55 protein-coding genes and 1 pseudogene are annotated in these 54,855 nt (G+C 58.1%); 11 read left to right on the top strand and 45 right to left on the bottom strand.

The window, feature by feature from the left end; all coding sequences use genetic code 11:
• From ACIOU6_RS19455 to ACIOU6_RS19445, 3 genes are all read left to right on the top strand, one after another.
• A partial coding sequence (locus tag ACIOU6_RS19455) for an ACT domain-containing protein (protein WP_401138655.1) occupies positions 1-142 on the top strand: 142 nt, incomplete at its 5' end.
• A 24-nt stretch (positions 143-166) separates the two neighbouring features.
• On the top strand, positions 167-547 hold the full coding sequence (locus tag ACIOU6_RS19450; RefSeq protein WP_003229509.1) for a RidA family protein: 381 nt from the start codon (positions 167-169) through the stop codon (positions 545-547).
• A 69-nt stretch (positions 548-616) separates the two neighbouring features.
• Positions 617-1,357, top strand: a complete 741-nt coding sequence (locus ACIOU6_RS19445) for a hypothetical protein (RefSeq protein ID WP_401138652.1) — start codon at positions 617-619, stop codon at positions 1,355-1,357.
• 141 nt (positions 1,358-1,498) lie between these two features.
• On the opposite strand, the gene ACIOU6_RS19440 is transcribed toward ACIOU6_RS19445, so the two are convergent.
• Positions 1,499-2,356 (bottom strand): SDR family oxidoreductase, encoded by an 858-nt coding sequence (locus ACIOU6_RS19440; RefSeq protein ID WP_401138651.1) that lies wholly within the window; start codon positions 2,354-2,356, stop codon positions 1,499-1,501.
• Positions 2,357-2,544: 188 nt separating this feature from the next.
• On the opposite strand from ACIOU6_RS19440, the gene exbB reads away from it, so the two are divergent.
• From exbB to ACIOU6_RS19410, 6 genes are all read left to right on the top strand, one after another.
• Entirely contained in the window at positions 2,545-3,537 is a 993-nt protein-coding gene (gene exbB, locus ACIOU6_RS19435) for a tonB-system energizer ExbB (protein ID WP_221730903.1), read from the top strand.
• A 6-nt stretch (positions 3,538-3,543) separates the two neighbouring features.
• Positions 3,544-3,972, top strand: coding sequence for a TonB system transport protein ExbD (gene exbD / locus ACIOU6_RS19430; protein WP_221730904.1), 429 nt, complete (start codon positions 3,544-3,546; stop codon positions 3,970-3,972).
• Positions 3,969-4,715, top strand: coding sequence for an energy transducer TonB (locus tag ACIOU6_RS19425; RefSeq protein ID WP_221730905.1), 747 nt, complete (start codon positions 3,969-3,971; stop codon positions 4,713-4,715). Before exbD ends, ACIOU6_RS19425 begins: the two co-directional genes overlap by 4 nt.
• 267 nt (positions 4,716-4,982) lie before the next feature.
• The gene (locus tag ACIOU6_RS19420) at positions 4,983-5,912 is read left to right on the top strand and encodes a hydrogen peroxide-inducible genes activator (RefSeq protein WP_201229284.1); all 930 of its coding nucleotides are present in this window, start codon (positions 4,983-4,985) and stop codon (positions 5,910-5,912) included.
• 9 nt (positions 5,913-5,921) lie between these two features.
• The gene (gene recG / locus ACIOU6_RS19415) at positions 5,922-7,997 is read left to right on the top strand and encodes an ATP-dependent DNA helicase RecG (protein ID WP_221730906.1); all 2,076 of its coding nucleotides are present in this window, start codon (positions 5,922-5,924) and stop codon (positions 7,995-7,997) included.
• A 79-nt stretch (positions 7,998-8,076) separates the two neighbouring features.
• On the top strand, positions 8,077-9,477 hold the full coding sequence (locus ACIOU6_RS19410) for an aminoacyl-tRNA deacylase and HDOD domain-containing protein (RefSeq protein ID WP_221730907.1): 1,401 nt from the start codon (positions 8,077-8,079) through the stop codon (positions 9,475-9,477).
• Positions 9,478-9,575: 98 nt separating this feature from the next.
• Here ACIOU6_RS19410 and ACIOU6_RS19405 read toward each other — a convergent pair whose 3' ends face one another.
• On the bottom strand, positions 9,576-10,931 hold the full coding sequence (locus tag ACIOU6_RS19405; RefSeq protein ID WP_401138650.1) for a hypothetical protein: 1,356 nt from the start codon (positions 10,929-10,931) through the stop codon (positions 9,576-9,578).
• A 176-nt stretch (positions 10,932-11,107) separates the two neighbouring features.
• The gene (locus ACIOU6_RS19400; RefSeq protein WP_401138649.1) at positions 11,108-11,491 is read right to left on the bottom strand and encodes an SCP2 sterol-binding domain-containing protein; all 384 of its coding nucleotides are present in this window, start codon (positions 11,489-11,491) and stop codon (positions 11,108-11,110) included.
• Positions 11,492-11,722: 231 nt separating this feature from the next.
• Here ACIOU6_RS19400 and ACIOU6_RS19395 point away from each other — a divergent pair, with 231 nt between their 5' ends.
• Together ACIOU6_RS19395 and ACIOU6_RS19390 are read left to right on the top strand one after the other, a co-directional pair.
• Entirely contained in the window at positions 11,723-12,340 is a 618-nt protein-coding gene (locus ACIOU6_RS19395; RefSeq protein ID WP_401138648.1) for a hypothetical protein, read from the top strand.
• 390 nt (positions 12,341-12,730) lie between these two features.
• Positions 12,731-13,102 carry a DUF6124 family protein gene (locus tag ACIOU6_RS19390; RefSeq protein WP_401138647.1) on the top strand — a complete coding sequence of 124 codons (372 nt, stop codon included), beginning with the start codon at positions 12,731-12,733 and terminating at the stop codon, positions 13,100-13,102.
• A 114-nt stretch (positions 13,103-13,216) separates the two neighbouring features.
• Here ACIOU6_RS19390 and ACIOU6_RS19385 read toward each other — a convergent pair whose 3' ends face one another.
• The 42 genes and pseudogenes from ACIOU6_RS19385 to ACIOU6_RS19180 form a co-directional block, all read right to left on the bottom strand.
• A complete protein-coding gene (locus tag ACIOU6_RS19385) occupies positions 13,217-13,378 on the bottom strand; it encodes a hypothetical protein (protein WP_221730912.1) in 162 nt (53 codons plus the stop codon).
• A gap of 37 nt (positions 13,379-13,415) precedes the next feature.
• Positions 13,416-13,949, bottom strand: a complete 534-nt coding sequence (locus ACIOU6_RS19380) for an N-acetyltransferase (RefSeq protein ID WP_339466455.1) — start codon at positions 13,947-13,949, stop codon at positions 13,416-13,418.
• Positions 13,950-14,228: 279 nt separating this feature from the next.
• Entirely contained in the window at positions 14,229-15,248 is a 1,020-nt protein-coding gene (locus ACIOU6_RS19375) for a hypothetical protein (protein ID WP_339466454.1), read from the bottom strand.
• A gap of 154 nt (positions 15,249-15,402) precedes the next feature.
• The gene (locus tag ACIOU6_RS19370) at positions 15,403-16,425 is read right to left on the bottom strand and encodes a hypothetical protein (protein ID WP_401138646.1); all 1,023 of its coding nucleotides are present in this window, start codon (positions 16,423-16,425) and stop codon (positions 15,403-15,405) included.
• Positions 16,422-17,183 (bottom strand): lysozyme inhibitor LprI family protein, encoded by a 762-nt coding sequence (locus tag ACIOU6_RS19365; RefSeq protein ID WP_401138645.1) that lies wholly within the window; start codon positions 17,181-17,183, stop codon positions 16,422-16,424. Before ACIOU6_RS19365 ends, ACIOU6_RS19370 begins: the two co-directional genes overlap by 4 nt.
• The gene (locus ACIOU6_RS19360; RefSeq protein WP_401138644.1) at positions 17,180-18,046 is read right to left on the bottom strand and encodes a type IV pilus biogenesis/stability protein PilW; all 867 of its coding nucleotides are present in this window, start codon (positions 18,044-18,046) and stop codon (positions 17,180-17,182) included. Before ACIOU6_RS19360 ends, ACIOU6_RS19365 begins: the two co-directional genes overlap by 4 nt.
• A gap of 4 nt (positions 18,047-18,050) precedes the next feature.
• On the bottom strand, positions 18,051-18,506 hold the full coding sequence (locus ACIOU6_RS19355) for a hypothetical protein (protein ID WP_401138654.1): 456 nt from the start codon (positions 18,504-18,506) through the stop codon (positions 18,051-18,053).
• Between the two features lie 86 nt (positions 18,507-18,592).
• The gene (locus ACIOU6_RS19350; protein ID WP_401138643.1) at positions 18,593-19,102 is read right to left on the bottom strand and encodes a hypothetical protein; all 510 of its coding nucleotides are present in this window, start codon (positions 19,100-19,102) and stop codon (positions 18,593-18,595) included.
• The gene (locus ACIOU6_RS19345; RefSeq protein WP_401138642.1) at positions 19,099-21,549 is read right to left on the bottom strand and encodes an alpha/beta hydrolase; all 2,451 of its coding nucleotides are present in this window, start codon (positions 21,547-21,549) and stop codon (positions 19,099-19,101) included. Before ACIOU6_RS19345 ends, ACIOU6_RS19350 begins: the two co-directional genes overlap by 4 nt.
• Before the next feature lie 9 nt (positions 21,550-21,558).
• Positions 21,559-23,001 carry a TIGR01777 family oxidoreductase gene (locus ACIOU6_RS19340; RefSeq protein ID WP_401138641.1) on the bottom strand — a complete coding sequence of 481 codons (1,443 nt, stop codon included), beginning with the start codon at positions 22,999-23,001 and terminating at the stop codon, positions 21,559-21,561.
• Positions 22,994-23,482 carry a cell division protein gene (locus tag ACIOU6_RS19335; protein ID WP_339496167.1) on the bottom strand — a complete coding sequence of 163 codons (489 nt, stop codon included), beginning with the start codon at positions 23,480-23,482 and terminating at the stop codon, positions 22,994-22,996. Before ACIOU6_RS19335 ends, ACIOU6_RS19340 begins: the two co-directional genes overlap by 8 nt.
• 100 nt (positions 23,483-23,582) lie before the next feature.
• Entirely contained in the window at positions 23,583-24,158 is a 576-nt protein-coding gene (locus tag ACIOU6_RS19330) for a hypothetical protein (RefSeq protein ID WP_401138640.1), read from the bottom strand.
• Positions 24,159-24,225: 67 nt separating this feature from the next.
• Positions 24,226-24,639 (bottom strand): lysozyme inhibitor LprI family protein, encoded by a 414-nt coding sequence (locus ACIOU6_RS19325; protein ID WP_401138639.1) that lies wholly within the window; start codon positions 24,637-24,639, stop codon positions 24,226-24,228.
• Positions 24,636-25,265 (bottom strand): hypothetical protein, encoded by a 630-nt coding sequence (locus ACIOU6_RS19320; RefSeq protein WP_401138638.1) that lies wholly within the window; start codon positions 25,263-25,265, stop codon positions 24,636-24,638. Before ACIOU6_RS19320 ends, ACIOU6_RS19325 begins: the two co-directional genes overlap by 4 nt.
• Positions 25,249-25,704, bottom strand: a complete 456-nt coding sequence (locus tag ACIOU6_RS19315; RefSeq protein ID WP_401138637.1) for a hypothetical protein — start codon at positions 25,702-25,704, stop codon at positions 25,249-25,251. Before ACIOU6_RS19315 ends, ACIOU6_RS19320 begins: the two co-directional genes overlap by 17 nt.
• 11 nt (positions 25,705-25,715) lie before the next feature.
• A complete protein-coding gene (locus tag ACIOU6_RS19310; RefSeq protein WP_401138636.1) occupies positions 25,716-26,177 on the bottom strand; it encodes an XAC2610-related protein in 462 nt (153 codons plus the stop codon).
• Between the two features lie 126 nt (positions 26,178-26,303).
• On the bottom strand, positions 26,304-26,795 hold the full coding sequence (locus ACIOU6_RS19305; protein ID WP_401138635.1) for a hypothetical protein: 492 nt from the start codon (positions 26,793-26,795) through the stop codon (positions 26,304-26,306).
• A gap of 201 nt (positions 26,796-26,996) precedes the next feature.
• Positions 26,997-27,905 (bottom strand): tetratricopeptide repeat protein, encoded by a 909-nt coding sequence (locus ACIOU6_RS19300; RefSeq protein WP_401138634.1) that lies wholly within the window; start codon positions 27,903-27,905, stop codon positions 26,997-26,999.
• Positions 27,895-31,011: a hypothetical protein gene (locus tag ACIOU6_RS19295; RefSeq protein ID WP_401138633.1), complete on the bottom strand. Its 3,117-nt coding sequence runs from the start codon at positions 31,009-31,011 to the stop codon at positions 27,895-27,897. The genes ACIOU6_RS19300 and ACIOU6_RS19295 overlap by 11 nt, the downstream gene beginning before the upstream one ends.
• A gap of 15 nt (positions 31,012-31,026) precedes the next feature.
• Positions 31,027-32,022, bottom strand: a complete 996-nt coding sequence (locus ACIOU6_RS19290) for a sel1 repeat family protein (protein ID WP_401138632.1) — start codon at positions 32,020-32,022, stop codon at positions 31,027-31,029.
• Between the two features lie 28 nt (positions 32,023-32,050).
• Positions 32,051-34,099 (bottom strand): type VI secretion system tip protein VgrG, encoded by a 2,049-nt coding sequence (locus ACIOU6_RS19285; protein WP_401138631.1) that lies wholly within the window; start codon positions 34,097-34,099, stop codon positions 32,051-32,053.
• 28 nt (positions 34,100-34,127) lie between these two features.
• Positions 34,128-35,129, bottom strand: coding sequence for a serine/threonine-protein kinase (locus tag ACIOU6_RS19280; RefSeq protein WP_339431530.1), 1,002 nt, complete (start codon positions 35,127-35,129; stop codon positions 34,128-34,130).
• Positions 35,126-35,854, bottom strand: a complete 729-nt coding sequence (locus ACIOU6_RS19275) for a PP2C family serine/threonine-protein phosphatase (RefSeq protein ID WP_221734218.1) — start codon at positions 35,852-35,854, stop codon at positions 35,126-35,128. The genes ACIOU6_RS19280 and ACIOU6_RS19275 overlap by 4 nt, the downstream gene beginning before the upstream one ends.
• Positions 35,854-39,393: a type VI secretion system membrane subunit TssM gene (gene tssM, locus ACIOU6_RS19270; protein ID WP_401138630.1), complete on the bottom strand. Its 3,540-nt coding sequence runs from the start codon at positions 39,391-39,393 to the stop codon at positions 35,854-35,856. Before tssM ends, ACIOU6_RS19275 begins: the two co-directional genes overlap by 1 nt.
• Positions 39,394-39,406: 13 nt before the next feature.
• Positions 39,407-40,282, bottom strand: a complete 876-nt coding sequence (gene icmH / locus ACIOU6_RS19265) for a type IVB secretion system protein IcmH/DotU (RefSeq protein ID WP_221734220.1) — start codon at positions 40,280-40,282, stop codon at positions 39,407-39,409.
• Between the two features lie 5 nt (positions 40,283-40,287).
• Positions 40,288-41,619, bottom strand: coding sequence for a type VI secretion system baseplate subunit TssK (tssK, locus tag ACIOU6_RS19260; protein ID WP_221734221.1), 1,332 nt, complete (start codon positions 41,617-41,619; stop codon positions 40,288-40,290).
• Positions 41,620-41,621: 2 nt separating this feature from the next.
• Positions 41,622-42,122 carry a type VI secretion system lipoprotein TssJ gene (gene tssJ / locus ACIOU6_RS19255; protein WP_221734222.1) on the bottom strand — a complete coding sequence of 167 codons (501 nt, stop codon included), beginning with the start codon at positions 42,120-42,122 and terminating at the stop codon, positions 41,622-41,624.
• A gap of 5 nt (positions 42,123-42,127) precedes the next feature.
• Positions 42,128-43,324, bottom strand: coding sequence for a type VI secretion system-associated FHA domain protein TagH (gene tagH / locus ACIOU6_RS19250; protein WP_221734223.1), 1,197 nt, complete (start codon positions 43,322-43,324; stop codon positions 42,128-42,130).
• A gap of 18 nt (positions 43,325-43,342) precedes the next feature.
• Positions 43,343-43,483: a hypothetical protein gene (locus ACIOU6_RS19245; RefSeq protein WP_003229566.1), complete on the bottom strand. Its 141-nt coding sequence runs from the start codon at positions 43,481-43,483 to the stop codon at positions 43,343-43,345.
• A 93-nt stretch (positions 43,484-43,576) separates the two neighbouring features.
• Positions 43,577-45,097, bottom strand: a complete 1,521-nt coding sequence (locus ACIOU6_RS19240) for a sigma-54-dependent Fis family transcriptional regulator (RefSeq protein WP_221734224.1) — start codon at positions 45,095-45,097, stop codon at positions 43,577-43,579.
• Between the two features lie 10 nt (positions 45,098-45,107).
• Positions 45,108-47,765: a type VI secretion system ATPase TssH gene (gene tssH / locus ACIOU6_RS19235; RefSeq protein ID WP_339431526.1), complete on the bottom strand. Its 2,658-nt coding sequence runs from the start codon at positions 47,763-47,765 to the stop codon at positions 45,108-45,110.
• An 11-nt stretch (positions 47,766-47,776) separates the two neighbouring features.
• Complete coding sequence (gene tssG, locus ACIOU6_RS19230; RefSeq protein WP_221734226.1) at positions 47,777-48,784, bottom strand: type VI secretion system baseplate subunit TssG; 1,008 nt, start codon at positions 48,782-48,784, stop codon at positions 47,777-47,779.
• The gene (gene tssF, locus ACIOU6_RS19225; protein WP_401138629.1) at positions 48,748-50,535 is read right to left on the bottom strand and encodes a type VI secretion system baseplate subunit TssF; all 1,788 of its coding nucleotides are present in this window, start codon (positions 50,533-50,535) and stop codon (positions 48,748-48,750) included. The genes tssG and tssF overlap by 37 nt, the downstream gene beginning before the upstream one ends.
• 27 nt (positions 50,536-50,562) lie before the next feature.
• Positions 50,563-51,015 carry a hypothetical protein gene (locus tag ACIOU6_RS19220; RefSeq protein WP_128615657.1) on the bottom strand — a complete coding sequence of 151 codons (453 nt, stop codon included), beginning with the start codon at positions 51,013-51,015 and terminating at the stop codon, positions 50,563-50,565.
• A 62-nt stretch (positions 51,016-51,077) separates the two neighbouring features.
• On the bottom strand, positions 51,078-51,461 hold the full coding sequence (locus ACIOU6_RS19215) for a hypothetical protein (protein ID WP_221734228.1): 384 nt from the start codon (positions 51,459-51,461) through the stop codon (positions 51,078-51,080).
• Positions 51,458-51,811, bottom strand: coding sequence for a hypothetical protein (locus ACIOU6_RS19210; RefSeq protein WP_159814439.1), 354 nt, complete (start codon positions 51,809-51,811; stop codon positions 51,458-51,460). Before ACIOU6_RS19210 ends, ACIOU6_RS19215 begins: the two co-directional genes overlap by 4 nt.
• The gene (locus ACIOU6_RS19205) at positions 51,808-52,233 is read right to left on the bottom strand and encodes a hypothetical protein (protein ID WP_221734229.1); all 426 of its coding nucleotides are present in this window, start codon (positions 52,231-52,233) and stop codon (positions 51,808-51,810) included. The genes ACIOU6_RS19210 and ACIOU6_RS19205 overlap by 4 nt, the downstream gene beginning before the upstream one ends.
• Positions 52,234-52,279: 46 nt before the next feature.
• Entirely contained in the window at positions 52,280-52,660 is a 381-nt protein-coding gene (locus ACIOU6_RS19200) for a hypothetical protein (RefSeq protein ID WP_401138628.1), read from the bottom strand.
• 2 nt (positions 52,661-52,662) lie between these two features.
• Entirely contained in the window at positions 52,663-53,637 is a 975-nt protein-coding gene (locus ACIOU6_RS19195; RefSeq protein WP_221734230.1) for a DUF6402 family protein, read from the bottom strand.
• A 7-nt stretch (positions 53,638-53,644) separates the two neighbouring features.
• Entirely contained in the window at positions 53,645-54,169 is a 525-nt protein-coding gene (locus ACIOU6_RS19190; protein ID WP_401138627.1) for a PAAR domain-containing protein, read from the bottom strand.
• An 11-nt stretch (positions 54,170-54,180) separates the two neighbouring features.
• Positions 54,181-54,588, bottom strand: coding sequence for a type VI secretion system baseplate subunit TssE (tssE, locus tag ACIOU6_RS19185; protein ID WP_339431523.1), 408 nt, complete (start codon positions 54,586-54,588; stop codon positions 54,181-54,183).
• Between the two features lie 9 nt (positions 54,589-54,597).
• Positions 54,598-54,855, bottom strand: a pseudogene (locus ACIOU6_RS19180) (type VI secretion system contractile sheath large subunit); the annotation flags it as partial.

The raw sequence follows: 54,855 nt of genomic DNA, 5'->3' as shown, positions 1-54,855 counted from the left end.
AATCAGCATGGACGAACGCGATGGTCGCATCAGCGTCGTCCAGTTGGTGGTCAGCGTCCACGACCGTGTGCACCTGGCCCGCGTGATCAAGAAACTGCGCGCCTTGACCGGGGTGATCCGCATCACCCGCATGCGTGCATAACTCAACCATTACAAGGAGTCATACATGACCAAGACTGTTATCACCAGCGACAAGGCCCCGGCCGCCATCGGCACTTACTCCCAGGCGATCAAGGCTGGCAACACGGTCTACATGTCGGGCCAGATTCCTCTGGACCCAAAAACCATGGAACTGGTTGAAGGCTTCGAAGCCCAGACCGTTCAGGTGTTCGAGAACCTCAAAGCCGTTGCCGAAGCCGCCGGCGGTTCGTTCAAGGACATCGTCAAACTGAACATCTTCCTCACCGACCTGAGCCACTTCGCCAAGGTCAACGAGATCATGGGCAAGTACTTCGACCAGCCATACCCGGCCCGCGCCGCCATCGGCGTTGCTGCCCTGCCGAAAGGCTCGCAGGTTGAAATGGATGCCATTCTGGTCATCGAGTGATGCGCACGGCGCGGCCTTCAAACGCCGCGCCGACTGCCCAGCAAGAAAAGGTTTTGAAAGGATTCCACCATGCGCAAAGCGCTAGCTTTCCCGCTGCTCGCCATTTTCCTCGGCGGCTGCGCCAGCAACCCTGCCGACCGTGACATCAGCGGCACCTGGATCAACCAGGTGGCGATCGATGCCGCAGCCAAGGGCGCCCCCCTGCGCGAGGCGCTTCAGGCTTACGGCCCGAACCTGGAGTGGGACGTCAACACCAAGGCCGGTCAGGCCCGCTACACCAACGGTTTTGAGAATGTCGAAGGACGGCTGCTGGGCGAACAGTCCGGCGCCTGGAAAGTCGACTTCTATGGCAGCTCCGCCAGCGAGCTGAAGCGCGACGGCAGCCAACTGGAACAGGCCGCGAGCGAAAACGAACCGGAACAGGTTTTCGACCGTGCGCAGATTCCCGTGCCGGAAGGCGCGCCGATCGGTGCCAGCTTCGAACGCGCGCTGTATTCCGCCTACATGGGCGGCAACTGGACAATCGTCAGTGGCCAGGGCGAAGGCAGCACAGTGCAATTCCAGGCTGACGGTCAGGTCTCGGGCCTGCCTGGCGCCGACCGCTACGCCTTGTGCCTGGCAGGTGACTGCGCGTCGATGAGCAGCACCAATGACAACATGTGGCTGCAGCTCAACGGTCAGGGCAATGCCTATATCTTTGCGCGCAAGGGCAAGGAACTGGAGATCTTCCAGGCGGTGAACACGGCACTGGCGGATGAAATGCCGCAGTACACGCCGGGCGAGCGCAAGTGGTTGCTCGAGAAGCAGTAAGCACGCGCTGAGAACAGCACATAAACCTGCGGGAGCGGGCTTGCTCGCGAAAGCGGCGGATCAGTCGACATTAAAGTTGCCTGACACTCCCTCTTCGCGAGCAAGCCCGCTCCCACAGTTGTTTTCAGGGGTGCCTGAGAGTCAGCATTTTCCCTCGAGGATCGCTGCGTAGCCTTCGCGATAAGTTGAATACTTTGGCGTCCAACCCAACGCTTTCGCCCGGGCATTGCTGCAACGCTTGCTGCCGGTACGCCGCACGCTGGCGTCCTCCGCCCACTCGGTCACACCGAGATACTCGCGCAACCAACCTACCACTTCGGCCAGCGGCGCCGGCGCATCATCGACACCGATGTAAAACGGATCCAGCGCCACACCGCGGCGATCCGCCTCCAGCAAAAACGCCAACAATCCCGCCGCATCATCGGCATGAATGCGATTGCCGTACAGCGGCGGCTCGACGGCCACACGATAACCGCGCCGCACTTGGGTCAGCAGCCATTCACGGCCCGGACCATAGATGCCGGTCAGCCGCAAGACGCTCGCCGGGATGCCACTGTTGAGCGCTACCTGCTCCGCCTCCAGCATCAATCGACCTGAATAACCAGTGGCGACGGTCTCGGAAGTCTCATCCACCCACTCTCCGTCCAGCTGCCCATAAACGCTGCTGCTGGACACAAAGATCAGTCGATCAGGCACCTGCCCATAGTCGTCCAGCCAGCTCAGCACGTTCTGCAAACCCTGCACATAAGCCGCGCGATAGCCGGCCTCGTCGTGATCGGTCGCCGCTGCGCAATACACCAGGTAATCCACAGCGCCCACTGGCCAGGTCGCCGGGCAGTCTTCATTGAACAAGTCGCCGGCAACACCGATGACACCGTCCGGCAAACGCGAGACATCACGGCGCAGGCCATGAACCTCCCACCCAGCGGTCAACAGTTGCGTGGCAAGACGACTGCCGACATCACCACAACCGGCAATCAAAACAGAAGGCGCGGACATCAAAAAACTCCCATCGGAAAGGGACAGACTAGCCTTGGCACGAGACAAGCGGCTAGCAATCAAGGAAAAAAAGATACTCTATTACTTTTGTTAACAAGAATTAATTGCAATAATGCACGCCACTTTTGTTCTCGGCCTCACGAGGCCTGAAAGAGCAACAACGTTTTTCTATCTCAGGTCCGGCCAGCATGACACGTAATCAAATCCCCGCTTCGCCAACCACACGACCTCGCGCCTGGAGTGCGGTTGCAGCTCTGCTGCTCAGTCTGATGCTGGCGCCAGTTGCAGCCTTTGCTGACGCCACTGCCCCCGCTGCCAACCAATCGGCCGCCACCACTCCACAGGACGTGCCGAGAAATCCAGACGGCAGCGTCGACACCTCTTCACTGCCGCCAGAAGTACAAGCGTCCCTGGCCAAGTTCGGTGAACTGGCAAAGCAGGTCGACCCGCAACAACTGGAAGCCGACAACTCCCTGGGCATGGCCCACGACCTGTCGCCATGGGGCATGTACCAGAACGCCGACATTATCGTGAAAATCGTGATGATCGGTCTGGCCATTGCTTCGATCATTACCTGGACCATCTGGATCGCCAAAGGCTTTGAGCTGATGGGTGCCAAGCGTCGTCTGCGTGGTGAAATCGCTCAACTGAAAAAATCCGCCACCCTTAAAGAAGCCAGCACCACTGCGGCGAAGGAAGGCACCCTCGCCAATCTGCTGGTTCACGACGCCCTTGAAGAGATGCGCCTGTCGACCAACAGCCGCGAGAAAGAAGGCATCAAGGAACGCGTCAGCTTCCGTCTCGAGCGCCTGGTAGCTGCCTGCGGTCGCAACATGAGCAGCGGCACCGGCGTGCTGGCCACCATCGGTTCCACCGCGCCGTTTGTCGGCCTGTTCGGCACCGTGTGGGGCATCATGAACAGCTTCATCGGCATCGCCAAAACCCAAACCACCAACCTCGCCGTCGTGGCACCCGGTATCGCTGAAGCACTGCTGGCTACCGCGCTCGGTCTGGTTGCCGCGATTCCAGCGGTCGTCATCTATAACGTGTTCGCCCGATCCATCGCCGGTTACAAGGCGCAGGTGTCCGATGCGTCGGCACAGGTGCTGCTGCTGGTCAGCCGTGACCTCGATCACCAGCCTGAGCGCAGCTCGCAACCGCACATGGTGAAAGTGGGGTAATCGGCCATGGGCCTGCATTTGAAAGAAGGCGCAGACGACGATCTGGCCGAGAACCACGAAATCAACGTCACGCCGTTCATCGACGTGATGCTGGTGCTGTTGATCATCTTCATGGTGGCCGCGCCGTTAGCCACCGTGGACATCAAAGTCGACCTGCCTGCCTCGACCGCCAAACCGGCGCCGCGGCCAGAGAAACCGGTGTTCCTCAGTGTAAAAGCTGACCAGCGCCTGTTCCTCGGCGAGGACGAAGTGACGCCCGAAGCCCTCGGCGCCACCCTCGACGCCCGGACCAAAGGCAAAAAAGACACCACCATTTTCTTCCAGGCTGACAAAGGCGTGGATTACGGCGACCTGATGAGCGTGATGGACAACCTGCGCGCCGCCGGTTACCTGAAAGTGGGTCTGGTCGGCCTCGAGAGCGCAGTCAAGAAATGATCACGACGCGCCATAAACTGACGCGTTACGGCGCCAGCCTCGCCGTGGTGCTGGGCGTTCATGCGCTGGCCATCGCGCTGGCACTGAACTGGACTGCCCGCCCGCCCATCGAATTGCCACCGCAGGCAATGATGGTCGAGCTGGCACCGGTCCCAGCCCCGCCACCGCCGGCTCCGCCGAAAGTCGTCACACCGCCGCAGCCACCGGCTCCGGTTGAAGAGTTGCCGATTCCGAAACTGGCTGAAGCGCCAAAAGCCGAAATTGCGGTGCAAAAGCCCAAACCGAAACCAAAGCCGAAACCGCCGAAACCGGTCGAGAAGAAGCTGCCCGATCCACCCAAGGAAAAGCCTTCCGAGGAAAAACCGGCCGACACGCCACCGCCCCCCGCACCGACGGAGAAAACCGCCCAACCTGCACCGGGCCCGTCGCCCGCCCAAATGGCCGCCAAGGCCAGTTGGCAAAGCTCTCTGCTCGCGCATTTGTCCAAGTACAAGAAGTACCCGGACAGCGCCCGGGCACGCAACAAGACCGGGACTAACCGTCTGCGTTTTGTGGTCGATGGCGAAGGCAACGTGCTGTCGTTCGAACTGGTGGGCCGTTCCGGCAACGCCGATCTGGACCGGGCCACCCTGGAAATGATCCGCCGCGCCCAACCGCTGCCCAAGCCACCGGCCGACATGTTGAACAATGGCTCGATCGAAATTGTTGCGCCGTTTGTTTACTCACTTGAGAAACGCCGCTGATCCAGTGTGGGAGCGGGCTTGCTCGCGAAGGCGTCGTGTCAGTCGATATAAATCTATCTGACACACCGTATTCGCGAGCAAGCCCGCTCCCACAAGGGTTATGCGTCGCCCCCTGGATCCGAAATAAAGGCACCGAAAGGTGCCTTTTGCCTATCTGCCAGCGGCAAACCCCACATTGCCTGGTGTCGCACGCCGCCCTCAGTCTGATAACGTGCGTCTATCGATCGCAGCCGGTATGCTTGGCCCGCATCTTCATGGACGCTTGCTATGACCCTCACAGAATTACGCTACATCGTTACCCTCGCCCAAGAGCAGCACTTCGGCCACGCGGCCGAGCGTTGCCACGTCAGCCAGCCGACCCTTTCGGTGGGCGTGAAAAAGCTTGAAGACGAACTCGGTGTGCTGATTTTCGAGCGCAGCAAAAGCGCCGTGCGCCTGACCCCGGTCGGCGAAGGCATCGTCGCCCAGGCGCAGAAAGTGCTTGAGCAGGCCCAAGGCATTCGCGAACTGGCCCAGGCCGGCAAAAACCAGCTGACCGCCCCACTCAAAGTCGGCGCGATCTACACCGTCGGCCCGTACCTGTTCCCACACCTGATTCCACAACTGCACCGGGTCGCCCCGCAGATGCCGTTGTACATCGAAGAAAACTTCACCCACGTGCTGCGCGACAAACTGCGCAACGGCGAGCTCGACGCGATCATCATCGCCCTGCCGTTCAACGAAGCCGACGTGCTGACCCTGCAACTCTACGACGAGCCGTTCTACGTCCTGATGCCGGCACAGCACCCGTGGACGCAAAAAGAAACCATCGACGCCGGCCTGCTCAACGACAAGAGCCTGCTGCTGCTCGGCGAAGGCCACTGCTTCCGTGATCAAGTCCTCGAAGCCTGCCCGACCCTGACCAAGGGCAACGATGGCGCCAAGCACACCACGGTCGAATCCAGCTCGCTGGAAACCATTCGCCACATGGTCGCGTCGGGGCTGGGCATCTCGATCCTGCCGCTGTCGGCAGTCGACAGCCACCACTACGCCCCGGGCGTGATCGAAGTGCGACCGCTGTCGCCGCCGGTGCCCTTCCGCACCGTAGCGATTGCCTGGCGCGCGAGCTTCCCGCGCCCGAAAGCCATCGAGATCCTCGCCGACTCCATTCGCCTGTGCTCGGTGGCCAAGCCAGCGGCACCGGTTACAGCCGGTTAAGCGAGCGTCATGACGGAGCTGTCGCAAGTGTCGGTGACGGCACTCAAGGGTGTCGGCGAAGCCATGGCCGAGAAACTGGCCAAGGTCGGTCTGGAGAACCTCCAGGACGTGCTGTTCCACCTGCCGTTGCGCTATCAGGATCGCACCCGCGTGGTGCCGATCGGCCACTTGCGGCCGGGACAGGACGCCGTGGTCGAAGGCACCGTCAGCGGCGCCGATGTGGTCATGGGCCGGCGCCGCAGCCTCGTCGTGCGCTTGCAGGACGGCACCGGCGGCCTCAGCCTGCGCTTCTACCATTTCAGCAACGCGCAAAAAGAAGGCCTCAAGCGCGGCACGCGGATTCGCTGCTACGGCGAAGCCCGGCCCGGCGCCTCGGGGCTGGAAATCTACCACCCCGAATACCGCGCCATCACTGGCGACGAGCCGCCGCCGGTGGATGAAACCCTGACCCCGGTGTATCCGCTCACCGAAGGCCTGACCCAAGCGCGCCTGCGCCAGTTGTGCATGCAGACCCTGACCCTGCTCAAGCCCAGCACCCTGCCCGACTGGCTGCCGACCGAACTCGCTCGCGACTATCAACTGGCACCGTTGGCCGATGCGATCCGCTACCTGCACAACCCACCGGCTGATGCCGACGTCGATGAACTCGCCCTCGGTCATCACTGGGCCCAGCATCGTCTGGCCTTCGAAGAACTGCTGACCCATCAACTGTCTCAGCAGCGTCTGCGCGAGAGCATGCGCTCCCTGCGTGCGCCGGCGATGCCCAAAGCCACAAAACTGCCGCCCAAATACCTGGCCAACCTCGGTTTCAGCCCGACCGGCGCCCAGCAACGGGTGGGCAACGAAATCGCCTACGACCTCAGTCAGCACGAACCGATGCTGCGGCTGATTCAGGGCGACGTTGGCGCGGGTAAAACCGTGGTCGCTGCCCTCGCCGCGCTGCAAGCGCTGGAGGCCGGTTTTCAAGTCGCCCTGATGGCGCCCACCGAAATCCTCGCCGAACAACACTTCATCACCTTCAAGCGCTGGCTCGAACCGCTGGGCATTGAAGTCGCTTGGCTGGCCGGCAAGCTCAAGGGCAAGAACCGCGTCGCCGCGCTGGAGCAGATCGCCAGCGGCACGCCGATGGTGGTCGGCACTCACGCGCTGTTCCAGGACGAAGTGCAGTTCAAGAACCTCGCGCTGGTGATCATCGACGAACAACACCGTTTCGGCGTGCAGCAACGGCTGGCACTGCGGCAAAAAGGCGTCGGCGGGCGCATGTGCCCGCATCAACTGATCATGACCGCCACACCGATTCCACGCACGCTGGCGATGAGCGCTTACGCCGACCTCGACACCTCGATCCTCGACGAACTGCCGCCCGGCCGCACCCCGGTCAACACCGTGCTGGTGACTGATACGCGCCGCGTCGAAGTCATCGAACGGGTGCGCGGTGCTTGCGCCGAAGGACGTCAGGCCTATTGGGTGTGTACGCTGATCGAAGAGTCCGAAGAGCTGACCTGTCAGGCTGCCGAAACCACGTTTGAAGACCTCACCCTCGCCCTCGGCGAGTTGAAAGTCGGGCTGATTCACGGGCGTATGAAACCCGCCGAGAAAGCCGCCGTCATGGCTGAATTCAAGGCCGGCAACCTGCAACTGCTGGTCGCCACCACGGTGATCGAAGTCGGCGTCGACGTGCCCAACGCCAGCCTGATGATCATCGAAAACCCCGAACGCCTCGGCCTCGCGCAGTTGCACCAACTGCGCGGCCGCGTCGGTCGTGGCAGCGCGGCCAGCCATTGCGTGCTGCTCTACCATCCGCCGCTGTCACAGATCGGTCGCCAGCGACTGGGCATCATGCGCGAGACCAACGACGGTTTCGTCATCGCCGAAAAAGACCTCGAACTGCGCGGCCCCGGCGAAATGCTCGGCACCCGCCAAACCGGCCTGCTGCAATTCAAGGTCGCCGACCTGATGCGCGACGCCGACCTGCTGCCCGCCGTGCGCGACGCCGCACAAGCCTTGCTGGAACGCTGGCCGACCCACGTCAGCCCCTTGCTCGACCGTTGGCTGCGTCATGGGCAGCAATACGGCCAAGTGTGAGCACCGTCGCAGTTTCTGACAGATCGTTCTGACCAAGCTGGTTATACTCCTGCCATTGTTTCAAAAACGGATACAGATCATGACCGAAGCCGCTCTCGCCCCCGAATCCCCGCACGCGCCGTCTGTCATTCGGCTGCTGCTAGGCAAGCTGGGCATCGCCTACGAAGAAGTGCTCGACCACCACGGCCTCAATGCATCGCGCAAGGTACAAGCCGTGTTGCTGGACGACGCCGTCGGCGCGCTGATGGTGCTGTTTCCGCAGAGCCAATTGCTGGACCTCAATCGCCTCGCCGAACTGACGGGCCGGCGCCTGACCGCCGTGTCCACCGAGCGCCTGGAAAAGATGCTCGGCAAGCACAGCCTAAGCCTGCTGCCGGGCCTGCCGGCGCTGACCAGTTCACCGTGCCTCTACGAAGAAAGCCTGCTGCGTGAGCCAAAGCTGCTGATCAACTCCGGCGAGCCGGGCCTGCTGCTGGAAATCACCAGCGAAGCCTTCAAGACCATGCTGACCAAGGCCAGCGCCGCCAACTTCGGCGAAGCCCTGAGCAGCATCCGCCCGAACCTCGACCGCCCGGACGATGACCGCGAGGAAATTACCCAGGCCGTGCAGGCGTTCACCGCGCGGCGCATCCAGCAACGTCTGGAAGCGACCATCGAGATTCCGCCGCTGGCCGAAACAGCACAGAAAATAATCAAACTGCGCGTCGACCCCAACGCCACCATCGACGACATCACCGGCGTGGTCGAAACCGACCCGGCGCTGGCCGCGCAAGTGGTGAGCTGGGCAGCGTCACCGTACTACGCTTCGCCGGGCAAGATTCGTTCGGTGGAAGACGCGATCGTCCGTGTGCTCGGCTTCGACCTGGTGATCAACCTCGCGCTGGGCCTGGCCCTCGGCAAGACCCTGAGCCTGCCCAAAGACCACCCGCAGCACACCACGCCGTACTGGCAGCAGTCGATCTACACCGCCGCCGTCATCGAAGGCCTGACCCGCGCCATGCCGCGCGCCCAGCGCCCGGAAGCCGGTCTGACGTATCTGGCCGGTCTGCTGCACAACTTCGGTTACCTGCTGCTGGCCCACGTATTCCCGCCGCACTTCTCGCTGATCTGCCGCCACCTGGAGGTCAACCCGCACCTGTGCCACAGCTATGTCGAGCAACACCTGCTGGGCATCAGCCGCGAACAGATCGGCTCGTGGCTGATGCGCTACTGGGACATGCCAGACGAACTGGCCACCGCCCTGCGCTTCCAGCACGACCCAAGCTACGACGGCGCCTACGCTGAATATCCGAACCTCGTGTGCCTGGCCGTGCGCCTGCTCCGCAGCCGTGGCATCGGTTCCGGCCCGGATGAAGACATCCCCGACGCCCTGCTCGAACGCGTCGGCCTGACCCGCGACAAAGCCAACGACGTCGTCAGCAAAGTGCTTGAGGCCGAAGTCCTGCTGCGCGAACTGGCCTCGCAGTTCAGCCAGGCCTGAAACGCATCGCGGGCAAGCCCACTCCCACAAGATCTACGCGATCCCTGTGGGAGCGGGCTTGCCCGCGATGAATGCAACTTGACCTGACTGCCGACCCTTCACCCCAGATATCGAGTTATCCAACCACCTTGGGTTGAACCCTGTCTGGATACCACTTCACCGCATACAACAATCCGACCGTCTGCGGTGATTGCCATATCTCTGGCCACTTCCAATCCGTCCCGATCATCGAACACCACCCAACCTTGTTTGTTGAATGTCAGATCCAGTTCCCCAGTCAGTAAGTAACGCGCACAGATCGAAAATGTGTGATCGGTCACAAATTCGCTACCCCCGGTTCCCGACAGAATCAAACGACCGCCCCCCTCTGAGCCAAACGCACAACGGCTCCACTGCTGGCCCATGTCCATCAATTTGGAATACAAGGGCTTCCCTTGGTTAAACACCAAGTTGTATGCACCGTCACGGTTCAATACCAAAATTGCTCCCACGCCTGTATGAACAGTTTCAAATAGCCCGCCGACGAGGGCGATCAAGCCATCTTTCTCCCTTACCGCAATGCTGTAAATCGACAAGAGATATCCCGGATTTGGCAACATCAAGGTCGAAAACTGCACGTCTTGTTTTCCATCAGCGTTAAAGCGTGTGACGTACCAGCCGGGATCGCCATAAGTACGATATTCACCAAATACGACTAGTTGGCCATCTAGCTGGGCGGCCAAGCCTCTACCGTAATTTTCGATGACCCCTTCTAGTTGGACGAAAGCACTACCGGTTCCGTTAAACGACTTATCGAACGTGCCATCCGGATTTAACCGAACGACCAAGCCCTTGAGTTCACCGACAGAATAATCAGCCGCCGAGGTCATCAAGACGATCTTGCCATCCGTTTGCTCAACTGCCGTAGTTGGAGATGGACTACTGAATCTGAGCTCTTTGAGGCCATCGCCTGCGGCTCTTCGTTCGGCGATTCTCGCTTGGATTCCAAGCACTTGCTCAGGAGTTCCGCCACTCAGAGGATCGAAAAAAACAACTCCGCCCTCACCAAAGCGTTCGTCAAGACGACCATCCTTTAGCAGGCGAACGACTGCATCTGCGAGACTCTCTTCGCTCTGGTACTGACAAGTAATCAGCACCCCGTAATCCGCTAACAGACTAATGCCGTAAATGAAGTTAACGTGCGTACCGGGAAGAGATATCTCGGTAAAACCTTGCTGGTTTTGACCAAACCCCGTCCCTGAATCAAGCTCCCCGGTGGCGGTCAACCGAACTACCACAAAACTGGCAGGCCTCCCGGACGAGCGACTCACTGCAAACAACTTGCCGTCAGGCAACGAAATGACCGCTTGCGGGGCCTTAGCAGAAAATTCGGGGAAGCCCCAATTGAGCACGCCGTCATTGGCAAAGGAGGGATCGAGCGTGCCTGCCTGGGTGGTACATGTGGATTGAGCCATGTGGGTGCTCCAGCAAGTTTCGGGAAGTCCCGCGCTACGAGACTCTAACTTGAGTAGAACACTGCCAATGGCGCGTCCACACCTGATAGAAATGACAGTTCGACTGTCTTTGAAAGCCAAAACACCCACGCCAGAGGCCAAGGCTGAGAACCGCAAAGCTCCCCTCGCGCCAACAATCAAGCCTTCGGCTTGGCCTTTCTCGGCTTCAAATACTTGGTCAACCCCTGGAACCACATCACCAGCGCCGGGTTGCCTTTGATCTGGATCGACTTGTCCTGAATCCCCTGCATGAACGCAAATTGCTTGTTCTTCGCCTGCATCGTGGCAAAGCCATACGCCGCATCTTTGAAGGCAATCGCAAACGCAGGCTCGGCATACGTGCCGGACTTGCTGGTGATCCGCTGATCCTTCACCACGAAATGCCGCGCCACTTTCCCGTCCAGGGTCTGTAGCTGAAACACCAATGCCTTGTCACCCAACTGCTGCTGGAACGCAGGATTTGTCCGACTGGCCTTACCCATCAACAGACCCAGCATCCACAGAAGAAAACGAAATTTCATGCGCACAGCCTCAAAAGGAAAATGAACGGCCGGCGCAGTTTAAGGGATTCGGAAAGATTCGCCACTATCGCCCATGGTTAGAAGACGATGCCGCGCTTTTCTCGCATGATGACTGCCAAGTCACGCCATCTCGCCAGGCAACTACCTGCGCTGGTTTTGTGTGCTATACCCACAATCGTGCCGTTTGGGTCATCCCCCCAGTTTTCCAACCAATCGAAAAAGGAAGATTCGATGAATTTGGACATTCCGCTTGATCAAGGAACGTGGCTCAACACCAATGTCATAGATCTTCAAAGTCTGGGTGGCGTCTGTCATGCCATGTCGACTGAGTGGGTTCTTACCACATTGCAAAATCAACCTTGGGATATCGAGACTGCGTATTTGCGTGGGGTGTCTCACCAAAGGGCCTATGCCCTCAGATGGGAATATGCACTCAGAGGCAATTGGGGTGGTGCCCAATATGCCCAGTATCTGCAGATTGCCGCATCCCCCACCCAAAGATTTATCGAAGACCCGGCGCGACGCCAAGGACGGCCGTTTCATGCCCATCACGTTCATAGCCTCATTCAAATGGCCCCTCACCTTGCATTAGCTGCGGGCAGCGGCGCGGTCATCGTTATGTTTGGCTCCGATGCCAACCAACCCGCCACCGCACAGAACTGGGGGCACACTGTCGCCATGGTGCGTACTGGAGCTGGGATCTATCAATTTCTTGATGTTAACGAGGGTCGGTATAGCTGGCAGGCTGGTGCCACCAACGCCGTGGTCGCACAAGAAGTAAGGCAGAAGCTACGCGATTGCTACTGGGGTTGGGGCATCCGGGATATCTATATATTTAAGGTCGGCTAATAACCTCGGTCCTACACCTGCCGACACACATTTCTGTAGGAGCCGCCGAAGGCTGCGATCTTTTGATCTTCCACCCCGCAAACCTATGGGAAATTTCCTGCAAAGCGCCGGGGTGTTCATGAACTAGGCGAGTTGACTGGCTATCGATAGGCTCTGTGTGTCGCCGCAAAATCGGTGACTCGGACGTGCAAGTCCGGTTCAGGTGCACAATCGCTGGTGGCATTTCGCCGAGTGTTTTCCTATGCTCGCGAGTCGTTATGGCGGCTGTGCGTCGGAGACCTTCGGGTCTGCCGGGTTCCTGGACCGGTCTTGCACACCAACGCACAGCTGCCACCTATTCGAAGTGCAAAGCGAATTGGTGTCGGCCTCACAACTCCAGGAAGCTGCACCATGATCAAACCAACACCCAACCCCCCAGAAAACCCAGAAACCTCTCCCTACGAATCCCCCAGCTCAAAGAAATTCCACGAAGCCGCCGAGCGCGCCCTCGATCACCATTTCAAACCCGCCGTCGAACCACGACCAAAACGCCAGGGCGGCCTCTTCAGCCTCTCCCCCGGAACCGACGCCGAAGCCCTCATGGCCAACGCCTCCGAAGACCTTCTGTCCATCAGCGTCATTTCCGCCGACCTGGCCGACGACCTCGAAGGCTCACGCCGCTCAGTCGCGCTGGCACTGAGCAGAATGTCGGACGGCGTGAGATTGATGGTCGAAGGCATGCTCGACCACATTGAAGTGCGCAGTACGCCGACCAAGCCGTGAAGCGATTTGCGGATGCAGAAAGGGGACGTTAAGTCCCCTTTCTGCAATTGCCTGCAAAAATCCAGACACAAAAAAGCTGCCAATCAGGGCAGCTTTTTTGAGAATCCAAAACCTTCAACCGGCCAGTCGACCGACAGGCTCGAAATCACAGCCGTTGGACAGAGCAACATCCAGAAAGCGGCTGCGCTTACCGGAACGCTTGGCCAAAGCTTCACGAGCTTCAGCCTGGAACCGGGCAGCCATCATAGGCTTGGGTTCATGTTTGGACTTTTTCATGGAAACCTCTCGGGTCTCTAAATTTGACTGGATGGTATTACTGCTCAACCCCAATAACAAGCCGGCCCGTCGGATCAAAGGCAAACCCTAGACTCTCATACATCGGTATAGCACCGGCTGCTGGTTCTTGAACTTCAATTTCCGTACAGCCTATTAAGATCGCGTAGTTTTCAATCGCGGTTAATGCCAAAGCGGCCACTGCGCCCCGCAACGGATGAGATCTATCCGGCTTACCCTCCAGAATCACAATCTTGATGCACAGCTTGCTCTTGCGAGGCGACGCATAACACAGCCCACACAATTCTTGGTCGAACCAAATCGAGACGTCAAAACCACGGGTGTCTGTTTGCTTCCATTGATGCACATCGTGCCACGGGTACAAGGTAACCTCATCTCCCCAAAGATCGGCGGCTTCGATGGCAACGGGAGTAATGGGCTCATATCGAATTTGCGTTGTATCAATACCTCTGATTATTAGGTTCTGGTTCCCGCGCGCCAGATCTTCCGCTGCCTTACGCGCTTCAGATCGCCAGATCTGGTAGCGATACCCGTTCCCTCGATTTCTGGACATGGACAATCACTGGCAACTTTAAAGGTCATGAGAATATCGGCATTTGAAAGCTTGTGAATATCAACAGAAATACCCTGACATTGATTATCTGGCCCGAGCAATTCGCGGCCCTCTAACCTCAGCCACTTACGCAATCGCTCATCGGCAGGACGGGATGAGACTGACTTCGGAAGGGACGCTCGACCACGTCGGAGTGCGGAGCGGCGCAGCCAAGTCGTAGCGAAATTTGCGGATGAAAAAAGGGGACGTTAAGTCCCCTTTCCTGATCCTCAACAACGGTTAGCGAAAGTCCTCTGCACTTTTTGGACGTGCCTCCAATCCGAAAATCGCTGCGCGGTGGATGTATGCATCACCACCAGCATTACAAGACTGTCGGAACACAACCTTGTCGTCCTTGAGTACTGAGAGATAACTCACAAACGCCTGATTAACGAGGTAGGTATAAGCACCGCTTTTGAACTTGATGATGTTCAGGTTCACGCTGCCTTCCGACGCATCCACGACGAAGAATTTGCCCTTGGGCGGCGAGGCAGTCTTCGGATAGACCATTTCTATTTTTCCCGGTACGCCATAACGGTACTGAACAGAACCGGCCGTGGGCTTGTTGTTTCCTTGCGCACAAATGGAAACCGTCTTGCCGCCCTGCAACGGGCAACTGAAGTAAATGGATTCGTCATCCGAACACAACGTCTCGTCCTGCCCGCCCTTCAATGGCGCTGTTTCTCGCGAGACACGCTCCGGTGTTTGAGTGACATCGGCGCAATTGGACAAACACACCAGTTTCGAAAGGTCCGGAACATCGCTTTCAGTAAACAGGTACGTCGCTGAACCATCCCGGTTGCGGGCGTGGTAAACGGGAACACTGACGGCCAGCCCCTTGGCAGATACCGGCACTTCGGTGTCCCGACCCGAGACAACCCAGCCTTCGGCCTCCCCGCACAGCGCCTCCAAAGCCACATCACTGAATGGCTCTTTCGTTGGCACTGCGAACGTCTTGGCATCACCTCGACAGTCGTAGCCATGCCAGTAGGGACCGGTCTCCGGATTAATGTCTATCGAGAAGATATAGGCGCCGTCGAGTACGACCTTGCCGCTGTGATAGGTAAACACCAGCCAACGACGCGACTTCGCCCGGGAGTAATTTTCGTTCTCCAGGATGTAGCGGTCACCATCTCGATACAACCAGAAACTACTCATCGCTCCGGCCGACTCTCCCTCCTCGGAGAGACGTTGCCCGGATTGTGCGTCCACCAGAAAATTGTCTTTCAACGCGAACGCGCAGTCGCTGCCGGCGTCCATGCACGACTTGAGGGACGGAAACATCGGCCCCGCTGCCACAGAGAAAGAACACAGCAATAACGCGACCAAGCCTAATCTTTTCAACTTACTTCCCTGCTCATGATTTACGGGTCTGATTGAACAGACTTCTTTCTTGTGCCCAGTTCTCTGCGTTTTAAAGCGAGTAGTCCATCACTTCTTCCAACCGCCAGCATTGCCCACGTACAAACCGATACTCGAAGACATAGTCGGTATCCGGCTTTTGCAAGATGGCGACGGCGTGATCTCCCCGCTCTTCCTTGACGGTCAATGTCAGGCCTTGGACTTCTCGTTTGGCCTGATCCAAGATGATTGGAAACTTGAGTTCATCACCACTAAGGCTGCGCTTTTCCATCTCAGGCTCAGGATCGCCGGCCACAGTCGTGACCATTTTCAGTGGCTGTTGGACGAAGGATTTCTGCACATCGGCGCGCTCGGAGAAGGCTGCGAGGAACGCTGAAAAGTCGGTCGAAGGGCAAGCGACATTGGCCGTATCACCCTCGATTTTGAGTGGCTCCTGACGGCTGCCCTGATCCAGTTTTAAACCCGCAATCATCTTTGCATCCAAGTCTGCCAGACGCTGCTTAATGCTCGCCGCATCCTTGTAAGCACATTCGACTTCTATGTCGTCCTCCAGATCCAGACCGTCTCGGCAGTTCTGGAATTCGGGTTCTGGCGGGTCACCTCGAAAGAACTGCATAGACAATTGATCACCATCCTTGAAGAGCGGCAATTCCAGCACCGAGTAGGAATCACCTTCGAAATGGCTGTGCGAGATTTTGTTCTTTGTCAGAACAAACATCGACTTTCCGGCGCGCGCGGGGGATTTGTGCTCGAAGAAGAACACCGAGGCTATCTGCTCGCCTTCCACCTTCCACACATAGTTCAGCGTGGGTTTGGTTGCGTTCAAGGCTGAATAGAAAATCTCGGCGGTGGGAACGTGAACTCCGGTCGCTTGTTCTTTCAGGTTGTTCTTCAGAAAGAACACCGCGATCTGTTGACCGCCCAAAGACGCCACCACCGGCGGATGCAACTCACCGATGGTTTGTGGATCGCCCGCCAATGCCAATTGAGCCGACAAACCGGCCATGAGTCCAATGGCACAGAGAAAACCTGAAAACCTGCCCAATTCCATTTTCCTTCCATAGTTCATTGTCATGTCGACTCAGGTGCGCCGCATTTCAGCTCTTGGATTTGCGCGTTCTGAATCGGAATTACACAGTCGAGGCGCTTCTCTCCGGGTGCACGAAGCTCCGTCAGGCTGAGCGTTACGTGTAACCCATCCTCGGCAAACGCATGATCCTCAAAACCTGCGTCGGCATAGTCGCTCCAGAATCTCTTGCCATCGAAAGTGCAAAACTGCCTGGACGACAGCACTCTCCAGTTACCGTCAGGCGCGAGAATCTGAACAGTCAGGCAAGGATTGCCGAAGGTACTGACGTAGCGAGCCACAACATCGCCGAAGCGTCGAGAGGCGGATTCAGACACTTGACTGATATTGATCACATCACTCGGTCGATCGGATGCGATCGCGTCCAGATAACCGGCACGCTCCAGACTTATCCGTGCCACACACAGACTGATCATCAAGGACTGCGCCTGTGAGCCCGGTTGTACTTCTGTGGCCTCCAGCAAGCATGTGGTGTCGCGCAACTTGAGCCAGGCACGTTGTGAATCTTTGGCGATTGCCATAAACGCCTCAGCTTGTGCAGGGTCAGCCTCTCGCTGAGAAGCGAAGCGCGCCATGAGTTTTTTGTAGCTGGCATTCAGTTTTGCGTCGGCCGCTTTACGGTCGGCTTCAACACATTCAAGGTATTGCCAACTCACGGTAATGACCTTGCAAGTATCCTCAGCGAACGCAATTGAAGCGGACATCAGCCCAAGGGCCAACACGATAAAACGGGCAAACCTGTTCAATTTTTCATTCCCTGAAGCTTTGATCGCTCAACGACTCGTTGCGGAATTTTCTGTGCCTTGCCAGCGGCAGTCATCGCTTCGCCGTAGTCGCGGTAATAGCGCTGTGCTTCGTCTTTCTTGTTCAATCGCCACAGTGAATCCGCCATGTTCAGCATCAGCACTGTGCGTTCACCGACCGCCTCAACGCCTCGATAAAACTTCAGCGCCAGCTCATCTCTACCGCCCTCGGCCAGATAAAAGCCGAGGTCGTTGTAGGCTTGAACATTTTGCGCCGGGGGATGACACGCCATGTAGGACTCTGGACTTAGAAAGTTCAGGCTCGACTCGATGGACTCTGCGCGAGACTGCACCGGCTCGATACTTGAGACATATTTCAGCAAGTTCTTTGGGGACTTCGTCTCCAGAGTAGGAGTAAGCACATCGCCGTCTGCGGAAACCCACTGATTGCCCTCCCACTGGCCGACACAATAAGTGGCCCAACGATCAGCCAGCACGCAACCGGTCTCCATGGAGATCACAACGCAATGCTGTTGCGACTCCAGTTTTTCCTCACCGTTTTCGAGCGACAACATGCCGAAGATCACTGGATCGAGCAGCAGAGTTTTCTTGTCAGGACTGAGCATATTGGAGTGCCCATCGGCGCCAATGTCGGCGCCGAAGAGCGGGAAGGTTTTACCGTTTGCGGTGAACCATGCGGTCGCCGACTCAACGCCGGGCATCGTCCATTTTGTCGCTCGAAACGTAACCGTGTGCCAGTCGATACCGACAATTGGCGGATCCTCTGCAAAGTTACTGTTGGTGGCAGCGGCAAATGCTGGAAGCAAGAGCAGCAGCGAAAGGCTGCTCGCGAGAAGACAGTTCATCCACTCACTCCTCATCCATCGGCGACGATTCCACGTCGGTCATGCTCAGCAGCCGAAACTCATTGTTAACAAACTCGTAGTAACGATCCCGGTTGCCGCTTTCCAACGTGTTCCCTAGGGCGTCTTCTTCGCCGTCGAGCGTGATGCCCGACACGATGATCAAGCGGCTCTCGGGGTGGTAAACCATGCCGAACGTGCTGCCGTCGTAAGCATTCGGCAGACCGCCAACCACTTCACCGGTCTGGGCGTCCAGCACTTCGCCGCAAATGGCGCTGCCGCCACAGCCGAGCCTGTGCAGGATGTAATGGCCGGCGAAGTTGACCTTGCCTTTCAGGGCTTGCACCCGTGCCTGATCCATCACCGGGTTACTGTTTTCTTGCGGCACCAGCTCATGATGGGGGCCGGTGAATACCGGGGTGACGGTGTAATCCTTGAAGTCGGGGTCGGCGGCGAATGCCATGGATGTGACAGCCAATATCAAGCTGCCGAGAAAAGCCGAAAATCCTTTCACGTAGTAACTCCGTAAATGCAGTAGGAACCAAGGGTTTACTCAGACTGCCCTTCATAAAGCTGTGTCTGCGGGTTGAATTGCCACAGGTGTGGCCGGGTCATCGCTACCTTGCCCTTGTAGCGAATCTGGTCACGCTTATCCCGGATGTAGGAGTAGATCTCGATGTCTTTGACATCGCCGCCGTTCTTGGGCGGGCCGTCCAGAACCTTGACCCCGGCGAAGTAATCGCCGCCCGTGTGTTTCAAATAACCACGGCACTGGATCAGGAAGGCATACGTCATGTCGCCTGCCGAGCCGTGGCTTGAATACGAGAGAAAAATGAAGTCGTCCTGGCCGTCACCATTAAGGTCGCCTTGGTAAACGACCTTGCCCTCTTCCAAGGAAAACCGGTTGTCGTAGAACGACGAATGCACGTCAATTTTTCGATCTGCGCTTTCCACCCATTGCGAGAGATAGTTCTTGGTATCGCTACTCTCGTTGCACAGTTCCGTCGCCATGCCCGCCATTGGCAGCCAGCTCATCATTAACAAAAGCAGTCGCTTCACTTCGCATCCTTCGAACTGATCAATTCCAATTCCCCATCCCGATACACCACCTCACACCCCACCCACGCCGGATCAACCTGCGGTATCACTGCCGACGGCTTGCGCAACTCCCGCAGCAACGTCGAGCCATGGGACAACCGCCCACCCATTCGCGCAATCACCGCCCGCGCGGCTTGGTAATGCGCGTGACGCCCCGGATCGAGGGTGTCTTCAAGCAAAATGTCCTCCCCGAGAACACCCCGCACCTGCCCCGGATAAATCATGAACCCGGTGGCCTGCTCCGCACCTTCGCGACCGTCCTGCCAGAAGCTGCCGTCGCGGCTTCGAACGTCGGGATGTGGCGCGAACCAGTGCTCGCGATCCGCCAACGGCATAGCGTGATGCAGGCGGAAGAAAATGCGCATCAGGTTGTCGCGATACCACTCGCGCACTTGCAGGTAGTAACCGCGCAAGCCCGGCAGACCGGTGGAATGAGCGAGGCGGATCAGCCCTGACCATTGCGGAAATGGCTGGAGCGGCAACTCGCTCGCCGTCGGCCGAGGGGTGGCCGGATCGGTCTCCCACGGCAATCGATGCGGGCTGTTCTCAAGGTTGTCGTAAGCGGTCGGCGGGCGGCCCAGCCAGTCGCCGCCACTGCTGGCCAGCGCCGTGGCGATGCACAGATTGCCTTGCACCACGAACACGTAAAACCGGGTGAACCAATCCGCCAGTTGCTGGCCGTCGGCACCCTGGGCGACGAGGTCGGTCAACTCCTGATCGAAACGCTGCAAGCCACGTTCAAGCGTCAGCAGATGACCACGGGCAATGCGTTGCATACGCAAAAACAGCGGCAACGAACGCAGCATTTTCAGTGGTTGCCACGGCAGATGTGGAGTCGCGCCGCCGACTTCACCGGCGTAGTTGCTGGCGCTGATGCCCCAGTCGGCGAGTCGGGCGAGGAACAGGTCGTTGTTGATGTAGGACGCGCCACCGAACACAGCGGTGAACGGCTCGTTGTCCTGCAACACCCGCGCATCCCAGCGCGCCATGATCGCCGGAATACTTGCCGCTGCCCGGCGCTGGGCGTACTCCACAAAGACGCTCGGTTGCGGCGGCAGGATCTCGGCGATGTTGGCGGCGGTGAGGTGGCGGCGCCAGCCGTAGTCGCTGATCGGTCGGTATTGCAGCAGCCACAGTTGCCCGCCGTCCCAGGCCCATTCGACGTCGCCTGGTACGTAGTGAAATACCCGCAGCACGTCTTGCAGAAATTGCCATAGCCGCTCTTCGGTCAAGCCGTGGGATGGCGTGAACGCGCCGCTTCGCCAGGCATCGCCAACCCGCGAAAGCGTTGCCCGCGAAGGGCTGACATGACCGTCGGCCAGCGATTCGAGATGGCCTTCAACCCACTCCAGCTCTACCGAGAGATGTCGCACGAAGGCGATCCCGGACACTACCGGGGTGACGAAGCGCTGCACCACCACTTCCTCGACGCCTTCGGCCGTCAGTTCGGCGATGCGTTTAGGCACGTTGGCGGTCGGCTCGCGCAGATAGGTGGTGCTCAACCCGGCATTCGCCGAATCGGCCTGATCCTCGCCATAACTGGAGGAGCGCACCGCCCAGGTCACATCAGGTTGAGCAGCGAGAAATGCCGGCAGACGCGGATCGGTGCAGTCGCTGAGCGTCAGCGCCGCCGGCACCGGTTGCCGGGCCAGTTCAGCCAAGCGCAAACGCCCGCCCTTGGTGTGCGCAACAAACCCGCGCTCGCCCGACTCCAGCCACTGCGCAAACTGCGCGGGTGCGTCGATCCACGGGTAATGGCCCCAACCGGGTTTCAGGCTGATGGTCAGATCTGCGCGCGCAAGAATCGCCGACCATGCCGCCGCTTGTTCGATGCCCAGTACCTTGTCCTGATCGCCCCAGACCAGTTCGACCGGGTCGGTGATCCACTCCAGCAAGGGCAGCGCGGTGTCGGCACGGATCAGATCCCAGTGCGGCACAAACGCACGGCAGCGCGCATAACCGGCGCCCATGCGCTGATACTGCGCGGGCGTCCAGGTCTGGTTGGAGAACTTGCGCGCGAACAGCGTGGGTTTGTTCGACAGCAGCCAGTGAATGGACTTGCGGATCGGCAGCGGTGACATCAGTGCCGGCAATCGGCGCTGCCACAAAAAGGCGCCCACCGGCGCCAGCAACACACTGCGAGAAAAGTGCCCGGGCCGACGTTGCAGCGCATGCAGCACCAGCAACGCGTTGACCCCGACGGCCATGATCGCACTGCCCTGCTGCGTCATCGCCAGCAAGGTCTGCGCGTAGTCGGCAAGATCCTCACAGGGTGGCTGCGGATTGGCGCCGAAGCCCGGCAATTCCAGCGGCACCACGTCGTAGCGCTGAAAGTGCGGCAACGCGTCATCCCACCAATCGGCGGCGCTGCCATTGCCGGCCAGCAGGTACATCAACGGCTTGCTCATGGGCGATCCTCAGGTCAGATCGCGCAGAGCGGCGTCGAGGGTTGGATAACGGAATGTGTAGCCGGCCTCGGTCAAACGCTGCGGCACCACGCGCTGACCGTCGAAGAACAACTGCGCCATCTCCCCTGCCAGCGCGCGCACGGGCGCGGCGGGAATGTGGAACCACACCGGACGCTTGAGGACTTTACCGGCATGGGCGGCGAACGCGGCCTGACTGACCGTATCGGGCGCGACCATGTTGTAAGTGCCGACCAGACTTTCATCGTCGAAGGCCCGGGCGATTACCTGAAGCACATCGTCGCGATGCACCCAGCTCATGATCTGCTGACCGTCACCCATGCGCCCGCCGAAACCCAAGCGGAACGGCATCAGCAACGGCGTCAACGCACCGCCGGGACCGAACACCACACCGAGACGCAGCACCACCTGACGCACGCCAAACTCAGTGGCCGGTTGCGCGGCGGCTTCCCAACGCGCGCAGAGTTCGGCCATGAAACCGGCGCCCTTGCTGGCGTGTTCATCGAGACTTTCGCTGGCATCGCGCACGCCGTAGAAACCGATGGCCGAGGCTTGCACCCACAACGCCGGTTTGTGCCGCGCATTCTTCAGCCAGGTCATCAGCGCTTCGGTGGTGTTGACCCGACTGGCGATCAGTTGCGCTTGGCGCTTGGGGCTCCAGCGCGGCCCGGCGACTGGTGCGCCCGCGAGATTGATCACCACGTCGAAGGTTTCCTCGTAGCCGAGTTTGCTCAGCGAACGCACGCAGCGCGCACGACCGTCGAACAGGTATGCGGCTTTCAACGGATCCCGCGCCAGCACGCTGACGGTGTGGCCGGCGTCGAGCAATTGATTGACCAGCGTCTCACCGATAAACCCGGTGCCGCCAGTCACCAGCACACGCTTGAAAGCGCCGCCGGCAAACGGGTTGGACGGCTTGCCCTCGCGCTGCATGCGCAACGCCGCCAGACCATCGCGAATCCCCGACGCCGTCACGCCCACGGCAAACAGCGTCAGCACCCAGCCCTTCCAGCCGAAATCCACAGCGCTCAGGCCGGTCGGCAAACTCGCCCACTGCGCCAATTGCACACCGTACAACGCAAAAAACGCCCCGCCGTTCACCGCCAGCACGGTGTGCATGATGCGCTCGATGGCCGGCAATTTGCGGCTGCGATCCTCGACCACGAAATTCCACAACGTCAGGCCGATCTCCAGGGCGAACAACAACGCAATCACCAGCGCCCACGCGCCGCCGAACTGCAAGTGCGCGATGCCGAGAAACAGAACGCCGTAGAAACACGAACGCAGCGCGTGAATCGACAACTCCAGCCGCGCACTGTGGCGATACGGCAGCGCCACGGTCAGTTCGTGGTGATACAGGGTGTCGAGCGCACCGAGGCAAGCCTGCGCGATCAACAACGTGAACGCCCAATCCAGCAGCGAAAAATCAGGCATGGGCCGACTCACTCATTGCGGTATCGGAAAGGGAATTTCGGCGGTCATGGCGATACAGCCAGATCAGCGGTGGCAACAGGACGAGCAGCGCAAAAGCGTCGAGCCACAGATGCGACCAGACCTGTTTTTGCGCCGAGAGCAGCATGTCCTGCGGCGCCCACAGCAGGATGCCGGCCAACAACCAGACCCAGGCCATCGGCGCTTTCAGACGATTGCCGATGTGCACCAGCGCGAGCATGTACAGCGAATAACTTTGCAGCGTCGCGCCAAACAGCGCGAGCCACCAGACCTGCTGTTCGCGGGCGGCGGCAGGCACCGCGTCGACGCCCCAGAAAATCTGTTCGAGGGTGTGCAAATAACCGTCAAGCAAACCGGAATGACCGGCCCAACTCAGGGTCAGACCGGCGAGCAGATGCACCAGCGCGGCGGCGTACAGCCACAGCACCAACGCACGGCGAAGGGAGAAAGAGGGGGCTGGCATTCCGTGTCCTGAGCGCATTCCTTTGGGGGTGGGGAGTTTAAAGGAAAATGAGTGTTGTCAGTCGCTCGAAGACAAAACGTTTGGTCGCGTTCAGTGACCGCTATCGCACGGTGTGAGCTTCGATCACGCCGAGTAAATTCTTCAACCTGGCAATATCTTCTTCGTAAAAGCCATTACATTGCGTGACGACTACATATTCAGAGCCGTTTGCTTTTTCGTGGGTACTGCATACAAGTCCAAAACCTTCCCCGCCACCCTGTCGTCCATACACGACATCTCGGGCATCAATCAGTATCCAGCCTGGCATTGCCAGTTTTTTAGTGGCTGATTCGGGCAACTGATCGAAATACATGATTCCCTCAGCATCCGGCAACTTGACGAGCAAGTTGTAGGGCGACGACAAAGCACTCATCCCCACCGTTTTCTTGACCTCGTCAAGGTCATTACCCCGCACGATAAATGTAGGGAGGCGGTCGATATCACTTTCATAAGTTGGATGATTGCGTGGCGCCAGCTTCAGGACTTCCACGGCGCCCTCGTTGAGACAACTGACCACTTCGAGCGTTGACTGGATGTCGTGAAACTCGCAGGTGGATTCTTGAGCAAACACTGTCGGTGATAGAAGTCCCGCGCAAAACGAGAACACCCAGGTGAAACAAGGTTGACGCACGCTCAATCGAATGGCCCTTTTATGCATTTCCGTATCACCACCCAACCAAGTAAAAACATTAATCAGCGCAACATCAATGTGCCGGAAGGATGCCGTCCAAATATAAAGCTCTCTCCAGACTCATCTTCGCGGTGCACCTATTCAGATCTGCAGAATAGGATGGCTTGTCCCATTCATTCTCAAACCCCTCAAGCCTGCAGTTCGAATCCCTCAGCTTTATCCACGCCCGCTGGGATTTTTTCAGTCGATCCAGAAACGCCTTATGCTCTTCATGCCGAGACTGGTATTGAAAAATATACCGAGACCCGGCTCTTTCAATCAGCGCTTCGTAACGGTCATTAAGCACGCGATCCGCAGCCTTCATCGCTTCTTCTGCGCACTCGGCACGTTGCCCGGCCACGGCCTCGCAATCCGCATCTTGGGCAAAGCTGACTGACGAGACTGACATCGCCATAAATGCAAAGAACATCAAACGGGCGACATTCACTGAGTGCCACCTGCGCCAATACATTCAATTGAGCTGTCCATGACGACGCCTCGGGCCAACAAGCGCTCGACCGCAGCAGGACCCGACTTAAGCTCGGTCTTGCTGGCCTCGCGATAACAGGCCATTGCGCGGGGTAGATCAGCAGCGACGACAGTGCCGGTTTCATAGACTTCACCCAATCGCAGGAGTGCGTGGGTAGAGCCTCGTAACGCGGCGCTTTCCAATGTCGCCATCGACTTTTGCGGATCAATGCAGGCCTTGTCATCGCCGTACTCACCCTCATCGCAGTAAAACAAGGAGAGGGCCACGCCATCGTCGGGATTGCTCTGAAATGCCTGATTCATAAGCTCCAGAATCTGCTCATTCGGCAATCGTGGTGCTTGCCCGGAAAGACTAATTCCCGCAGCCGCTATCGCCGCTTGGGCCGAACCTTTGCGGGCACCGTCCACATAGCTATCCAGCGCTGCCGCGTACAAAGAGACTCCGGATTCGCCAGACGCCTTGTTGACCAGCCGATCGAACATCACGCCTTTTTTCAGTTCGCGTTCACCGGGTGTGGGTTGGTCAGTCCGAGCCACATCATCCATCACCGCTTCGAGCGTCCAGTCTTCAACACTGTTCAACACTGTTCAGCACCCAGCAGTCGCTGTGCTTGAAGACGAAAATCTTCAAGAAGGCCCCTTGCTGATCACGCACCACCACCCTGTTCAGAAACGGAATCTCGATAGCCAGATTAGACGCTGCAGCATTCTCCGCACTCAGCATGCTGAATTCATTGGCGGGCAAATGCTTGACGCTGCGCATGACAACCTTGGGTATGTTGTTCTCAGCCACGACGCGAGTTGTCTTCACCGACGATGCGGTAAATGCTTTCTGTACCGTCGAGTCCGATGAAAAGACTTTGACGAAGTCAGCGAAGTTTTTGGCCGGGCATTGTTGTTCATTAGAGGCGAAGGCGCTTGTGCACAGGCCGCTGCTCAACAATGCAATGGATAGCCACTGGGTTAGCCTGCGTGTTGTCATACCGCAACTCGGTACCGCAAAAAAACGGTTCACTTTATTCATCCTTGAGTCATTCAGGTTTTGCGTTGGGTGAATCGGGTGACGCACTGCTTCGGCCTGTTCATTTCCCAGTAAGTGCTGAGCAACACCTTGCGTTTTTTGTCGACGCGCAGATTGACGAAACCGTCGCCGCAATCCGGCTGCAACTCTTTGAAGGTGCCGGTTTTGGGTTGGTAAACGAAAACTCTGAAGTAGTCGTAAGTGCCCATGCCGTCATCCAGCTGCCAGATCGCGAAATCTTTGGCACCGTCGAAATTGAAGTCCTCGATCTGTACTTTGAGTTCGTTTATGGCTTCAAAATCTATGGTCTGGGGCTCGCTACGCGTTTCGTCTTTAACCGAGACATTCAGTGTGGCGCCCTCAATAACCAGCGTCGCCTCGACGCCTATGACCGGGCGGAACGTAGTGGTTTCGGCCAGTGCCGGGATCGCCCACAGCAGGCCGAGCAGTGATACCGCTAGAGTTTTGAATTGCATGTGCTCGCCCCTACTCCCACTTGCATCCGGACTCCTGGGAGGGAAAAAAAGGGGGCAGACCACGCTTTTCGGGTATCTACTAAAACCGTGGCCTGTCCCAATTTCACCCCCGCTTGTCGACTCCAACTACTCTGACTCCCCTTCATACTTCTGAGACTCAGAGTTAAATCGCCAAACATGCGGAGTAGTCAACGGCTCTCCGCCTTTGTATTTGATTCTGCCGTTTGATTCCCGCTTATACGAATAAATTTTAATATCTTTAAAAACGTCTCCCTGCCCACCTCCTGGCTCCAGCACTTCCACCTTTGCAAAATAGTTAGCGCCAATCAACTTCAAATACCCGTGACATTGAAGTAAAAAACTAAAAACTCGATCGCCGCTAGATCCGACACCCGTTGATGCCTCAAATATAAAATCATCGATATTATCGTTATTCAAATCACCTACAAAAACGATCCTTCCATGATCAACTAAAAGCTCTTTGCCATCTTGTGTCGACAAAACCTCAACCTTACTTTCGCCAACCTTCCAATCGGAAATAAAACTTATTGAATCCTTCTGAACATCGCATATCTCACGAGCAGAAGCCCATGTTAAACTTGGAAGAATACCAATCAAAAAAAACCTAGGTATTTCATATCAAACATCCATAATGAAGGAGTTTCTGCCAGACCTTACGGCACCTTGAGGAAGATTAGTTCCGTACAGAATCGCATTTGTAATCGGATTAGTTACAACAGTAGAAAAATGGGGACAGACCAAGGCCTGGTCATAACCCGTGAGCCTTAACAGAAAGAGAGTACTCTGCAACTTCTTCTATTACTGCGTTGTAGCACGCTGCCTAACCCGATCAGGAACCTTGGCTTGCTTGCCATTCTCGCTCATGAGATCGGTGTATACCTTATAGCTCTTTCCCGCGGATGCTTTATCACCCGCCTCCCAATAAGCATCTGCGAGATTAAGATAGGCAACTGTCCGCTTCGGACTTTCTGAAATAACTTTCTTCAAGAGCCAAATTGCTTCGGTGTTGAAGCCTGCTTGCTGCCAAAAAAATGCTACGTCATTGAACACTTGTTGGCTGGCAGAAGAGTAACCATACTTACCAATGTAGCGTTCAATAAACTCACGCTTCGGAAAGCCAGAAAATCTTGCTTTATCCTTATAAACGCGCGACGTGGCGTTTTTAAACTCGACTAAAAGCTCTTCTTTTATATTTTTCTCAACACCAGAAACCATTTCTATCTTACTCAGACATTCAGCGCTTTCACATTTCTGCGCTTCATCATGTTCAAGTACTGAATAGCAATATGGTTGTGATTGCCCCGCGGAGCCAGGACCTTTCTGTAGATACACCAGACTTTCACCATTTGCATTAATTGGTTGACAATAAGGAACCACACCGAAAGCGTCAGGCACTCCGGATTTATTCTTGATAATATCCACGCCACTTACGATCTTGCTCGCATCAAGTGTTTGCACCTTCCCGTCAGCACTCAAAATCCAGAAGGCGTTTTCCTGAGAGCTACAGTCACATTCACAGCTCAATATATAACTCTGGCTCCTGATATCAAACTTCGCCTTTGGAACGCCATCAGAACCACAGAAGTGATCCGAAATAGCCACTGAGCAAATATTGGTATCAGGATCGCATGCCAGCTTTTTCCCTTCGCTCCACGCTGGAGACGAAAACAAAATCAAAATAATAAACCAGCGGAATTTAAAGCTCACAGATGTCACCCTCTACGATTATTTCGTAATTGCCGTTTTCTCGCGTGGCAGTATTGCCACTCATTGTAGCGGTATACTTTTGTCCCTGAATGATTCCCATCCGGCGACTGAAGGCATCGGCCCTATACGCCTCTGAGGCTTTTTCCGCTCGTTTTTTACAGACAAAAATCAGTAGCTCTTTTTGGGTAGTAATATTAGCACTAGGGAACTCGGTTCTAATAAGCTGCTCCGCCTTCGCGAGATGATTTTGCTGAACACACAAGTCGTATAGCGCACAGTAAGTACGCAGTTGAATCTTCACCATCAGATTCGGTGCCAATTCGCGCATCAACTTGATACAAGACGTCACATTCTCATTATATTTAGCCGCATGATTTAGCTGAATCTTTTGAAACGCTTCGACCTCACCAAGCTTCTTGAAAGCCGATTTCCATCCTGCATTGTTGCTGGCGATTACTCCCGTCGCCCAACTCATTTGGGCGGCGGTATTCGCAGAGTTCAACGAATTTATCAGTGTCTGGAAATTCATGTTGGCACCAAAACATCCGTCAAACGTGGCTTGATCTGCTCCACGCATCTCCAGCAGAACTGGCCCTAACGTGCCCTGCCCGAAGTTCCACTGAATAACACCAAAAGACATACCTTGACCATCGAAGTTACCGGCCAGTGCCTCATAATCCAACTTGCTCTTTCCTTCGTATCCGGAGGAAACCAATAGTGCGATTTCTTTGGCCTTGTTGAGTGGAATGCAAACGGCCGACAGCGCATTCGCTACAAAGGCAATCGAATGGAAATGCCATATCAAGTCGGTACTGATAGCAGCCTTTTCTTTCAGTTCATCCCAAAACACATAGCTGCTGATCCTTTCTTTCTCATGCTTCAGTGTCTTCGGGGCGTGCTCAAGCTCAGTGTCAAGCCGGCTCCATTTTGGAGCATCTGCTTTCGCTTTCCACTCCGTCGGATGATGTGCAACCAGCTTGGACCATTGCGACCGCGTATCAGGGTTTTTCAACGCCTCGGCCAACTCGGTCGGATCGACGTCCCCGCTCTGGTCTTTATCAATCTTCGCAAACAGATCCTGAAAGAACGCAGGCATGTCTTTCGGATCGAGAAACCCGTCCGCTGTCGCATTGGTTTCTTCGACGATCTGAAACCCCAGCTTTTCCCAATCATGCTGAGTGATGATCTGTGCACCGGCTTTCTTGACCAGACCATTGACGGCCTGAGCATTGTCAGTAACGGTCACATCGTAGTAATCGTCGGTACCCACTTTAATGACCGGGGTCTTGTTCAAATCAACCGCATGTTCCGTCTTCAACACCGTACTATCCGTCGCAGGTGCTTTTTTCTTCAGCTCACCTCCGGCCGGCAAATACAGGTATTGCTTGCCGATCTTCAGCCCAGCCGTATTCTTGAGGAAGTCTTTTACATCAGCTTCGGCAGTAAATATCTCGACGTGTACTTGATACTTACTCGCTACACCGCCATCTTCGCCAGTCAGATTCTCAGTCAATCCCAGATAGCCAATCGGATCTCCCGCCTTGATACCGGTACTTGCAGGTTCTACAGAATTGAAGCTACTCGGGATTACATCCCAGGCAACGTGGTGGTTTTCCACAATCGCCCAGAAGCTGGGAGGAAGGCTTCCCGTCCCGGCCAAGCTACCGCTGCTGGTACATTTCGCCATTCGACGAATTGTCCCTGAAACATTGAGGTTCAGTACCTCTTTGCTTTCAAACTCTACCGCACTTTGAGGGGTAAGTTGCAGCGACCCCATCTTAGCACCGGCAGTCTGCCCATTTTGCGCAGAGACAGGATCCTGATAAAGATCCAATCTCTTCAACGCGGTTCCCTTAACCTTACCTTGCCAATATTTGGGCTTTAAACGCTCCGGGATCGGGTCTGCCAGCCATATACGTGCGGGTTTGGAGTTTTTGTAGGGTTCTCCATCTTTCAAGTATGCGAACCAGACCTCTTTGCCAGCCTCGCGAACTTTGTGGCCACTCTTTTTAACGCTACCTGACAGGATTTTCCCTTTCGCATAGGTAACGTTGCCTAAGTCCTTTTGATCCAATATCTCAAGTTTGGTCCCCGCAACGAGCTTGCCAACGTTCTGAACGCTACTGGATTCAGGAAAATCGTCGTAAGCGTTGAAGTCACTTACTTTCATGGTCACTTGAGGCTTCGGAGTTTCTTCCTCAGTCAGCGGATAACGCTTGAAGGGCAGAAGGTGCATGTACAAGCTGTAGAAATTCAGCTTGTTTTGCTTGCCTTTATTCGGTCCGTCTTCTGGGTTTGGCGCAGATTTGTACTCATGTCGCACCAAACAAAACGAGTTGGAATACTTCAGTTTTTTCTCATTTTCACCGAATGTAGACTCCAAATAATCTTCGTTAAGTCGGTAGGCCACGACTTCACCGTCGGCCATACACCGAATTGGTTCGTTCAAGATGCACTGAGGAGCGCTAGCATTGCTGATGTGAATACCACCATGCCAGAACTTATTACTACCCAGAAGATAGTGGCCCGACGTTTCTTTTTCTAACGCTTTATATATTTCGTCGGCACTCTCAAACTGCTTCCCGTCCGCCTTTCTGAATGGATATTGAAAGCTCATCAGCGGTGACCCTGTTGGAGCAGGGGTTGCTGCTGGCGCGGGAGCGGGCGTCGGTTGCGCACCGCTCTTGTACTCCGCCTTTGGCCGGAGATACTTGTTCGGCATCGGCCAGTAGCCGCTGCCCTCACCGTACTTTGCGGACTTTGGCCCGGTCGAACTCTGTGAGCCGAAAAAATTCCCCTTGACCCGGTTAACGTCCATGTCCTCGATCACGCCGGTATGGTGCATACCTGTCCATAGCGCGATATCACCCGGCTGAACGCTGTTGAGGGCAATGAACTCGAAATGCGTGGTGTCTGTCGCAAGTTGACTTGTAGTGCGGTAAGGGATGTTATACCCCGCATCACGGAGCATTAGGTTTAGTAAGTGAGAACAATCAATTTCCTTCCGACCGTTACCGTCTTCGTCCGCAGATCCGCCCTTACCATAACCGTATTCGTATCCGCTGTAAGGGTATTTGGCGCGCTGTTCAAGTAGACCCGTGCTCATCGATAGCATCCTGCTTTAAAGGCAATGAATTGAATTATTTGCGGTAACGCCTTGGGTGCTTAGTCGTTCGACGCCTCTAGCACCTGCCTCATTGCCTTTCTTGTCGGCCTCCTGATAACACGCCATCGCCCGGGCCAAATCGCTAGGGATGATGGCGCCGGTTTCATAGGCGCCGCCTAGTTGAATCAATGCACTCGGGGAACCGAGCCGGGCAGAGCTTACAAGAGCCCCCAATGACTTTTCTGGATTTACACAGGCTCGCTTCTCTTCGTAATTGCCTTCATCGCAATAGAAGTCAGCAAGGGCGATCCCTGCTTCAGGTACGCTCTTGGCAGCTGACTCCAGTAGTTGAAGGATCTTTACGTTTTCCAACCGTGGAGCTTGACCTGAAAGGCTGATCCCCGCCGCTGCAAAGGCAGCCTCTGCGGAGCCTTGGTCTGCCCCATGTAAATAACTATTCAGAGCAGAAATGTACAACTGACTGGAAGAAGAGGACTCGCTATCGATACCCAGATGGTTATACATCGCCCCTCTTTTTAGTGCGCGCTCACCCGGTGAAGCCTTTAAGTTCGGGTATTGAGCATCAAGTACAGCCTCAAGCGACCAGTCTTCAGCACGGGTCAATACCCAACAGTCGTTATGTTTGAAAGTGAAGATATTCAGCACTTCACCATTGTAATCGCGAACAACTATATGGTTCGGCAGTTGGACTTGCATGCTCAACCCGGACTTCGCGTTGCTGTCGGGAGCAAGCATCACCAACGATTGAAGGTCCAACACCTTCGACTTTCGCTCTACCACTCGCGGCTTTGACTCGGTGGCGACTACTGTTTGCTCGACCACGGGCGAGGCGATAAACGCTTGCTGTACCTCAGGCTTGGCCGAGAACTCTTTTGCAAAATCTGCGAAGTTGTTACTCGGGCATTTCACGGTGCTCGATTGCGCCGCAAAGGCTCCTGAACACAACCCGAACGCCAGCAACGCCAGACATTTCAGCTTGAATTGACGCACTCGATTGCTCTTTGTCATCACGAACTCATCACTCAGAAAACACAAAAAAAGCCTTCGGTTTAACCTTCTCCGGCGGCGAATTCGCCAACGCCTGATCCATCAAACTCCCCGCCTTATCCTTATCCGCCGCCCCCGGCAGCACCGGCGGTTTAATCCCGATCCCGGTCCCATTCCCAGGCGCCCCGCCAGCATTAATCTTCACCACCGGCCCAACCACCGTCACGCCGCCGCCATCGAGCTTGATAAAGCTGCCACCGCCAAGAATGGTCAGCTCTGTCCCGGCCTCAATAACAATCTTGTCCCCAGCCTTGAGGTGAATCTCTTTCCCCACGCTGGTGAGCTGCGCCGTGCCCAGCTTCACATGCTGGTTTTGCCCAACCGTCAGGTGATCATCCAGCTTCGCTTCAATCTTGCGATCGCTGATGGTGGTGCGGTGTTCTTCGGCCTTCAGCTCGGTGTAGGTGTTCTTCACCACCGTGTCATGACGTTCATTCCCGACCCGAATCTTCTGGTCGTGCTCTACGTTTTCATCCCAATCGCGCTGGGCATGAATGTAGATCTGTTCGGCACCTTTCTTGTCTTCAATGCGCAGTTCGTTGTAACCGCCGCCCCCCGGTGAGCTGAGGGTTTTGAACACGCTGCGCGTCTTGTTCGCCGGCAGTGCATACGGCACCGGGTTTTCCTTGTGGTACAGGCAGCCGGTGACGAGGGGTTGGTCGGGGTCGCCTTCAAGGAAGGTGACGAGGACTTCCATGCCGATGCGCGGGATGGAGATGGCGCCGTAGCGGTCGCCGGCCCAAGAGCTGGAAACGCGCAGCCAGCAGCTGGTTTTGTCGTCGGCCTGGCCTTCGCGGTCCCAGTGGAATTGCACCTTGATGCGGCCGTACTGGTCGCAGTGGATTTCTTCGCCTTTGGGGCCGGTGACGTGGGCGGTCTGGCTGCCGAGGACGCGGGGTTTCGGGTGTTCGAGGGCCGGGCGGTAGAACACGTCCCACGGGGTGGCGAGGAAGGTGTTGCGGTAGCCCTGGTGGAAGTCGTCCTTGTTGTCGGAGGTGTCGCTGGTCACGCCTTCTTCGAGGACTTGCGGCTGTTTGCCTTCGTGGACGATTTCGGTGAGCAGCCACAGGTCGTTCCACTCGGTGCGCGGGTGGTCGGACATTTCCATGAAGTGGCCGCTGACCAGTGTGGTCTGGTCGCCGCGACCTTCGGCCTGGCGGTAGTCGGCGCGGTGGCGTTCGAGGGCGCGTTGGCTGAGGAACTTGCCGCGCGCGCGGTCGATGAAGCGGCCGGGGTAGTCGTAGTCTTCGAGATCCGGTTCGGCGTCTTTGCTATCGAGAGCGCCTTCAGGTTTGTAGGCCGCTTCCATTTGCAGGCGCGGTTTTTCGAAATCGTAATCGCGGCGGGTGACGCGGCGGGTGCGGGTTTCCAGGCGCAGCTTGAAGCCTTTGATCACCGGTTCGTCGGCGACCATGCCGCTGCCCTGCACGTAAGCGGTCGGCTGCCCGAGTTTCGGGAACACGGTCTGGTCGTCGCCGAACACCAGCAGGTGGGCTTTTTCGCTGTGCTGGAAGTGGTAGTGAATGCCTTCTTCTTCGCACAGACGCTGGACGAAATGCAGGTCGGTTTCGTCGTACTGCACGCAATAGTCGCGATCCGGGCACGGCTGGCTCAGCTGGAAGCTGTAGGCGTTGCCCTTGATGCCGTGTTCTTCAAGGATCAGCGCGATGATTTTCGGCGCCGACATTTGCTGGTAGATGCGCTGGTTGGTGCGGTGATGCAGGTATTGCAGTTGCGGCACCATCGACACTTTGTAGCGGGTCAGGCGCTTGCCGGCATCGCCCTGGGCGACGCGGTAGATCTGGCCGTGGATGCCTGAGCCCTGCGGATCGAACGCCAGAAACGCCTGCTTGTGCAGAAGTTTTTCCAGGTCCAGATCGGGGTTTTCACTGACCAGTTCGAGGTCGAAACGATACGGCTGGCTGATGCCTTCTGTGCCGACAAACGACAGCACTTGCAGGTCGCCCACGTAGTCTTCGACCTTGAGGCTGAAGTGGGTTTCGTTAGCTGAATTGAACATCGTGTGCTCCCTGTTCGAATGTCATCCGTTACGCCCGAAACCGCAGACGTTGTAGCCAGGACGAAGTGGCGCCCAAGGCGTCACGCAATTGGTCGGCAGTGATGGTGCGTGCTGCCGGATCAAAGCTCAGCGCGGTTCGCAGCGCTGGCCAGCCGTGTTTGGGTAAATTCGCCGGTGCTTGCAGTTCGCGCTCCAGGTGCTCGTCGCGGGCCTGGGTCGAGGGCAAGCGGCGGAACGGGTGTTTGCCGCTCGCCAGTTCATAAATCACACAGGCCACGCCGTACACGTCTGCGCTGGCCGACAAGGGTTGGCCCTCAAGCAGTTCGGGGGCGGCGTAGCCCGGGGTCCAGGCGTTGAAGCGTTCGCGGCTCAGGTGCGGCAGGCCGGGCAAGGTGCCCTCTTCTGCCTGGCCCAAACCGAAGTCGAAGAGGCGCAAGCCGTCTTCGCTGAGCATGACGTTGCTCGGTTTCATGTCGCCGTGCAGCACGCCGCGACGGTGGGCGTAGGCCAGCGTGTCGAGCAGCGGCAGGACGATGTCGCGCAGTTCTTTCCACGGCAGGCCCAGTGGCCGCTCGCAGAGCAATTTGTCCAGGGTCAGGCCACGCATGTATTCCATGGTGATGAAGGCCCGCTGGCAATCGGTGTCGACTTCAAAGGTGTGTGCGCGCACAACGTTGTCGTGGCGCAGGCGTCGGGTCAGGGCGAACTCGCCGTAGAGCAAGGCACTGGCGTCCGGCGATTCGGCAAATTCTTCGCTGAGGATTTTCAGCGCGATGTAAGGGTCGGGATCGCCGAACTGTTCGTGCAGCAGATCCCTGGCCCGGTAAACAGCGCCCATGCCGCCCGCCCCGAGCAGACGCTCGAGGTGGTAGCGACCGGCGAGTATGTCTGGCAGTGCACCGATGCTGGCCTTGGTTGGCGCTGGCAAAGGTTCTGCTTTGTGTTCCTTGGCGAAGGCGAAGTAGGTCAGGTTGTTGGCCTGTTCTTCGCTCATCAGCACGTCATCGATGGGTGATTCGATGTTGGTCATTGGCGGATCACCACGGCTGTCAGGTTGTCGCGAGCGGAGCCCCGCAGGGCGCCGTCGAACAAACGTTCCAGCGCCACATGTGGCGCGCTGAGGCTGAGGGCGTTGCCGAGGGCATCGCTGCTCATGCCTTGGTACAAACCATCGCTGCACAGCAAAAACGCATCGCCCGGATACACCTCAAGTTCCAGTACATCCAGGGTCAGTGTTTCGGCGGCGCCGACGGCTCGGGTCAATGCCTGAGCCGCCGGGTGCGCTGCCGCCTGTTCGACGCTCATTTGCTGTTCGTCAATCAGTTGCTGTTGCAGCGAATGGTCTTTGGACAGTTGATACAAACGCTGCCCGCGCCACAGATAACAACGGCTGTCGCCAGCCCAAATGCAGGCCGCGCGATTGCCTTCCATCAGCAGCGCCACGACGGTGCTGCCCATGATGCTGTCGTGACGTCCGGCGGTGACGGTCAACTCTTGTCCCAAACGCCGATTCAACCAGTGCAGGCACTGGCGAATGGCTTTGAGGCGCTCGTCGAAGTCATCGTGTTGCGGCAAATCAGCCAGGCTGGCGACGATCAACTGGCTGGCGATGTCGCCACCCTGATGACCGCCCATGCCGTCCGCGACCACCCACAGCCCCTGCTGCGGATTGTCGAGGAAGGCATCTTCGTTGCGCGCCCGCACCTTGCCCGGGTCGGTACGCGCCGCGCTGCGCCAGGGACTGGCCACGAGCATCAGAGCTGCACCGGCATACGGAAGGTGCGCAGTACGCCCATGTCGAACGGGTTCGGCGTGCGTTGGCTGGACAGCAGGTAGTTGGCACGCAGGCCACCCACATTGGCTTTGAGCACCAACACGTCACGACCGCTCAGGTACTCGGTCTGCATCAGGTCGAACAGACGGAACAGTGACCATGGGCCGGAGTTCTTCTCGATACCGATCGGGCGCCCCGCCATCTTGTCCATCACCAGGCTGGTGCGACCGTCTTCAGCATCGGTTGGCCATTTGAACGACATGGGCAGGATCGGGCCGTGACGGTATTCCATGGTCTGGTCGCCGAACTTGAATTCGGAACGGCTGACGGCAGGGTCGAGGGTGTACGGCTCCAGTTTGAACTGCACTTGCGGTTCGGCCGGGTTGATCGAGAAGAAGCTCTTGCGAATCGTCTGCGCAGCGGCCATCTGATCGAGGTAGACCTTGGACACCGGCAGGCTGTGGCCGTCGACGCTGCGCATCCGGTAGTTGCCCGGATCACCGCTGACAAACGGACGCATGTAGTTGTCGAAGAAGCGGTCAACAACGCCTTGCGCCTTGAAGAAATCGCGGAAGTCGCTGATCGCCACGTCGCTGGTGCTGCTGGCGCTGAACGGATAGCGCTTGCTGATGGTTTTGCCATACACGCTGTACAACTCGTTCTGATAACGGCCGTTCAGGTATTGGTAGGCATCGCTGAGCACCAGGCGCCAGGAGTCTTCGGCCAGCACGTTGAACCACACGCTAAGCGGACGCGGCAGACGACCGGAGGCATTGCGCAGGTTAGTCAGCGCATCACGCTGGCCGCCCATGCGGGTTTTCGCCAGTTCGAACGCGGCTTGTTCCGGCGTGCTGGAACGGGCCAGGCTGGCCAGTTGCAGTTGCAGGTCGTTGAGCGCGCTCAGTGCCGGGGTCAGATCAGCGGCAGGGCCGTTGTTGTCATCGAGCAAGCGATGCAGCGGTTCAAAGCGACGTTGCAGCGACTTCTTGGCAGTGTCCGGCAGGTTTTTCGCGACGTTCAGGGCCGAAGCCTTGTCGGCTACCGCCGACGCCAGTTTGCCGACTTTGCCCAGTTTGCCTTTCTGCCCAGCCAAGGCATCGGCAGCATCGCCGGCCTCGTCCACCGGATCAGCGGCCGCCGGGAAGCGGGTGTTTTCACGCACTTCGGTCAGCAATGCCAGCACCGGCGAGTTGGCCGAGGTCAGGCCCGCCAGTTGCTCGGCGCCTTCACCGGCGTCGTTGATTGGCGGCAATGCCACCTGGCCAACGGCTTCGCTCCAGTAGTTGGCGTAGTCGCGGAAGTACAGTTGCTCCAGTTCGACCATCAGGCGACGCAAGTCCATGTCGCTGATGCCCGCGCCTTCGCCCAGCACCCAGTTGTCACGCAGGATGTCGGTGACCAGTGCCGAGCCCTGCACCGAGAAGTACTGCTGATAACCCTGTTGGGTGTAGAACCCCGGGATCACGTAGTCGGTGCCGATGAACAGCGAGCCCTGCGGGCCGAGGTGTTGGCTGAAACGGTATTCCGGCAGGTTGCGCGCCTGCTCGCGGAGCATGCGGTAGACCACGGTGGCCAACGATTCGCTGCGCAAGACCTGACGAGCCTGAGCCACCAACTGATCGTTCAGCGGGTAGATGAAAGGCTGTTTCAGCAGGCGTTCGAGGTGGTGGTTCAGGCCGTTCTGCACCGCGGTGTTGCCGGTGTAGCGCTGCGACCAGTCGGTAGCCACCCAGTCCTTGAGCCATGCCGCATCGCGACGATCCTTCATGTTCAACATCAGGTACGCACGCAGGCTGTTGATCAGGCGTTCGCGGTCCTTCATGTTGGCGCGGATCTGGCCTTCGAGCAGGGTTGCGACGCGGGGCAGCAGTTGCGTTTCAAGCTCGCGCTCGTAAGCCTCCTTGACCACCGGATTAACGTCTTCGCCCTGATACAGGCCGCCACGCTCGTGGTACGACACGTCGCCCTTTTTCGGGAACGCCTGCGTTGCCGCGTAGCTGGTGTCGAGGGTTTTCAACGCGCCCATCGCGTCATCGCGCGGGGACAGCACCGAGCGTTGCTGAGTCCAGTTCTGCGCCAGATTGCGCAGGTTTTCCAGACGCTCGTAGTTGGCCGAGAAACCGCCCGCCCAGAGCATGCCGAACAACGCCAATGCCGCCAGTGCGCCGACGTACAGCGCACGTTGGCCCCAGTTGATGCGGCTGCGTTCGCGCTTGTCCAGACCGGCCAGATCGGCCTCGGGGAAAATCACCTGGCTGAACAAATGGTGGATGAATCGCGAGCGACCGCTGCGCAGGGTCGGCAACACACCGGCATTGATGCCCAGGTTGGCGCCGATCGCGGCAGTGGTCGAATCCATCTCTTGGGTCAGGTGCGGTGCGCTGGTCAGGTAGAAACCACGCAGTTGCGTTGCACGCTGGTAACGGTTGCCGGTGAACGCCATGTCGACGAACAGGCACAGACGCTCGCCGATTTGCCCCAGTTGATGCGGGAAGTCGAGGATGCGGCCACGGCGCTGAGTGTCACGCTCGGAGTGCATGCGCATGATCACTTGGCTGTTGAGGCGACGCAGCAGTTCTTCGAACTCGCCGCGCAGCACAGCCACGTCGGTGCCCTGTTGATCCTTGCGGAAACTGGTACCCAGCACCTGATCGCTTTCTTCGCGGGTCAGTTGATCGAAGAACTCGTCAAAACCCAGCAGTTTGTCGGCCTTGCTCAGTACCAGATACACCGGCACGTCGACGTGCAGCTTCTGATAGATCTCTTGCAGGCGACCACGCACCTGGCGCGCCAGGGTGTCGATGTCTTGCTCGCTACCACCGGTGAGGGTTTCCACCGGGATGGTCACCAGCACGCCGTTCAACGGACGACCGCGACGACGCTTGCGCAGCAGTTCCAGCAACGTGGTCCAGGCACTGCCGTCGACGTCTTTCTCGCCTTGGGTCATGTAACGCCCGGCGGTGTCGATCAGCACGCCGTGGTCGGCGAAGTACCAGTCGCAATGACGGGTGCCTTGGGTGTCGCGGGTCAGCTTGCGGTCGATCTTGTTGATCGGGAATTCCAGACCGGAGAAGTCCAGCAGGCTGGTCTTGCCGCTGGACTGCGGGCCGATCAACAGATACCACGGCAGTTCGTTGCGCCAGCGCTCGCTGCGGCCACGATACAGGCTCGAGGTTTTCAGGGTTTTCAGCGCGTCTTTGAAACGCACCTTCAACTCTTTCTGTTCGTCGTCGATCAGCTCTTCGCGGCGGATGCGATCCTGGCCGTCTTCGGTGGCTTCGACTTCTTTCTTGCGTACACCGGCGAGCCAGCTGACGAAGACCATGGTCAGGCCCCAGATCAGGAACAGCACGGCGATGGTCAACAGGCGAGAGGTCGGGCTCTCCCAGAACTTGTAGTCATCAACCGCCAACAACGGGCCAACGAACCACACCAGCAGTGCCACGAACAGCACCAGCAGCAGGGTCCAGACCCAGGTCTGGCGCAGGAAGGCGCCGACTTTCTTGAAAAACTTTTTCATCACACGTCCCTGTTTACGGCTGCGACTGCGGTTGAACCGCGGCTGGATCAAGCGGCTGGTAAGGTTGCAGCACGGTGTCGCGCTGCTCACCCAAGACCCAGGCGAAGCCCGAATACATCACCACCAGACAGACGAAAGTGAACAACACCACCATCCACGCCGGCACGATGCGCACCAGGTTGCGGCGCTGATCGTTCAAGCCTTCCCAATGCGGCGACAACTCGCGCGGCACGTCGCCACGCAACTGACGGATCTGCCGGTACAAGGCATCACGGATGCCTTCAAGTTCGAGCATGCCGCGCGCCTGTACGCGGTACTTGCCCTCGAAACCGAGGGACAGGCACAGGTACATCAGCTCCAGCATTGGCAGGTGTTTGACCGGGTTTTTCGACAGCCGATCAAGCAGCTGGAAGAACTTCTCGCCACCGAAGGTTTCGTTGTGGAAGCTGCTGAGCAGGCTCATCTGCGACCACTCGCTTTCGTTGCCCCACGGTGTGGTCACGACGGCTTCGTCGACCACGGTGCAGAGCACGTAACGCGCCGCCATCACCTGGCTGCTTTCGGCGCCGTTGTGCAGGGCGCTCACTTCAAACAGCTTGAGCCCGGCGGTCAGGCGCGCGTTGAGCGCATAAAGGTCTTCGCGGGTTTCGCTGTGCTTGAGGCGCACCACTTCCGAGAGCAACTCGGACGACGCGGCGACCAGCGAATTGAGGCTGATGTTGAACGCTTCCGCCGGGCGCACGCGTGCGGCGTAGATCATGCGTTCTTCCAGTTGCTCGAAACGCGGCGGCGCGGCGAAGTCGGTCAGTGGACTCGACGCCGGTCCGTGGCCCTGACGGTCGAGCAAGACTGTTTTGTCGTCCTGGCTGTATTCCGTTTCCGTGTTCATGTCGGTCAGTTCCTGATGGCCCAGAATTTCAGTTCAAGCTCGGCGAATTCGCCGGACACATGGAACGCGAAGCCGCCGGAGCGCTCGAGTTGTGCCAGATCTTCGGAACTGAGTTCGAGGATGAAGTAGGTTTTGTTCGAGTGGAACGCGATCTGCCGTGGGGCGACGGGCAAAGGTTTGACCTTGATCCCCGGCAGGTGCAGGTTGACCAGTTGGCGGATACGCTCCACCGGACCAACCTTGAGGTGCGCCGGCAAGCGGTGCCGCAGTTCTTCGGAGTCGCAGTTGGCACTGGCCGCCAGCACGAACGACGCCGAGCCCAGCAGTTTGTGGTCGTGCAACGGCGACACGATGATCCCGTACTGCCGCGCTTGCAGGATCAGTTCGATGGCGTGCTGCTCAAGCACCATCGACAGCACCTGACGGATCGCGTCCATCAGTTTGCGAAAGCTCGCGCCCTGGTCGGCGTGGGAGTAGCGGCTGTCCAGACGCGGGCGTTTGCTCTCGCCGGAGAACGTCGCCAGATCGCCGAGCATGGTCAGCAACGTGCGGTACAACTCTTCCGGGTGCACCTGCTCCAGCCCCAGATAGTGGCGCAGCAACAGTTCGGTGCGGTTGATCAGTTGCAGCATCATGAAGTCGCCGACTTCTGCGCCGCCCACCTTGCCGTTGGAGCGAATCCGCTCGGCAATGGTGTCGCCACGGTGGCTGAGCATGCTGATGACTTCTTTCAGGCACGACAGCAAGTAGCTGGAGGCATGAGCCTGAATGTAGGTCGGCACGAAGTCCGGATCGAGGCTGATGACGCCGTCGGGCGTGGTGTCGAGTACGTCGCAGATCTTCAGCTTCACGTAGGCCTGATCGCTCTGTTGCTCGCCGAGCAACAGTTTGAAATCGGGGCGACCACAGCTGACCTGGCTGGCCGAGTCGTCGCCGGCGTTGGAGTCAGCGACTTCGGCGTCGTACGCGGTGTAACGCGCCAGCACGTCGGATTGCTCCGGACGGCGCGATTCGATGTGGTTGCCGGTGACCAGTGGCAGCGCCAGGTAGATCGGCGTGTTGCCGGTGTTTGGCGGTACGTCCAGCGCCAGCGGTTCGGTGTTGCCACCGAGTTCGAACAGGCTGCCGTCCGGCAGAATCCCCGAGGCTTCACTGATCACCAGTTTGCCCATGTTGAGGAACTGCAAGTCGATCTCCAGATTGAGGAAACCCCAGGTGTAACCACCCAGCAACTGGGTGCGGGTTTTCATCTGGTGATCGTAATAGCGATCGTTGTGCTGGAAGTGCTGCGGACGCAGCAACATGCCTTCCTGCCAAATGACTTTATGGGTATTCATGTTCAGTCATCCGCCTTGGCGAGCACTTGATGGGTGTTGCGAATACCGGCCTGGTCGAGGGTCAGGTCCGCCTCGGTGATTTCCAGCGGGGTGATCTGCACCGTGTAGCGCCACTGGGTTTCCGGCAGGTCACGGTAGGCGGCGAGAACGCCCACATAGCGGCTGCCCTCCTCCACGCTGAGTTTCATTTCCACGGTTTCACCCGGGCGCAGTTCGAGTTCTTCGCTGGCCACCAGATCCGGGTTAAGGGATTCTTTGGCACGCTCGTAAAGGCTGAAGAAGTCAGCGTTCTCGAAGGTCACCGGGTGCTTGAGTTCGAACAGACGCACCACGATCGGCGACGGGCGGCCGTTGAGGTCAGGGTTCAACTGATCGCTGCCGGTCAGTTTCAGGTTGATCTTGGTCACTTTCGAGTACGGCGACAGCGACGAGCAACCGGCGAGCAGCACCAGCACGGTGAGCGCAGTCAGCGTCTTGAAAAAAGCGGTCGAGCGGCGAGACATGCGCATCATCCTTGGTGGTCGGTGTGGAGGGTGGAGATCAGGCGGATCTGTTCTTCGTAGGCCTGGGCGAAGTCGCGGGCCAGCAGACGCTCGCTCCAGTCATCGTCCTGACGCAGGGCCTGGTGGTAACGGCCGAACGCTCTCCAGCGCCCGCCCGACGTGGCGATCAACGGTTTGTTGTCGCGCTCGAAACGCAGGGTCAGTTGCTCGGGCGAGAAGTGTTCCAGCGTGCCGCGCACGGCGGCACGGCTGGCGGTCAGCAAAGCCACCTGATGCGCCTGCAAATCGCGGAACGCACGGGAAATGGCCTGCTCAGCCGGCAAATGCCCAGGCTTGCTTGGCTGCAACAGAATCTGCAGCGCTTCGCTCGGGTCGACGGCGAATTTCAGCGGGTTCTTGTTGGTGCCTTGCACGGTGGTCTGGGCCAGACGCAGCTCGTTTTTCAACTCCGAACGGGTGCGCAGGCTCTGCTGCAAACCACCGACACTTTGACGCAACAGACGCGCGGCGTTCAGCGCCAGGGCTTCGCGTTCGTCGTGGCTGACGCCTTTGAGATCCACACCCAGCGCGGCGCCGAAATGCTCCCAGAAACCTTCGCTTTGGCGCTCGACGGCTTTGGGTGCCGGAGCAGGCTCAGGTTCGGCGGGCGCGGCGATCAGCTCCGGCACCATCAGGCTTTCCATGTCGATGCGGGCGTAGTCGGCACGTTGACGGGAGTCTTCAGGTTTGGTGTTGGGCGCCAGCAGTTCGTCGATTTCCGAATAGACGCGCTCTTGCTGTTCGAGGGCGTTGAGCGGGTCGAGGTCGAGGAACGCGTCGTCCGGGATGATGCTGCCAGCGGCGCGTGGACGGCCGACTTCGCCGTCGAAGGTCGCCGGGTCACGCACCAGTCGCGCACGGATCTCGAAGTCGCCCAGCACGTAGGTGCTGCCGTGTTCGATGCGGACCGGTTCGCCCTTGTGCAGGCGTGCGCCGCTTGCGCCATCCTGGACACCATTGCTGCTGGTGTCGGTCAGGAAAAACGTGCCCTCACGGTAACTGACAATCACATGATGATTGGACAGATGACGCTTGCGGTCAGGGATGATCCAGTCGCAGTCCTCGCCCCGCCCGATGACGCCGCCAGCCTGTTTGAAGGTCTTCTGGCACAACTCGGTGGGCACGAACTGCTTGGTGTTCAGCATTTCGAAAACCAATTCCATGTTTGATGCTCCTTGCGGTCACTTGCCGCGATTGACCGCTTGCGGATCACCCAACGGGCGATAGTCATTGTCGTTGAATTTGTAATTGCCGCTACAGCCGCCAAGGCCGCATAGAACGACGAGGGTCAGCAGGACAGCGTGCCAGTGACGAACAGACATCAGAGGGTCTCCAGGGGTAGACAAAGCACAAAGCGCCGACCCTTGCGGGCGGCGCTGAAATAGTTTTTTTGCGGCGAAATCGATGATCTTGGCCTATCCATCGAAATCTCCAAGATTGATATTCAGGCGCCCGAGGCGGTACAGCAGCGTGCGCCGAGGCAGGCCCAACTCACGGGCGGCGAGGGTCTGGTTGCCGTCGTTTTTGCGCAGGCAATCGAGCAACAACGAGCGCTCGACCTGCTCCATACGCTCGCGCAGATTCAGGCCGCTGTTGTCTTCGAACATGGGTTCCATGCGCAGGGAGAAATGCTCGGCCAGCAACTCGCCGCCCTCGCACAGCAGTACCGCACGCTCGACCAGGGCCTTGAGTTCACGGACGTTGCCGGGGAAGGTGTAACCGCACAGGTGTTCAAGTGCTTCTTCGGACCAACACACCGGGTCACGCTGCAAGAAAGAGCAGGTCTTCTCGGCAAAATGGCGAGCCAGATCAAGAATGTCGCCTTCGCGCTGACGCAGGGCCGGCAGCACAATCGGAAATTGCGCGAGGCGGTAGTACAAGTCTTCGCGGAATTTGCCTTCGCTGACCAGCACCGCCAGATCACGGTGAGTCGCGGCAATGATGCGCACGTCGATCTTGTGCGTATCGTTGGAGCCCAGCGGACGAATCTCGCCTTCTTGCAACACGCGCAGGATTTTCGCCTGCAACGACAGCGGCATGTCGCCGATTTCGTCGAGCAACAGCGTGCCGCCATTGGCGGCGTCGAACAGCCCGGCGCGGTCGCGATCGGCACCGGTGAATGCACCTTTGCGATAGCCGAACAGCTCGCTTTCCAGCAGGTTCTCCGGGAATGCCGCGCAGTTCTGCACAATGAACGCTTGCGAACGGCGCGGGCCACAATCGTGAATCGCTCGCGCAACCACTTCCTTGCCGGTGCCGGTTTCGCCGCGCAGCAGCACCGTGTAAGGGCTGTGCAGGACTTTGCTGATCAACGAGTAGGTCTGGCGCATCGCCGCGCTTTTGCCGATCAGCCCATAACCACTGATGCTCGGCACACTGCGCAACACCGGAGCCGAGACGTCCTGAGGTTGACGCAGGCGTTGCAGCAAGTGCAATTGGCCGAGTACGAACGAGCCGAGTTGGCCGAGTGAGTCGGCAAAGCCTTGCAGGTCGGTGCGATGGCGGCTGGCACACAACAGCAAGCCTTCGACAGCCTTGTGCTGGTTGACCAGCGGCACGCACAGCAGCGACTGCCACGGCGCTGCCACGGCCGGCAGAAAACTGGTTTCGTGCAGGCTGGCGCTCAAATCGTCGAGGCACACCACGCGGTTCTGGCACAGCGCAAATTGCAGCAGTTGCTCACCGTTGTAGTCCGCCGGCAGGCTCGCCGCTTGACGCGGTTGCAGCGCGCCGTCGAGGTATTCGGCGTTCATGCCCAGGCAGGTGTGGGTGGCGTCGAGCAGATACAGTTGCGTCAGTTCGCAACCACTCAGCCCGGCCAGCCCACGCACAAAGTCACTCAATAGCGCAGCACCGTCCGCCGCCCGCGAAAGGCTGGCGAACTGCGCCAGCAACGCTTCGGCATAGACCAGCGGCTGCGGCACTTGAGTGAACATCACGCCCACCTCAGGCAAACTCGCACGTCACGCTGGCGTCGCCGTCGAGCGTGGCATGCACACGCTTGAGGCTTTCACCGGTGGCCATCGCATCGAGCAGACGATCCGCCACCAACGGCAGGACGTGCTGATCAAGCAAGTGGTCGATCAGACGCGCGCCGCTGTCGCTTTGAGTGCAGCGCTCGGACAGGTGATCGACGAGGTTCTGGCACCAGCTGAAATCCAGTTGACGACGGTTGAGGCGCTCGCCGAGACGACCGAGTTTGATCTCGATCAGCTCGCGCAGCACCGGACCGCCGACCGGGTAGTACGGCACCACTTTCATCCGTGCCAGCAGCGCCGGTTTGAAGTGCTTGCTGAGTACCGGGCGAATGGTTTCTTCGAGCTGCTCGGCGGTTGGCCGCGCGCCGTCTTCGCAGAGGTCGCTGATACGGTCGCTGCCCAGGTTCGACGTCATCAGGATCAGCGTGTTACGGAAGTCGATCTCGCGCCCTTCGCCGTCATTGGCCACGCCTTTGTCGAAGATTTGGTAGAACAGGTTGAGTACGTCCGGGTCAGCCTTTTCGACTTCATCGAGCAGCACCACCGAGTACGGCTTCTGGCGCACGGCCTCGGTGAGCATGCCGCCTTCGCCGTAACCGACGTAGCCCGGTGGCGCACCGATCAGGCGCGAAACGGTGTGTTTCTCCTGGAACTCGGACATGTTGATGGTGGTGATAAACCGATCACCGCCGTACAACAGGTCGGCGAGGGCCAGCGCGGTTTCGGTTTTGCCGACGCCGCTCGGGCCGACCAGCAGGAACACGCCGACCGGTGCATCCGGTTTGTTCAGGCCAGCCGCGGTGGCACGCATCGAGCGATCCAGTGCGTGGACGGCTTGTTCCTGACCCCGGATGCGCGTGCGCAGGTCGGTGGCGAAACTGGCGACTTTGGCGTTGTGCTCACGGGCCAGTTGCGCCAAAGGTACGCCGGTCCAGGCGCTGATCACTTCAGCCACCAGACGCGGGCAGACTTCGAAGCTGACCAGACGCTCTTTGACCTGAGCGGCGGTCAATGCGCTGTGGGTTTCGTTGAGCTGGGCTTCCAGCGCTTCGACGCTTTGACCTTCCTCGACTTCAGCGGCGAGGGTTTCAATCACGGTGCCTTCGGCGTCTTCTTCGATGTTGACGGTCGGCTCGACGGCTGCGGCTTCACGGGCCTTGGCCAGTTGCTGACGCAGTTCCAGCAGGCGTTCGGCCAGTTGCTTCTGTTCAGTCCACAGGGCTTCCAGTGCAACCATTTCGTTTTCGGCTTCGTCCAGCCGCGCTTCCAGTGCCTCCAGCGCTTCGTGGTCGATCAGCAGACCGGCCTCGGCGTCGCGACGCAGGGCCTGGCGCTGACGGCCACCTTCAGCCAGTTCGCCACGCAGGCGCTCAAGGCTTTCCGGGGCGGCCGCGAGGCTGATGCGCACGCGGGCGCAAGCGGTGTCGAGAACATCGACGGCTTTGTCCGGCAGTTGCCGACCGGCCAGATAACGCGCGGACAACTCAGCAGCAGACACCACCGCGTCATCACGCAGATAAATGCCGTGGCTCTTCTCGTAGACCTGAGCCAGACCACGAAGGATGGTCACCGCTTCGCTGACGGTCGGTTCGTGCAGTTGCACCGGCTGGAAACGACGGGCCAGCGCCGGGTCTTTCTCGAAGTATTTCTTGTACTCGGCCCAAGTGGTCGCGGCGATGGTGCGCAACTCGCCACGCGCCAGCGCCGGTTTCAACAGGTTGGCCGCGTCGGAACCGCCGGCATTGCCGCCGGCGCCGATCAGCGTGTGGGCTTCGTCGATGAACAGAATGATTGGCTTCGGCGAGGCTTTGACCTCGTCGATCACGCCTTTGAGGCGACGCTCGAACTCACCTTTGACGCTGGCGCCGGCCTGCAACAGGCCCATGTCCAGCGACAGCAGCTCAACGCCTTTGAGCACTTGCGGCACTTCACCGGCAGCAATGCGCGAGGCCAGGCCTTCGACAATAGCGGTTTTACCGACACCGGCCTCACCAACGACGATCGGGTTGTTCTTGCGGCGACGGGCGAGGATGTCGACCATCTGACGGATCGCGCCGTCACGGCACAGTACCGGGTCGAGTTTGCCGTCGCGGGCCTGTTGGGTCAGGTTGTGGGTAAAGCGCTGCAACAGCGATTCGCCCTGAGCGGCCGGTTTGCCGTTGGCCGCCGGTTGCTCCTGTTGCGACAGGGCAAATTCTTTCAGGCGATCGATGTTCAATTTGGCGAGCAGCGGCTGATAACGGCTGCCGGCATAACGCATCGGGTTGCGCAGCAGCGCGAGGATCAGCGCGGCGTCTTCGACCTGGGTCTGGCCCAGTTCGAGGTTGGCCACGAGCAAGGCGTCTTGCAGCCATTGCACCAGTTCCGGAGCAAACACCGGGTTGCGCGAAGCGCTGTGTTCAACACGCGATTGCAGCGCGGCGCTGAGCTCACCGGCATCGACATCCGCGTCTTGCAACGCGCGGGCGAGCAACCCGTTCGGACGTTCCAGCAGGCCGAGCATCAAGTCTTCGACGAGGATCTTGCTGCCGCCACGGGCGACGCAACGCTCGGCCGAACGCTCCAGATCACGACGGGTTTCGGCGTCCAGCGCCTGGATGAGTTGTTGCAGGTCTACGTTGATCATGGCTCACGTCCTTAATGAATTTTGCTGCCCAGGGTCACCACGCCGTCCGCTTTCTCGCGGCCCAGCCAACTGGTCCAACCGAGGCGACAGGCGTTCTGCTCACCGATGCGCAGTTCGCGGATTTCTTCCTGGCGCAAAACCAGGCGAATGTCGTAATCGAGCGGGTCACGCAGGGTGAACCGCACCAGCGCGCAGAGCGGCTGGTAACCGAAACCGATCGGCAGGAATTCATGGAATCGCTGCCAATCGAGTTGGGTGATGTGAATGCGGAATTTGCCGCTGCGGTCGCGTACGTGTTCGCCGAGCACCAGGTCTTCGCCGAGCATGCTGTTGGCGCGCCCCAGACGGTTGCGCTGCTCTTCGAGAATTTCCACGCGGCGTTCGATGCACTGCTCGATGACCAGGTCTTCGTGCTTGAAGTAGTAACGCAGCACGGCTTCGATCAGTGCCGCCGAGTGCGCCCGCAAGCTGAGCAGGCCAAGGTAAGGCAGCAGGCGTTTCCAGTTGAGTTCCTTGGCTTTGCGGATTTCTTCGCCGCCCAGACCGATCAACGCAAACAACTGCGACGAGAACGGGTCGATCGCGCCGCTCTGGAAACTCGCGCGGTAGCGGTACTTGCGCCAGATCGGCAGCATCAGCCGTTGCAGGCGATGGTGGAACAGATCGAGGAAGTTGCGTGTCGGGTTGCCGTCTTCGCTGTCGCCCAGGGCCTGTTCGCCGTAGAACGCCGGCAGCGGCGAACCGGAGCCGACCAGGCCGATCAGGTTGAAACGTACGCGCGCGCGCATCTGCCCGTGCTCTTCGAAAAACTCCACGCGATCGACATCGCTGCGCGGGAATCCGAGGCTCGGGTTGGCCTGGAATTCCACCTGATCGTACAAATCGTCTTCGCTCAGGTGCGGGTGTGCATCGCGCAGTCGGTCGATCACCAGCAGCACGGCCTGAAACAGCGAGTATTCGCGTATTACCCGGGTCAACCCGCTTAAAGCAGGGGTTGCAGACCCATACGTGGTGTCCATTGGTACACCTCTCCCTGTGTGCTTTTTACCCGCAGTTCATGGAATGAATTGAGACTGGCGTAAAGCGCGAAAAACTCGTTAAGAACGGAGGCGAAAACGAACAGGTCGCCTTCACCGATATACCCTTCCGGGTCGATGGTCAGTTCGGTGCGCAATCCGCGCACCGGCAGGCCGCGGTGCAGCCGATCGACGTGGTGGTGCTTGATGTGCTTGAGACCACCGAGCAGGCGCTTGCTGACCTTCTCTGCGTGCTGGTCGTAGTAGCGCGGCAGGTCGTAGGTTTCCAGAATCACCTTCAACGCATTGACGTCGGCCAGCGACAGATAGTTAAGCGACATGTTGCTGATCAGCTTCCACAGGAAGTCACGGTTCAGCGGCGGCGCGAAACTCGAGGTGGCCGGGGTGATGTTGCGGAAACTCAAGAACTCCGGCGTCTCCTCGCAAGCCATGCAGATGTCGCCGAGCTTGAGCTTCTTCGGCAGGTTCTGGTTGGTGCACATCAGCTCGATCGACAGCGTTTCGTGGGCCTCGGTGTGGCGGATGCCGAAGCTCAGGTAGGTGTCGAGGCCGTCGTGCAGCAGCGACGAGCGCTGGCGGATGCTGTAATGCGGGCGGCTGTTGGGCACGTCGAAACTCGGGTCGTGCTCGAAGGATTCGAACGGCACGTATTCCTGATAACCGAGGCCGCCAGGCTTCCATCCAGTGACGGTTTCCACCGAGAACACGCCGCAGTTTTCCAGATCGTATTCCGCCGGCAGCAGCAGGTATTCATCCTGCTTGCCGTCGAGGCGAATCGGCAGCGCGTCGTGTTCGAACAGGTTGACGATCGGCGTGCAGAACAGCTTCACGTTATCCAGCGTCGGACGCATGCGCATGATCCCGCTCTTGCGGATATCGAAACGCAACTCCAGCCCGCGCATTTGCTTGAGGGTGTCTTCCGGCAGCGCCTTGAGGATGTCCAGACCGTTGACGTCGACGAACAGGAACTTGTCCTGGAAGGCGAAGTACTCCTGCAGGTAGCGATAGCCACGGAAGGTGTTCAGCGGATACGGAATCAACGCTTCTTCTTCGGCAAAGCCCACCGGTTTGACCCGGTCACCGGGAATCTTGAACGCCATCGGCTTGCCCGCCACGCCATCGATTGGCTTGCCGGCACCGTCGAGCGGGATCAGCTCAATGCCTTCGAGGTTGCGCAGCAGACTCAGGTACAGCATCTGGCTGATGTAGCGCTCGCCGGCAAAGTGCAGACGCAGTTTGCTCAGCTCCAACTCGCCGAGATGGCCGTCGGCGCTCATTTCCAGACGCAGGCTGAGCAACGAACCGTCGCCCTTTACCGAGTAATTCAGTGCGGCCAGATCCAGTGGCAAGACTTCGGTCGGGTAGCAGGTGCGGAAGCGGCAACGCACGTCTTCGATCGGTTTGCTTTCAATCGGCGTATCACGTTCGACGCGCAACGCAGGCCCGGAACGCTTGAGCGGATCGAACTGCAAAATGCTGAATGCCGGTAGCGGGCGCATGTAGTTCGGCCACAGCAATTGCATCAGCGAATGGCTGAGCTCCGGCAGCTCGTCATCGAGCTTCTGGCGCAAGCGTCCGGTCAGGAACGCAAAGCCTTCGAGCAACCGCTCCACGTCCGGATCCCGCCCGGCCTGCCCCAGATACGGAGCCAGCGCCGGACTACGCTCGGCGAAACGGCGACCGAGTTGGCGCAGTGCGGTGAGTTCGCTTTGGTAGTAGTGGTTAAAGGACACGGGTTACCTGCCTGGTAGTGGAACTCATCAAAAAAATATCCTGTAGAGCGCGACCGTTGCTGCGGCACACACGTAACCGCCGATGAGTAGGTAAGGCACAATCATGATCAGGCCGAAAGCCATATAGGCGTCTTGAGACTGCCCAGCGATCAAACAGCACACGCCATAAATCACCCATGGCACGATGTAAAAGGGGATGAACTTCACGGGCGCCCACCAGACCATCCGCAGCGCTTGTTGTTCGGTTCTGCTTTTCGCGGATCGAGACATCCAGAACGCAAACCCCAAAAGCCCGGGAATACCCCACCACAAGAGGAATTCCCAATAGGTATGGGATGAATCGTGCGTCGTGTACAAGCCACTCCACAGGTCGTAGGAAGAAATCGCGAGCACCACCAACAATGGCCACCACAAGGCGAGCATGAAGAAGCTCAGTTGAGCGCGACTGAGCTTGGGCATCTCGTCCGCTGCGTCGATCATTGGCGAGCCGCCATCCTCAGCTCGGCAAACCGACAGCACCACTGTCTGGCAAGAGCGAAATTTCACTGAGTCTGCCCTCTCTTGCTTGCGGTGATCGGCACGTACGAATCGATGAAGAGGTATTCACCGTCGGAAGCGCTGACACGGTTCATCGTCAACGGTTTGCCATCGTGGGTGGCGAAGCGCACCCAGCCTTCTCTGACGAGACTGCCGCCTTCTGAGCGAACCTCAACGAAATAGTCCGGCGGCGCCGACCGGGTAATCTCGATGAAGTCGCCACCATCCTCCGCACCGCGCCACACCGCATCGGGATACTCGGGCAATACCCGCTCAACTTTGCTGCGAATCGACCCGACCCAGAACACCACGACCACGATGACGGCCAACGCACCGATCAGGCTCAGCAGGTGATTTAGCCATTTCCAGACCCGCAGCCACGTCATCATGGCGTGCACCATGTGCGCACATCACGCTTGTCGAAGCCCGCACATTGATTGCTTTTGGCGATCACTCGGTAAGCGTTTTCGGGGGTGTAGGCAAAGTAGTAAAAGTTGACCCGATCCTCACCATAGAGCCAGTAGGATGAGGAGCCTTGATTGATTTCGTATGGTTCGAAGGTCCAGATGGATGACTCCGCCGGGATGAAATTGGCGCGGTCCATGAGCAACATCAAGGCGTTGGAAAGCATCTGCGTGACAGAATTATTGAGCACGAGATAGAGCACACAGGCGAGCGCGCCCATCGCCATTACGAAGCGCTGTAGCCAAATCATTCCGAGGCGACTTGAGCGGTTCATGCGACCGCCTCCTGCACAGGACCCGCAGACAACGTCTGCCGCATCAGCGCGCGTTTTTCCCAGCGCAGCTCAATGACTTGCGTGACCAAAATCGCCAACAACGTGACGCCGCCTTGGGCCACGGTGTAGAACAGCGCACGCAACGGGTTGTCGGGCGCCATCATGAACAAAATCCAGGCAACCATCAGCGCAAGTAAACCGAGCTTGGCCCATAATTTCGGGATAACTGCGGCCAATGCGTTCACCGCGAAAAAAATATAAATAAACATGTAATGAGCGATACCGATGCCCACGCCACGGGTGGTGAAGCCGCCGTTGAACGCTTTGTAGGCAACGACCACTGCGTCGTTCAGGAAAACGTACGCAACGCATCCAGCCGCATGGAAAGCCAGGCACATGGCAACGCGAACGTAGGTGTTCATGTTGGTTTCATATCCCCGACCCAAGTGCCCCTGCATAACTGAGATCCTATCGGCACTCTGGAATAATCCAGCCGTCATAACCTGATACTGTCGGGTAAATTGCGCGACCACCCACCCATCGAGATTGCTCGTCCGTCGTAAATTCATTCTTCCAAAGTAGCCATTCCGACGACCTCAAAAGTTTTCCATCCTTACTATAAACCCTGAAGAAAGCTTCGCTTGTGAAGATCTTTGCGATTGCACCCGGGGTACCCAACATCGAATATTGGGGAATATATGAGTTGATATAACAAGTTTCTGGCTCATTCCATGTCGTGGAATAAAGTGTCGCCAGATCGGCAGCTTCAGTTTTCAGGTAGAGCCAAGCAGCTATCGCCCCCCCAGATAATGCAAGCAGAACCCATAACGACAATGATTTCTTACTCACGATCACTTTGACCCCGAGCGGAATTTGTATTCTTCGAAATCAAGAGGCCCCAAATGCACAATAAAAGACGTCTCATACAATTTAACCGTTGTATAACTGATCATGTCCCCGCCTTTTTTATACTTCTTGCGAAACTCATTGAAGTGATCGTTGGTAATCCGACAATAATCGACACCTTCGCTTTTGATCACTGCAGGCTTTCCTACAAAGTAATCGTAAACGTTTGGACGCAGGACACCCTCATCAGCCCAATAACCTAATAGCTGATCACCATCATCATTCAGAAAGTCGTAGGTATCCCTTCCATAAAAACCTAACTCCATGATTTCGATCGCTTGAAACCCATTGTCATCGACAATCGTTTTGAACCTGGTGGCGGCCACCTTTACCAAAAAATTCCCAAACGCACCGTAGACGTCATCCAACGCATCGAGTGCTTTTTCTTGAGTCGTGGACCCGACACGAATCAAATTGAATTGGGACAACTCCTCTAGTTCTATCGCTGTCTTATCACTGAAGTCGCAAAATGCATCTTTGAGTTTCCCAGCATTCACATCCAGTAGGCCAAGGCGTTTAAGCCGCGTCATCATGACGACCAAGCCATTCGATAGTTGGTCAAGCATGCCCTTGGACTTCCCAACGCTGCTATTAAACTCAGTCGATGCCGCTAATTCACTTAAAAACTGATCAACTTTTGGTTTTACGCGATCCGATGCTGTGAACAACCAGTCAAACGGAATGTCCGTGATGAGATTTTTTTTATCGAGTGTGCTGGCAGGTAACTTACCTTGCTTATGTTGCTGAGACAGCTCGAATGCCTCGCCGTCAAACCACTGGCGCATCACACGTGCCGCAACTTTCCACCCCATTCTATCCATAACATCAGGAATAGATGATATCGGGAAGGTTTTGGCCGATACTTTCTTGCCTTCTTTGTCTTTGGCTTGAGTCAAAAGCTCTGCCGAAGGATTTGTCATAAACGCCTCAGGAAATTGACACGGAGATTTCATCATCGAACAACAACTCGACACTTTCGGCAATGGCCGAGCCGATTACTGCGGTTTTTCCCGATGCATCAGTAACGCCGGTTATTTCTTTTCCTGATTGAGTTCTAAGTGTATAGGCGCGCCCCACTACAGGCGCCCCCGTCTTAGTGTCTTGCACAACATAGTGCTGGGTGAACGGCCACCGAATCTCCACCGGCAACGGCGGCACAAACGGCGCCGGCGAATGCGAATTGCCAATAATCACCGTCCCGGAACCCGCCGTGACTTTGTTGCCATGCGTACCCACCGAATCAACCGTCGCGGCAGGTTTGCCGTTGATCAACACAGTGGTCGCCAAACCGCCCGACATCGCACCACCACACGCCGACGCATCGCCTTGGCGGGCGGCCGCGAGGCCGTCGAAGAACACGTCACCGGAACCGGCGGCGATCGGGTTGGTGCCGTGGCCGGGGAGCGGGCAAGCGGTGGGGTCGGATACGCGTGCTGCGGGTTTGCCAGACATCGGGGATCTCCTTAGGTGACCTTGACTTGACCGCTGCCATCCAGGCGCGCGGAAAAACTGACCTGTCGCTTGAACCCTTCAACTTCCAGCAGGCCTTCGATGCTGAAGGCCAGGCGAAGCTGGTCGTGGTCACGCGGCAGGGAAATGACACGCACGTTGCTCAGGCGCGGCTCGTAGGCTTCGATGAAGCTTTCGATGGCCAGGCGGGCCTGACTCAGGGAGTCGTGCAGGCTCAGGCGCATGTCATTGAGATCGGGCAACCCGTAGTCGGACAGCGTTTGCACGCTGCCGGCCCGGGTGCTGAGCATTTTGGCCAGATGGGCAGCCACTGACGCCATGGCACAAGCCTCAAGGCTGTTGCCCTTGCGTAGTTGCGCATCGCCGTTGAGGCGTTCGAAAAGGCTGCCGTATCCGTCCATGAGTCGCTCTTACTCTTTGTCCAGCTTGCCAACCAGCGACAGGGTGAAATCGGCACCCATGTACTTGAAGTGCGGACGCACGTTCAAGCTCACGCGGTACCAGCCCGGCTCGCCTTCAACGTCGCTGACGATCACTTGCGCAGCGCGCAGCGGACGACGGCCACGCACTTCGGCGCTCGGGTTTTCCTGGTCGGCCACGTACTGACGGATCCACTTGTTAAGTTCCAGCTCGAGGTGGGGTGGTTGTTTTAGAGAAAAGAGTTTGGT

The sequence above is a fragment of the Pseudomonas sp. NPDC087615 genome, assembly GCF_044743445.1.
GTDB lineage: Bacteria > Pseudomonadota > Gammaproteobacteria > Pseudomonadales > Pseudomonadaceae > Aquipseudomonas > Aquipseudomonas baetica_A.
Note: the sequence above shows the minus strand (reverse complement) of the source record. Positions and strands in the feature narration are given on the sequence as shown.

Coding starts and splice junctions, on each gene's coding strand:
- ACIOU6_RS19450 (WP_003229509.1), top strand. CDS start 167: ATGACCAAGACTGTTATCACCAGCGACAAGGCCCCGGCCGCCATCGGC.
- ACIOU6_RS19445 (WP_401138652.1), top strand. CDS start 617: ATGCGCAAAGCGCTAGCTTTCCCGCTGCTCGCCATTTTCCTCGGCGGC.
- ACIOU6_RS19440 (WP_401138651.1), bottom strand. CDS start 2,356: ATGTCCGCGCCTTCTGTTTTGATTGCCGGTTGTGGTGATGTCGGCAGT.
- exbB (WP_221730903.1), top strand. CDS start 2,545: ATGACACGTAATCAAATCCCCGCTTCGCCAACCACACGACCTCGCGCC.
- exbD (WP_221730904.1), top strand. CDS start 3,544: ATGGGCCTGCATTTGAAAGAAGGCGCAGACGACGATCTGGCCGAGAAC.
- ACIOU6_RS19425 (WP_221730905.1), top strand. CDS start 3,969: ATGATCACGACGCGCCATAAACTGACGCGTTACGGCGCCAGCCTCGCC.
- ACIOU6_RS19420 (WP_201229284.1), top strand. CDS start 4,983: ATGACCCTCACAGAATTACGCTACATCGTTACCCTCGCCCAAGAGCAG.
- recG (WP_221730906.1), top strand. CDS start 5,922: ATGACGGAGCTGTCGCAAGTGTCGGTGACGGCACTCAAGGGTGTCGGC.
- ACIOU6_RS19410 (WP_221730907.1), top strand. CDS start 8,077: ATGACCGAAGCCGCTCTCGCCCCCGAATCCCCGCACGCGCCGTCTGTC.
- ACIOU6_RS19405 (WP_401138650.1), bottom strand. CDS start 10,931: ATGGCTCAATCCACATGTACCACCCAGGCAGGCACGCTCGATCCCTCC.
- ACIOU6_RS19400 (WP_401138649.1), bottom strand. CDS start 11,491: ATGAAATTTCGTTTTCTTCTGTGGATGCTGGGTCTGTTGATGGGTAAG.
- ACIOU6_RS19395 (WP_401138648.1), top strand. CDS start 11,723: ATGAATTTGGACATTCCGCTTGATCAAGGAACGTGGCTCAACACCAAT.
- ACIOU6_RS19390 (WP_401138647.1), top strand. CDS start 12,731: ATGATCAAACCAACACCCAACCCCCCAGAAAACCCAGAAACCTCTCCC.
- ACIOU6_RS19385 (WP_221730912.1), bottom strand. CDS start 13,378: ATGAAAAAGTCCAAACATGAACCCAAGCCTATGATGGCTGCCCGGTTC.
- ACIOU6_RS19380 (WP_339466455.1), bottom strand. CDS start 13,949: ATGTCCAGAAATCGAGGGAACGGGTATCGCTACCAGATCTGGCGATCT.
- ACIOU6_RS19375 (WP_339466454.1), bottom strand. CDS start 15,248: ATGGACGCCGGCAGCGACTGCGCGTTCGCGTTGAAAGACAATTTTCTG.
- ACIOU6_RS19370 (WP_401138646.1), bottom strand. CDS start 16,425: ATGACAATGAACTATGGAAGGAAAATGGAATTGGGCAGGTTTTCAGGT.
- ACIOU6_RS19360 (WP_401138644.1), bottom strand. CDS start 18,046: ATGAACTGTCTTCTCGCGAGCAGCCTTTCGCTGCTGCTCTTGCTTCCA.
- ACIOU6_RS19355 (WP_401138654.1), bottom strand. CDS start 18,506: ATGGCATTCGCCGCCGACCCCGACTTCAAGGATTACACCGTCACCCCG.
- ACIOU6_RS19345 (WP_401138642.1), bottom strand. CDS start 21,549: ATGAGCAAGCCGTTGATGTACCTGCTGGCCGGCAATGGCAGCGCCGCC.
- ACIOU6_RS19340 (WP_401138641.1), bottom strand. CDS start 23,001: ATGCCTGATTTTTCGCTGCTGGATTGGGCGTTCACGTTGTTGATCGCG.
- ACIOU6_RS19335 (WP_339496167.1), bottom strand. CDS start 23,482: ATGCCAGCCCCCTCTTTCTCCCTTCGCCGTGCGTTGGTGCTGTGGCTG.
- ACIOU6_RS19315 (WP_401138637.1), bottom strand. CDS start 25,704: ATGAATAAAGTGAACCGTTTTTTTGCGGTACCGAGTTGCGGTATGACA.
- ACIOU6_RS19310 (WP_401138636.1), bottom strand. CDS start 26,177: ATGCAATTCAAAACTCTAGCGGTATCACTGCTCGGCCTGCTGTGGGCG.
- ACIOU6_RS19295 (WP_401138633.1), bottom strand. CDS start 31,011: ATGAGCACGGGTCTACTTGAACAGCGCGCCAAATACCCTTACAGCGGA.
- ACIOU6_RS19285 (WP_401138631.1), bottom strand. CDS start 34,099: ATGTTCAATTCAGCTAACGAAACCCACTTCAGCCTCAAGGTCGAAGAC.
- ACIOU6_RS19280 (WP_339431530.1), bottom strand. CDS start 35,129: ATGACCAACATCGAATCACCCATCGATGACGTGCTGATGAGCGAAGAA.
- ACIOU6_RS19275 (WP_221734218.1), bottom strand. CDS start 35,854: ATGCTCGTGGCCAGTCCCTGGCGCAGCGCGGCGCGTACCGACCCGGGC.
- tssM (WP_401138630.1), bottom strand. CDS start 39,393: ATGAAAAAGTTTTTCAAGAAAGTCGGCGCCTTCCTGCGCCAGACCTGG.
- icmH (WP_221734220.1), bottom strand. CDS start 40,282: ATGAACACGGAAACGGAATACAGCCAGGACGACAAAACAGTCTTGCTC.
- tssK (WP_221734221.1), bottom strand. CDS start 41,619: ATGAATACCCATAAAGTCATTTGGCAGGAAGGCATGTTGCTGCGTCCG.
- tssJ (WP_221734222.1), bottom strand. CDS start 42,122: ATGTCTCGCCGCTCGACCGCTTTTTTCAAGACGCTGACTGCGCTCACC.
- tagH (WP_221734223.1), bottom strand. CDS start 43,324: ATGGAATTGGTTTTCGAAATGCTGAACACCAAGCAGTTCGTGCCCACC.
- ACIOU6_RS19245 (WP_003229566.1), bottom strand. CDS start 43,483: ATGTCTGTTCGTCACTGGCACGCTGTCCTGCTGACCCTCGTCGTTCTA.
- ACIOU6_RS19240 (WP_221734224.1), bottom strand. CDS start 45,097: ATGTTCACTCAAGTGCCGCAGCCGCTGGTCTATGCCGAAGCGTTGCTG.
- tssH (WP_339431526.1), bottom strand. CDS start 47,765: ATGATCAACGTAGACCTGCAACAACTCATCCAGGCGCTGGACGCCGAA.
- tssG (WP_221734226.1), bottom strand. CDS start 48,784: ATGGACACCACGTATGGGTCTGCAACCCCTGCTTTAAGCGGGTTGACC.
- ACIOU6_RS19220 (WP_128615657.1), bottom strand. CDS start 51,015: ATGATCGACGCAGCGGACGAGATGCCCAAGCTCAGTCGCGCTCAACTG.
- ACIOU6_RS19215 (WP_221734228.1), bottom strand. CDS start 51,461: ATGATGACGTGGCTGCGGGTCTGGAAATGGCTAAATCACCTGCTGAGC.
- ACIOU6_RS19210 (WP_159814439.1), bottom strand. CDS start 51,811: ATGAACCGCTCAAGTCGCCTCGGAATGATTTGGCTACAGCGCTTCGTA.
- ACIOU6_RS19205 (WP_221734229.1), bottom strand. CDS start 52,233: ATGAACACCTACGTTCGCGTTGCCATGTGCCTGGCTTTCCATGCGGCT.
- ACIOU6_RS19195 (WP_221734230.1), bottom strand. CDS start 53,637: ATGACAAATCCTTCGGCAGAGCTTTTGACTCAAGCCAAAGACAAAGAA.
- ACIOU6_RS19190 (WP_401138627.1), bottom strand. CDS start 54,169: ATGTCTGGCAAACCCGCAGCACGCGTATCCGACCCCACCGCTTGCCCG.
- tssE (WP_339431523.1), bottom strand. CDS start 54,588: ATGGACGGATACGGCAGCCTTTTCGAACGCCTCAACGGCGATGCGCAA.